This is a genomic window from Saccharopolyspora dendranthemae (assembly GCF_007829955.1).
In the GTDB taxonomy this organism is placed as follows: domain Bacteria; phylum Actinomycetota; class Actinomycetes; order Mycobacteriales; family Pseudonocardiaceae; genus Saccharopolyspora; species Saccharopolyspora dendranthemae.
The window spans coordinates 683,783-730,972 of the sequence record NZ_VIWX01000004.1 but is presented as its reverse complement, the minus strand read 5'-3'; the positions used below and the strand labels follow the sequence as shown (position 1 = coordinate 730,972).

49 protein-coding genes, 1 tRNA gene, 2 pseudogenes and 1 riboswitch (1 of these 53 running past the window's edge) are annotated in these 47,190 nt (G+C 69.0%); of the genes and pseudogenes, 23 read left to right on the top strand and 29 right to left on the bottom strand.

Annotated elements, in window-relative coordinates; all coding sequences use genetic code 11:
- A pseudogene (locus FHU35_RS21645) lies at positions 1-255 on the bottom strand (PucR family transcriptional regulator); the annotation flags it as partial.
- Between the two features lie 244 nt (positions 256-499).
- On the opposite strand from FHU35_RS21645, the gene FHU35_RS21640 reads away from it, so the two are divergent.
- Both FHU35_RS21640 and FHU35_RS21635 read left to right on the top strand, forming a co-directional pair.
- Complete coding sequence (locus FHU35_RS21640) at positions 500-1,252, top strand: mechanosensitive ion channel family protein (RefSeq protein ID WP_145742565.1); 753 nt, start codon at positions 500-502, stop codon at positions 1,250-1,252.
- Positions 1,253-1,376: 124 nt separating this feature from the next.
- Positions 1,377-2,231 (top strand): peptidoglycan recognition protein family protein, encoded by an 855-nt coding sequence (locus FHU35_RS21635; protein WP_145742562.1) that lies wholly within the window; start codon positions 1,377-1,379, stop codon positions 2,229-2,231.
- A gap of 255 nt (positions 2,232-2,486) precedes the next feature.
- Here FHU35_RS21635 and FHU35_RS21630 read toward each other — a convergent pair whose 3' ends face one another.
- Positions 2,487-2,714: a DUF3263 domain-containing protein gene (locus FHU35_RS21630; protein WP_145742560.1), complete on the bottom strand. Its 228-nt coding sequence runs from the start codon at positions 2,712-2,714 to the stop codon at positions 2,487-2,489.
- A gap of 163 nt (positions 2,715-2,877) precedes the next feature.
- A riboswitch (FMN riboswitch) is annotated at positions 2,878-3,005 on the top strand.
- Between the two features lie 98 nt (positions 3,006-3,103).
- Between FHU35_RS21630 and FHU35_RS21625 the strand changes: the two genes are divergently transcribed.
- Positions 3,104-3,754 (top strand): nicotinamide mononucleotide transporter family protein, encoded by a 651-nt coding sequence (locus tag FHU35_RS21625; RefSeq protein ID WP_145742557.1) that lies wholly within the window; start codon positions 3,104-3,106, stop codon positions 3,752-3,754.
- On the opposite strand, the gene FHU35_RS21620 is transcribed toward FHU35_RS21625, so the two are convergent.
- Both FHU35_RS21620 and aceE read right to left on the bottom strand, forming a co-directional pair.
- Positions 3,738-4,784: an isocitrate/isopropylmalate dehydrogenase family protein gene (locus tag FHU35_RS21620; RefSeq protein WP_246110471.1), complete on the bottom strand. Its 1,047-nt coding sequence runs from the start codon at positions 4,782-4,784 to the stop codon at positions 3,738-3,740. The genes FHU35_RS21625 and FHU35_RS21620 overlap by 17 nt on opposite strands.
- Before the next feature lie 158 nt (positions 4,785-4,942).
- Positions 4,943-7,717 carry a pyruvate dehydrogenase (acetyl-transferring), homodimeric type gene (gene aceE, locus FHU35_RS21615; protein WP_145742555.1) on the bottom strand — a complete coding sequence of 925 codons (2,775 nt, stop codon included), beginning with the start codon at positions 7,715-7,717 and terminating at the stop codon, positions 4,943-4,945.
- 300 nt (positions 7,718-8,017) lie between these two features.
- Here aceE and FHU35_RS21610 point away from each other — a divergent pair, with 300 nt between their 5' ends.
- The 3 genes from FHU35_RS21610 to FHU35_RS21600 all read left to right on the top strand — a co-directional run bounded on the left by FHU35_RS21610 (position 8,018) and on the right by FHU35_RS21600 (position 9,194).
- Positions 8,018-8,452 carry a DUF3052 domain-containing protein gene (locus tag FHU35_RS21610; protein WP_145742553.1) on the top strand — a complete coding sequence of 145 codons (435 nt, stop codon included), beginning with the start codon at positions 8,018-8,020 and terminating at the stop codon, positions 8,450-8,452.
- Between the two features lie 109 nt (positions 8,453-8,561).
- Positions 8,562-9,026, top strand: coding sequence for a peroxiredoxin (locus FHU35_RS21605; RefSeq protein ID WP_145742549.1), 465 nt, complete (start codon positions 8,562-8,564; stop codon positions 9,024-9,026).
- Between the two features lie 93 nt (positions 9,027-9,119).
- Positions 9,120-9,194, top strand: a tRNA-Val gene (locus FHU35_RS21600).
- Between the two features lie 70 nt (positions 9,195-9,264).
- Here FHU35_RS21600 and FHU35_RS21595 read toward each other — a convergent pair.
- From FHU35_RS21595 to FHU35_RS21570, 6 genes are all read right to left on the bottom strand, one after another.
- Positions 9,265-9,492 (bottom strand): hypothetical protein, encoded by a 228-nt coding sequence (locus tag FHU35_RS21595; RefSeq protein ID WP_145742547.1) that lies wholly within the window; start codon positions 9,490-9,492, stop codon positions 9,265-9,267.
- 14 nt (positions 9,493-9,506) lie between these two features.
- Complete coding sequence (locus FHU35_RS21590) at positions 9,507-9,920, bottom strand: hypothetical protein (protein ID WP_145742545.1); 414 nt, start codon at positions 9,918-9,920, stop codon at positions 9,507-9,509.
- Positions 9,921-10,124: 204 nt separating this feature from the next.
- Positions 10,125-11,357, bottom strand: a complete 1,233-nt coding sequence (locus FHU35_RS29390; RefSeq protein ID WP_186459536.1) for a hypothetical protein — start codon at positions 11,355-11,357, stop codon at positions 10,125-10,127.
- A 15-nt stretch (positions 11,358-11,372) separates the two neighbouring features.
- Positions 11,373-11,648 carry a hypothetical protein gene (locus tag FHU35_RS21580; RefSeq protein WP_246110470.1) on the bottom strand — a complete coding sequence of 92 codons (276 nt, stop codon included), beginning with the start codon at positions 11,646-11,648 and terminating at the stop codon, positions 11,373-11,375.
- 10 nt (positions 11,649-11,658) lie between these two features.
- Positions 11,659-11,931, bottom strand: a complete 273-nt coding sequence (locus FHU35_RS21575) for an SAV_915 family protein (protein WP_281290255.1) — start codon at positions 11,929-11,931, stop codon at positions 11,659-11,661.
- 159 nt (positions 11,932-12,090) lie between these two features.
- Complete coding sequence (locus FHU35_RS21570) at positions 12,091-13,302, bottom strand: IS256 family transposase (protein WP_246110487.1); 1,212 nt, start codon at positions 13,300-13,302, stop codon at positions 12,091-12,093.
- A 340-nt stretch (positions 13,303-13,642) separates the two neighbouring features.
- On the opposite strand from FHU35_RS21570, the gene FHU35_RS21565 reads away from it, so the two are divergent.
- Positions 13,643-14,029: a hypothetical protein gene (locus FHU35_RS21565; RefSeq protein ID WP_145742541.1), complete on the top strand. Its 387-nt coding sequence runs from the start codon at positions 13,643-13,645 to the stop codon at positions 14,027-14,029.
- 254 nt (positions 14,030-14,283) lie between these two features.
- The gene (locus FHU35_RS21560) at positions 14,284-15,096 is read left to right on the top strand and encodes an SAM-dependent methyltransferase (RefSeq protein ID WP_145742539.1); all 813 of its coding nucleotides are present in this window, start codon (positions 14,284-14,286) and stop codon (positions 15,094-15,096) included.
- Between the two features lie 58 nt (positions 15,097-15,154).
- Here the strand turns inward: FHU35_RS21560 and FHU35_RS21555 are convergent, their stop codons facing one another.
- Complete coding sequence (locus tag FHU35_RS21555) at positions 15,155-15,706, bottom strand: DUF2165 domain-containing protein (RefSeq protein ID WP_145742536.1); 552 nt, start codon at positions 15,704-15,706, stop codon at positions 15,155-15,157.
- A 108-nt stretch (positions 15,707-15,814) separates the two neighbouring features.
- On the opposite strand from FHU35_RS21555, the gene FHU35_RS21550 reads away from it, so the two are divergent.
- Together FHU35_RS21550 and FHU35_RS21545 are read left to right on the top strand one after the other, a co-directional pair.
- Positions 15,815-16,384, top strand: coding sequence for a putative immunity protein (locus FHU35_RS21550; RefSeq protein ID WP_246110468.1), 570 nt, complete (start codon positions 15,815-15,817; stop codon positions 16,382-16,384).
- 55 nt (positions 16,385-16,439) lie between these two features.
- Positions 16,440-17,648: an RNA-guided endonuclease InsQ/TnpB family protein gene (locus FHU35_RS21545; RefSeq protein WP_145742716.1), complete on the top strand. Its 1,209-nt coding sequence runs from the start codon at positions 16,440-16,442 to the stop codon at positions 17,646-17,648.
- A 52-nt stretch (positions 17,649-17,700) separates the two neighbouring features.
- Here FHU35_RS21545 and FHU35_RS21540 read toward each other — a convergent pair whose 3' ends face one another.
- The 3 genes and pseudogenes from FHU35_RS21540 to FHU35_RS21530 all read right to left on the bottom strand — a co-directional run.
- The gene (locus FHU35_RS21540) at positions 17,701-18,285 is read right to left on the bottom strand and encodes a dihydrofolate reductase family protein (RefSeq protein WP_145742533.1); all 585 of its coding nucleotides are present in this window, start codon (positions 18,283-18,285) and stop codon (positions 17,701-17,703) included.
- Positions 18,286-18,370: 85 nt separating this feature from the next.
- Positions 18,371-19,003 (bottom strand): LysE family translocator, encoded by a 633-nt coding sequence (locus FHU35_RS21535; protein WP_145742531.1) that lies wholly within the window; start codon positions 19,001-19,003, stop codon positions 18,371-18,373.
- A gap of 67 nt (positions 19,004-19,070) precedes the next feature.
- A pseudogene (locus FHU35_RS21530) lies at positions 19,071-19,481 on the bottom strand (MerR family transcriptional regulator); the annotation flags it as partial.
- Positions 19,482-19,567: 86 nt separating this feature from the next.
- Here FHU35_RS21530 and FHU35_RS21525 point away from each other — a divergent pair.
- A complete protein-coding gene (locus FHU35_RS21525; protein WP_145742527.1) occupies positions 19,568-20,305 on the top strand; it encodes an SDR family oxidoreductase in 738 nt (245 codons plus the stop codon).
- A 58-nt stretch (positions 20,306-20,363) separates the two neighbouring features.
- Here FHU35_RS21525 and FHU35_RS21520 read toward each other — a convergent pair whose 3' ends face one another.
- The 3 genes from FHU35_RS21520 to FHU35_RS21510 all read right to left on the bottom strand — a co-directional run bounded on the left by FHU35_RS21520 (position 20,364) and on the right by FHU35_RS21510 (position 22,438).
- Positions 20,364-20,861: a DUF1059 domain-containing protein gene (locus FHU35_RS21520; RefSeq protein WP_145742526.1), complete on the bottom strand. Its 498-nt coding sequence runs from the start codon at positions 20,859-20,861 to the stop codon at positions 20,364-20,366.
- A complete protein-coding gene (locus FHU35_RS21515) occupies positions 20,858-21,433 on the bottom strand; it encodes a class I SAM-dependent methyltransferase (RefSeq protein WP_145742524.1) in 576 nt (191 codons plus the stop codon). The genes FHU35_RS21520 and FHU35_RS21515 overlap by 4 nt, the downstream gene beginning before the upstream one ends.
- Positions 21,434-21,523: 90 nt before the next feature.
- Positions 21,524-22,438 carry a DMT family transporter gene (locus FHU35_RS21510; RefSeq protein ID WP_145742522.1) on the bottom strand — a complete coding sequence of 305 codons (915 nt, stop codon included), beginning with the start codon at positions 22,436-22,438 and terminating at the stop codon, positions 21,524-21,526.
- A 58-nt stretch (positions 22,439-22,496) separates the two neighbouring features.
- Here FHU35_RS21510 and FHU35_RS21505 point away from each other — a divergent pair, with 58 nt between their 5' ends.
- The 4 genes from FHU35_RS21505 to FHU35_RS21490 all read left to right on the top strand — a co-directional run bounded on the left by FHU35_RS21505 (position 22,497) and on the right by FHU35_RS21490 (position 25,535).
- Positions 22,497-23,072: a TetR/AcrR family transcriptional regulator gene (locus tag FHU35_RS21505; RefSeq protein ID WP_145742520.1), complete on the top strand. Its 576-nt coding sequence runs from the start codon at positions 22,497-22,499 to the stop codon at positions 23,070-23,072.
- Between the two features lie 268 nt (positions 23,073-23,340).
- On the top strand, positions 23,341-23,643 hold the full coding sequence (locus tag FHU35_RS21500) for a hypothetical protein (protein ID WP_145742517.1): 303 nt from the start codon (positions 23,341-23,343) through the stop codon (positions 23,641-23,643).
- Between the two features lie 148 nt (positions 23,644-23,791).
- Positions 23,792-24,595: a thioesterase family protein gene (locus FHU35_RS21495; protein WP_145742515.1), complete on the top strand. Its 804-nt coding sequence runs from the start codon at positions 23,792-23,794 to the stop codon at positions 24,593-24,595.
- A gap of 193 nt (positions 24,596-24,788) precedes the next feature.
- Positions 24,789-25,535 carry a D-Ala-D-Ala carboxypeptidase family metallohydrolase gene (locus tag FHU35_RS21490; RefSeq protein ID WP_145742513.1) on the top strand — a complete coding sequence of 249 codons (747 nt, stop codon included), beginning with the start codon at positions 24,789-24,791 and terminating at the stop codon, positions 25,533-25,535.
- A gap of 643 nt (positions 25,536-26,178) precedes the next feature.
- Here the strand turns inward: FHU35_RS21490 and FHU35_RS21485 are convergent.
- Positions 26,179-26,394: a hypothetical protein gene (locus FHU35_RS21485; RefSeq protein WP_145742511.1), complete on the bottom strand. Its 216-nt coding sequence runs from the start codon at positions 26,392-26,394 to the stop codon at positions 26,179-26,181.
- Between the two features lie 11 nt (positions 26,395-26,405).
- Entirely contained in the window at positions 26,406-26,582 is a 177-nt protein-coding gene (locus tag FHU35_RS29385) for a hypothetical protein (protein WP_186459534.1), read from the bottom strand.
- A gap of 101 nt (positions 26,583-26,683) precedes the next feature.
- On the opposite strand from FHU35_RS29385, the gene FHU35_RS21480 reads away from it, so the two are divergent.
- From FHU35_RS21480 to mshB, 3 genes are all read left to right on the top strand, one after another.
- Complete coding sequence (locus FHU35_RS21480; protein ID WP_145742509.1) at positions 26,684-27,412, top strand: Clp protease N-terminal domain-containing protein; 729 nt, start codon at positions 26,684-26,686, stop codon at positions 27,410-27,412.
- Between the two features lie 133 nt (positions 27,413-27,545).
- On the top strand, positions 27,546-28,505 hold the full coding sequence (locus FHU35_RS21475; protein ID WP_145742507.1) for a DUF3048 domain-containing protein: 960 nt from the start codon (positions 27,546-27,548) through the stop codon (positions 28,503-28,505).
- 78 nt (positions 28,506-28,583) lie between these two features.
- Positions 28,584-29,426: an N-acetyl-1-D-myo-inositol-2-amino-2-deoxy-alpha-D-glucopyranoside deacetylase gene (gene mshB / locus FHU35_RS21470; protein WP_145742714.1), complete on the top strand. Its 843-nt coding sequence runs from the start codon at positions 28,584-28,586 to the stop codon at positions 29,424-29,426.
- A gap of 77 nt (positions 29,427-29,503) precedes the next feature.
- On the opposite strand, the gene FHU35_RS21465 is transcribed toward mshB, so the two are convergent.
- Positions 29,504-30,217, bottom strand: coding sequence for a maleylpyruvate isomerase family mycothiol-dependent enzyme (locus FHU35_RS21465; protein ID WP_246110467.1), 714 nt, complete (start codon positions 30,215-30,217; stop codon positions 29,504-29,506).
- A 209-nt stretch (positions 30,218-30,426) separates the two neighbouring features.
- Between FHU35_RS21465 and FHU35_RS21460 the strand changes: the two genes are divergently transcribed.
- The 3 genes from FHU35_RS21460 to FHU35_RS21450 all read left to right on the top strand — a co-directional run bounded on the left by FHU35_RS21460 (position 30,427) and on the right by FHU35_RS21450 (position 34,169).
- On the top strand, positions 30,427-31,995 hold the full coding sequence (locus FHU35_RS21460) for an alpha/beta hydrolase (RefSeq protein ID WP_145742712.1): 1,569 nt from the start codon (positions 30,427-30,429) through the stop codon (positions 31,993-31,995).
- Between the two features lie 469 nt (positions 31,996-32,464).
- The gene (locus tag FHU35_RS21455) at positions 32,465-33,046 is read left to right on the top strand and encodes a TMEM165/GDT1 family protein (protein ID WP_145742504.1); all 582 of its coding nucleotides are present in this window, start codon (positions 32,465-32,467) and stop codon (positions 33,044-33,046) included.
- 76 nt (positions 33,047-33,122) lie between these two features.
- A complete protein-coding gene (locus tag FHU35_RS21450; RefSeq protein WP_145742502.1) occupies positions 33,123-34,169 on the top strand; it encodes a saccharopine dehydrogenase family protein in 1,047 nt (348 codons plus the stop codon).
- Positions 34,170-34,316: 147 nt separating this feature from the next.
- On the opposite strand, the gene FHU35_RS21445 is transcribed toward FHU35_RS21450, so the two are convergent.
- Genes FHU35_RS21445 through FHU35_RS21435 form a run of 4 tightly spaced genes read right to left on the bottom strand, consistent with a single transcriptional unit; the run spans position 34,317 to position 36,127 of the window.
- On the bottom strand, positions 34,317-34,763 hold the full coding sequence (locus FHU35_RS21445; RefSeq protein WP_246110466.1) for an HD domain-containing protein: 447 nt from the start codon (positions 34,761-34,763) through the stop codon (positions 34,317-34,319).
- An 11-nt stretch (positions 34,764-34,774) separates the two neighbouring features.
- A complete protein-coding gene (locus tag FHU35_RS29730) occupies positions 34,775-35,368 on the bottom strand; it encodes a hypothetical protein (RefSeq protein WP_222429448.1) in 594 nt (197 codons plus the stop codon).
- Positions 35,369-35,372: 4 nt separating this feature from the next.
- Positions 35,373-35,531: a hypothetical protein gene (locus FHU35_RS29380; protein ID WP_186459533.1), complete on the bottom strand. Its 159-nt coding sequence runs from the start codon at positions 35,529-35,531 to the stop codon at positions 35,373-35,375.
- A 44-nt stretch (positions 35,532-35,575) separates the two neighbouring features.
- The gene (locus FHU35_RS21435; protein ID WP_145742500.1) at positions 35,576-36,127 is read right to left on the bottom strand and encodes a VOC family protein; all 552 of its coding nucleotides are present in this window, start codon (positions 36,125-36,127) and stop codon (positions 35,576-35,578) included.
- Between the two features lie 84 nt (positions 36,128-36,211).
- Here FHU35_RS21435 and FHU35_RS21430 point away from each other — a divergent pair, with 84 nt between their 5' ends.
- Positions 36,212-36,697, top strand: coding sequence for a GNAT family N-acetyltransferase (locus FHU35_RS21430; RefSeq protein ID WP_145742498.1), 486 nt, complete (start codon positions 36,212-36,214; stop codon positions 36,695-36,697).
- 34 nt (positions 36,698-36,731) lie between these two features.
- On the opposite strand, the gene FHU35_RS21425 is transcribed toward FHU35_RS21430, so the two are convergent.
- From FHU35_RS21425 to FHU35_RS21410, 4 genes are read right to left on the bottom strand one after another with little or no spacing between them, the layout of a single operon-like run.
- Entirely contained in the window at positions 36,732-37,955 is a 1,224-nt protein-coding gene (locus FHU35_RS21425) for a DUF2399 domain-containing protein (protein ID WP_145742495.1), read from the bottom strand.
- 27 nt (positions 37,956-37,982) lie between these two features.
- A complete protein-coding gene (locus FHU35_RS21420; protein WP_145742493.1) occupies positions 37,983-42,098 on the bottom strand; it encodes a TIGR02680 family protein in 4,116 nt (1,371 codons plus the stop codon).
- Entirely contained in the window at positions 42,095-43,294 is a 1,200-nt protein-coding gene (locus FHU35_RS21415; protein WP_145742490.1) for a TIGR02678 family protein, read from the bottom strand. Before FHU35_RS21415 ends, FHU35_RS21420 begins: the two co-directional genes overlap by 4 nt.
- Entirely contained in the window at positions 43,291-44,937 is a 1,647-nt protein-coding gene (locus FHU35_RS21410; RefSeq protein WP_145742488.1) for a TIGR02677 family protein, read from the bottom strand. Before FHU35_RS21410 ends, FHU35_RS21415 begins: the two co-directional genes overlap by 4 nt.
- 137 nt (positions 44,938-45,074) lie before the next feature.
- Between FHU35_RS21410 and FHU35_RS21405 the strand changes: the two genes are divergently transcribed.
- Entirely contained in the window at positions 45,075-46,010 is a 936-nt protein-coding gene (locus tag FHU35_RS21405) for a cobalamin biosynthesis protein (protein WP_145742486.1), read from the top strand.
- Between the two features lie 320 nt (positions 46,011-46,330).
- Here FHU35_RS21405 and FHU35_RS21400 read toward each other — a convergent pair whose 3' ends face one another.
- Positions 46,331-47,190, bottom strand: the 3' portion of a protein-coding gene (locus FHU35_RS21400; protein ID WP_145742484.1) for an SURF1 family cytochrome oxidase biogenesis protein. It continues 67 nt past the right edge of the window; the window shows 860 of its 927 coding nt (coding positions 68-927); its start codon lies off the right edge, out of view; its stop codon occupies positions 46,331-46,333.

The window sequence follows — 47,190 nt, the reverse complement described above, 5'->3', positions numbered from 1 at the left end:
TTCGGCCGTCAGCCGGATCGACTGGCTGGGGTCCTGCATCCAGGAGACGAAGTTGGAGACACCGGTCTGGGTCACCAGCTGCACGCTCGCCCGCTGGTCCGCCGGGAGCCGCTGGAACCAGGGGAGTCGTTGCTCCATCGCGGTGATGCTGGCGCCCGCGAGTCCTCCGGACGCGCGCTCCAGCCGCCGCAGCGTCGCCGCGCACACCTGATCTTGTGTACCGGTGTCCCGCTCACCAGCGTCTTCGGTACTCATGCCGACAGAATCGCATGTCTGAGATCGGCGCGGACGCGGGGAGCGCGAGGACGAGGTGACTCTCACCCGCCGGGAATTCGTATTCACAGAGTCATCAACGGTCTCGAATAATTCACTCGCACGAATTACAACAGTCGTCCGAACGTGGAGCCTGTCGGAGTTGCCGCGCAGTTGATGATCGAGAACGATTCGCCGGACGCGAATTTGTCGTACATTTTTCTGGTTTTACTGAGGAGCGAGAAATATGGGAGCCCTCCAACAAGGATTGTCCGCGGCCTGGTCCGCCGTGGCCACCTTCGTGCCGAAGCTCGTCGTGTTCCTGATCATCCTGCTGGTCGGCTGGCTCATCGCCAAGGCCGTTTCCAAGGCTGTTCAGATGGCGTTCAACAAAATGGGTTTCAACAAGCTCCTTGCGAAGTCCGGGCTCAACGACATGACGTCCGGGTCGGGAATCGACGTCGGCGGAATCCTCGTCAAGCTCATCCACTACTTCATCCTGCTGATCTTCTTGCAGCTGGCGCTGAGCGCATTCGGCCCCAACGCGGTGAAGGACCTCATCGACCAGGTCGTGATGTTCCTGCCGCGCATCGTCGTGGCCGTCGTGCTGGTCCTGGTCGCCGGTGCGATCGGGCGCGCGGTCGGTGACCTGATCACCAGCTCGCTGGGCAACCGCTCCGTCGGTCCGGTGCTGGGCAAGATCGCCTTCGGCTTCATCCTGGCGCTGGGCATCATCTCGGCGCTGAACCAGATCGGCATCGCGGTCACCGTCACCACTCCGGTGCTGGTGGCGGTGCTGGCGGCGGCCGCGGGCGTGGTCATCGTCGGTGTCGGCGGCGGGCTCATCCAGCCGATGCAGCAGCGCTGGCACCGCTGGCTCGACAGCGCGGAGTCGCAGTTCGGCGGCAAGGCCGACGGCGGCGCGCAGCAGGCGGGCACCCCGGAGTCCGGTTCGGGACAGGCCGCTCCGGGCGCTCAGGGGCACAGCGGAACCCTGTGAAGCGACGCTGAGGAATCGGGGCTCACCCATCGGTGGGTCCCGATTTTTCACGCTCTTGGCCGTTCCGGGCGGGCGCCCGGAACGGACACCATGGTCATCGGGATCTCATTGGGGGTGATCACCGGTGGCACTACCGCTCGTGTGGCTCGCCGACGTGCTCCGCGCGGCCGGCCTGACCGTCGTGGAGACGCCCGGCTGGCAGGAGCGCAGCGCCTCTGGCGTGCAGCCCGCCGCTCCGGTCGGCGTTCTGCAGCACCACACGGCCACTGCCGCTTCTTACGAGAACCCGGCTCCCAGCGTGCAGCTGTGCATCGACGGGCGGAGCGACCTCAAGGGTCCGCTGTGCCACGCGGTGATCGGCTACGACGGCGCGGTCCACGTGATCGCCGCCGGCCGCGCCAACCACGCGGGCGAGGCGAAGGCGTCCGGCCCGAACCCCGCCGGTGACGGCAACACCCTCTACGTCGGCTTCGAATGGGACTACCAGGGCGTCGAGCAGGGGCCGAGTCCCGAGCAGCACGCCGCCGCGCTCTCCGCGACGGTCGCCGTGCTCCGGCACCTCGGTCGGCCGTTCGAGGCGGCGCGCGGGCACAAGGAGACCAGCGTCACCGGCAAGATCGACCCGGGCCACGTCGACATGGATCGCTTCCGCGCCGACCTCGTGACCAAGGACCAGGAGGACGAGATGACCCCGGAACAGGACGCGATGCTGCGGCGCCTGGAACACGAGCTGCTCGGCCCGCGCGGCCCCCAGGGAGAGATCCAGGGCTGGCAGACCGCGGCTGGTCCGCGCACGATCGTCGCGATGCTCGTCGACCTGGTCAACAAGACGGCCGCCGGTGACCAGCCGGCCGCTCAGCAGCAGGGGCCGGAGCAGATCAAGGCCGCTTTCGAAGCCCTGCCCGCCGATCAGGCCGCACCGCTGCTCGCCGAACTGGTGCGCATCCAGCAGCAGCGCCAACCAGCCCCAGGGGCCTGAGCCTTCGCGGGGCGGGCTGCGGATCTAAGACTTGTTGAGGAGTGCGGCGGAGCCGTTGTTTCAGGTGTGGGACTCAGCCGGCACCGCCGCGGGTTCTGAGCGCCTTCGTGGCGAGTACGCCGGGATGCCGATGTCCACCCCTGGGTAAGCGGAAGACATCAGGAGCGGCGCACGGAGTCCACGAAGGCGCTGCGCTTTCCCCTTCGGGGGTTTCCGCTACCCGCACCGCCACGCAAAGCAATTCACAAACAGCTCCTAGACCGCGCGGCGCCTCTGGGCGCGCTGGTCTCGGCGGTTGAGCAGGCGCTTCACCAGCGCGGGCTGCTGGGCTAAGGCCTCGGGCTCCTCCAGCAGCCGGTTGAGGCGCTGGTAGTAGCGGTTCGGTGAGAACCCGAAGCGCTCCTGGATGACCCGTTCCTTGTTGCCCTGGTACTGCCAGTGCTCGAGTTCGAAGGCGAGGATGGCGCGGTCGGTGTCGTTCATCCGGCGTTACCCCCTCGTTCAGCTGCGGACGATCAAGTCTAGGCGATCGGGGTACGGGTGTTCGATCGGCCATCGGTGGGTGTCGCCACGGTGTGATCCGACCCACGTACGCCTCGCGGAACAGATCGACCAGCGCAGGATGTTGCTCAGTGCAGTACGAACTCGTGCGCTCCGGGGTCGGTGAAACTCCGAACCGGCGGTGAAAGTCCGCGAACCGGCACCACGTTGGTGCCGGCCGATCCGGTGGAATTCCGGAACCGACGGTCAAAGTCCGGATGAGAGGCGCGCACGGGCCATCGCGGTGCGCGACCCTCGGCAGCTCCTGCCGCGCCTCGCCCGCTCCGCGGTCGCCCGCGCACACCCCGGCGCACCCGGTGGGAGGAGCGGGCGTGCAAGTGGTGGCCGAATGGCTGCTCGGCAACGGGATCACCGTGCTGGGCCAGAAGATCTCCTGGGCGGAACTCGTCGGCCAGCTCTGCGCGCTCGCGGTCGTGTTCCTCGCGCAACGGCGCTGGGTGGCGACCTGGCCGGTGCAGGTGTCGGCGACCGTGCTCCTGTTCGCCGTCTACGCCTCCGCCCACCTCGGCGGTCTGGCGGTCCGGCAGGTGGTGATCCTGCTGATCTCCGTCTACGGCTGGTGGGCCTGGACCCGCCGCAGCGACCCGGTCTACGGCGTGGCGATCCGGAAGGCCAGCGGCGTCGAGCGGCTGGTGCTGATCGCGGTCCTGGCCGCGGGCACCTCGGCGTTCGCGCTGCTGCTGACGGCGCTGGACGCCTCCTGGGCGCCCTGGCCGGACGCCTGGATCTTCATCGGCACCGGCGTCGCGTTCTGGGCGCAGGGCAGGGGACTGGTCGAGTTCTGGCTGGTCTGGCTCGCGGTGGACGCCGTCGGCGTGCCGCTGCAGATCGCTTCCGGGCTCTACTTCAGCGCGGCCATCTACCTCGTGTTCGCGGGGTTGGTGGTCCACGGCTGGTGGACCTGGACCCGCACGGCCCGAGCCCAGCGCGACCGGACCGGAGCCGTCACCGCAACCGAGTGAGCACGGCTGCGGTGACGCCCTTGGTCCCGCAGCCCGGCGTGCCGTCGGGGTTGAGCTCGACGGCACGGTCGGCGTAGGCGGATTCGACCGCCCTGGTGATCCGCGCGGCGGTGTCGGCGGCACCCACGTGGTCGAGCAGCATCGCCGCGGTGAGCAGCTGCGACGTCGGGTTCGCCTTGTCCTGCCCGGCGATCGACGGTGCGCTGCCGTGCACGGGTTCGAAGTAGGCGGTGGTCTCGCCGATGTTGCCCGACGGGCACATCCCGAGCCCGCCGACCGTGGCCGCGCCCAGATCGCTGAGCATGTCGCCGACGAAGTTCTCGGTGACCAGGACGTCGAAGTGGCCTGGAACGGCGACCAGGTCGTGCGCCGCCGCGTCGGTGTAGCGGTGATCGGCCTCGACGTCCGGGTAGTCGGCGGCGATCTCGTCGAAGATGTCGCGGAAGAACGCGAAGCTGCGCAGCACGTTGCTCTTGTCCACGCAGGTCACCCGCTGAACTCCGTCGACGGGTGCGCCGTTGCGGGTTCGCGCGGTCTCGAAGGCGAACCGCACGATCCGCTCGACGCCCACCCGCGTCATGAGCAGCTGGTCGCTGGCCGCCCGTTCGTTGCGCACCCCGCTGCCGCGCGAGAGGTACAAGCCCTCGGTGTTCTCCCGCACGACGACGTAGTCGATGGGGTCTGCGGCGTCTCGGACGCCGGGCAGCAGCCGCACCGGGCGCACGTTGGCGTAGGTGTCGAGGCCGTTGCGCAGCACACCGCCGAGGACCCCGGCCTCGGTCCCGTCGGCCTTGCGCACCTCGGGCAGCCCGACCGGGCCCTTGAGCACCGCGTCGTACTCGCCCCGGAAGCGCTCCACAGCCCCGGCCGCCAGCGGTTCACCGGTCTCCAGGTAGGTCCCGGCGCCGCCTGCCTCGGCCCCGAACTCGACGGCCAGCCCGTCGAGTTCGGCCGCAGCCCCGAGAACCTCCCGGGCACTGGCCATCAGCTCCGGTCCGATCCCGTCCCCATCGATGCACGCGATTCGCACCAGCCCACTCCATCACACCCGGCCCGCACGAAACCCACCCTGAAACCGGGTTCACACCCGTGCAGCACGACGAACCGCACCTCGCCGGCGAAGGCCCCGGTGGCTCCGCGATGGGAACGCGGGGCCACCGGGGCCCTCGGATCGGTGTCGGCGGAGGGTCAGGCGTCTCCGGGATCGGAGGTCTGCGGGCCGGCGGCCTGGACGTCGTCGATGCGGTACTTGCGGGCCGCTTCGACGACGGTGGCCTGGTCGACCTGCCCGGCCCGGGCCAGGGCGGCCAGCGTCGCGACCACGGTGGACTCGGCGTCGACGAGGAACACCCGCCGCGCGGCCGGGCGCGTGTCGGAGAAGCCGAAGCCGTCAGCGCCGAGGCTGACCATCTCGCCGGGGACCCACGGCCGGATCAGGTCGGGAACCGCCCGCATCCAGTCGCTGACGGCCACCACCGGTCCCTCGGCCTGCGACAGCGCGCTGGTCAGGTACGGCACCTGCGGTTCGGCGCCCGGGTTGAGCAGGTTGTGCCGGTCGACCTGCTCGGCCTCCCGGCGCAGCAGCGCCCACGACGTCGCGGACCACACGTCGGCCCGCACTCCCCAGTCCTCCGACAGCAGGCGAGCTGCCTTGATGACCTCCGGCAGCAGCACGCCCGAGCCCATCAGCTGGGCCCGCGGCCCGGAACCGGAAGGCGCCTGCTGATACCGGTAGAGCCCGCGCAGCAACCCGTCCACGTCCAGGTCGGACGGTTCCGCCGGCTGCTGGTAGGGCTCGTTGTAGATGGTCAGGTAGTAGTAGACGTTCTCGGCGTCCTCGCCGAACATCCGCCGCAGACCGTCCTTGACGATGTGCGCGACCTCGAACGCCCACGCCGGGTCGTAGGCCACCACCGCGGGGTTCGTCGCGGCGATGAGCTGCGAGTGCCCGTCGGCGTGCTGCAGGCCCTCACCGGTCAGCGTCGTGCGCCCGGCGGTGGCGCCGAGCACGAACCCGCGCGCCATCTGGTCGGCGGCGGCCCAGAACCCGTCGCCGGTCCGCTGGAAGCCGAACATCGAGTAGAAGATGTAGACCGGGATCATCGGCTCGCCGTGCGTGGCGTAGCTCGTCCCCGCGGCCGTGAAGGACGCGGTGGAGCCCGCCTCGTTGATGCCCTCGTGCATGATCTGCCCGGTCTCGCTCTCCCGGTAGGCCAGCATCAGCTGGTAGTCCACCGGCGTGTAGAGCTGGCCGTTCGGGTTGTAGATCTTCTGCGACGGGAACATCGAGTCCATGCCGAAGGTCCGCGCCTCGTCCGGGATGATCGGCACGATCCGGCCGCCGATCTCGCTGTCCTTGGCCAGGTCCTTGAGCAGCCGGACGAACGCCATCGTGGTGGCGACCTCCTGCTTGCCGGAGCCCTTGCGGATCACCTCGTAGACCTTGTCCCCGGGCAGCACCAGCGGCTTGGCCTTGGTCCGGCGCTCCGGCAGGTATCCGCCCAGCTGACGGCGGCGGTCCTGGAGGTACTGGATCTCCGGGGAGTCCTGGCCGGGGTGGTAGTAGGGCGGTTCGTAGGGGTCGAGCTGGTCGTCGCTGATCGGGATGCGGAGGCTGTCGCGGAACGCCTTGAGGTCGTCCAGCGTCAGCTTCTTCATCTGGTGCGTGGCGTTGCGGCCCTCGAAGTGCGGTCCGAGGCTGTAGCCCTTGATCGTCTTGGCCAGGATGACCGTCGGCTGCCCGTGGTGCTCGGTCGCGGCCTTGTACGCCGCGTAGACCTTGCGGTAGTCGTGGCCGCCGCGCCGCAGGCCCCAGATCTCGTCGTCGGTGAGGTGCTTGACCATCTCTTTGGTGCGCGGGTCGCGCCCGAAGAAGTGCTCGCGGACGAAGGCGCCGTCGTTGGCCTTGTAGGTCTGGTAGTCGCCGTCCGGGGTGGTGTTCATCAGGTTGACCAGCGCCCCGTCGCGGTCGGCGTGCAGCAGCGAGTCCCACTCGCGGCCCCACACGGCCTTGATGACGTTCCAGCCTGCGCCGCGGAAGAACGCCTCCAGCTCCTGGATGATCTTGCCGTTGCCGCGCACCGGGCCGTCGAGCTGCTGCAGGTTGCAGTTGACCACGAAGGTCAGGTTGTCCAGGCCTTCGTTGGCGGCGACGTGCAGCAGTCCGCGCGACTCCGGTTCGTTCATCTCGCCGTCGCCGAGGAACGCCCACACCCGCTGCTGCGAGGTGTCGGAGATGCCGCGGTCGTGCAGGTAGCGGTTGAACCGGGCCTGGAAGATCGCGTTCATCGGGCCGAGGCCCATCGACACGGTCGGGAACTCCCAGAAGTCCGGCATCAACCGGGGGTGCGGGTAGGACGGCAGGCCACCGCCCGCGCCGGCGTGCGAGTGCTCCTGGCGGAAGCCGTCGAGCTGGTGTTCGGAGAGGCGGCCTTCCAGGAACGCGCGGGCGTAGATGCCGGGGGAGGCGTGGCCCTGGATGTAGAGGTGGTCGCCGCCGCCGGGGTGATCCTTGCCGCGGAAGAACCAGTTGAACCCGACCTCGTAGAGGCTGGCCGAGGACGCGAACGACGAGATGTGCCCGCCGACGCCGATGCCGGGCCGCTGCGCGCGGTGCACCATCACCGCGGCGTTCCAGCGCATCAGCGCCCGGTAGCGGCGCTCGGTCTCCTCATCGCCGGGGAACCACGGTTCCTGCTCGGTGGGGATGGTGTTGACGTAGTCCGTGCTGGTCAGCGAGGGGACGCCGACGCCGGTCTCCCGGGCGCGCTGCAGCAGCCGCAGCATCAGGTAGCGAGCGCGCTGCTGACCGTTGGCCGACAGCGCCGAATCGAAGGACTGCAGCCACTCGTCGGTCTCCTGGGGATCGATGTCGGGCAGGTGGGAGGCCAGCCCCTCCCGGATGACCCGGACCCGCTGGGTGGGGGCGGTGTCGTTGGTGGCGTCGTTGTTGTGCGCGGACAAGGGAACTCCTCGACTACGTCGGGATTCGTGGCAGGGTTCGAGGCCGGGCGTGATGTCCGACACCTCCCATGTTCCCCCATGTCCGTGCCTGATGGGCGCACCCCGAGACCTACGACGACGCACCGCAGGCTGTTGGTGCGGGCGAAGCCCGTCTAGAGTCGGACCTCAACGCGTTGCTACGGCGTGTCGTACGCCCAGCAGTTGCGCCGGTAGCGGTCAGCAGTGTTCGCTATCGGCCAGGTTTGAAAGTCGTGCGGGGCCAGAGGCCACCGCACCTGTGCATTGGAGGAGTGACAAACCGTGGTCGCCGCGGGAGACGCCGGTAAAGGCGAAGCCGACGTCGCCGAGAGGCTCGACATCGAGCCGGAGATGGTTGTCCAGGAGATCGGCTGGGACGAGGACGTTGATGATGACGTCCGTGCCTCGATCGAGGAGCGTTGCGGGAGCGATCTGCTCGACGAAGATGCCGACGAAGTGGTCGATGTCGTGCTGCTCTGGTGGCGCGAAGAAGATGGCGACCTCACGGACACGCTTCTCGATGTGATGACGCCCCTGTCCGACGATGGGGTCATCTGGGTGATGACCCCCAAGACCGGCCGCGACGGATACGTCGAACCGGCCGATATCGCCGAGGCCGCCTCTACGGCGAACCTGGCGCAGACCGCGAACGCCAGCGTCAGCGATGGCTGGATGGGAACCCGGTTGGCATACCGCCGGGCCAAGGCTCGTCGCTGAGCGGTTCGTGTTTCGAAACGTGGGCATCGATGTCGCCATCGGTGCCCACGTTCGTCGTGCCGTGTAGGTTCGGCCGGGACAAGGTCATGTCGAACAGGAGGGTGCGCTCATGACTGTCGAGGTCGGTGCACAGGCGCCGGACTTCACGTTGCCCGACTACAACAAGGAAAAGGTCTCGCTGGCCGATTTCCGGGGCAAGAAGAACGTCCTGCTGGTGTTCTACCCGTTCGCTTTCAGCGGTGTCTGCCAGGGCGAGCTCTGCCAGGTCCGCGATGATCTGAGCGACTTCGAGAACGACCAGGTCCAGGTCATCGGTGTTTCGGTGGACACGCCGTTCTCGCTGAAGGCGTGGGCCGAGCAGCAGGGCTACACCTTCCCGCTGCTGTCGGACTTCTGGCCGCACGGCGAGATCGCCAAGGCCTACGGCGTCTTCAACGACGCCGCCGGAATGGCCAACCGCGGCACGTTCCTCATCGACACCGAGGGCAAGGTCCGCTTCGCCGAGGTCAACCAGCCCGGCGAGGCCCGCGACCAGAACGTCTGGAAGAAGGCGCTGGCGGAACTGACCGCCTGACCTGCTCACGGACGGCCGACCGGTCACCGAGCCGGCCGCGACACACCGGTACTGTTACCGACGTGTTCGACCGGCTCCACCGTTCGGCCACCAGGGCGCATAGCTCAGCGGAAGAGCACCTGCCTTACAAGCAGGGGGTCGTTGGTTCGAACCCAACTGCGCCCACCATTTTGACCTGGTTTCCCGGGTGTTGATCCGGCCTTCTCATGGCACAAGCCGCTCCTATTCGGCCTGTTCACTACGTTGCGGTGTACAGCTCCGCGAGTCGATCGCACGCAAGGCGCCGCACCTCGGTGACCGAGGGAGGGTTTGTTTGGGCGACTACGATCACCTGCCACGGGAGCTGCGAGAGCAGCCGCAACGTCACCTCGCGCTCGTACCGCAGGTAGTGGCACGCGGTCTCGCAGTCGCGAACCCGCGGCTCGACCGGGTAGCTGCCCAGCTTGGGCAGATCACCGGCATTCACAGTCGTTGCATGCTTCAGCTGTTGTTGTGACGCGGGGTCCTGGGAGCGAGCTCGGGAAACTGGGCGCGCATGGCGCGGTTGACCTCGGCGCCGTTCCCGGCGGAGTAGCGCATCCCGAGATACACCAGGTTCCAGAGCTGCTTGTTCGCTTGGACGATGTGCAGGGGCAGTTCAACGGTGCGTTCGCGGTCTTTGATGACGACAGCGAAGCTTGTGCCGGAGCCGCGTCCGACGTAGTTGATGCTGGTGAGTTCGTAGATTCGTACCCATGCTCGGTTGAGTCGGACCCATTCGGCTCCGGCGGTGAGCACGTCCGAGCGCACTGTGTAGACGAGGTACGCGAGGTAGACGGCGGCGATTGCCCAGACGAACCAGTAGGTGAGTGCTACAAAGCCGCTGTGCAGGACCGCAAGGCCCAGCAAGATCACGATTGGTATCGGGGCGCCCAACCACACGTTGCGCTTGGACAGGCGGTGATACTCCAGCGTCGGTCCTTCGCCCTCTGGGGGGCGGGGCAGTGTTTTGGGGGGAGCTTCCGAAGCGACGCCTTGGTACTGGGTCGGCGCTTCAGGCGGGCGAGGTTCACCAGCGGTCGGATCAGGGCGTGGGGGAAGGTTCGTCATCTCTACGTGCTACCTCCCGAACCTGCCCTTGCGGTACTCGTCTGAGTTGTCGTTCGGATTGTCGATCCCGTCGCCGCCGAGGTCACGGTACAGGTCGCGCAGGTCGTTCTCCTGGAAGTAGCTCCACGCGGTAGCGGCTCCGAAACCCACGCCCAGGGCGGCCACTGTGACGGGCCCGCCGGTTACTCCTGCGGCGACGAGGCCGGCTTCGGCGCCGGTCGCTGCTGCGGTGCTGGCGCCGAGCCCGCCGAAGTTCGTCCAGATCGCCTTGCCGACGGGTTTGCCGGCGGCGATGTCCAACCCGGTGAATACCGTTGCTGCGCCGACGCTGATGACAGGGAAGGCCTTGCCGATGTTGCGTCCGATACCGCCTTCTTTCGTGCCACCGAGAGTTGGTGCCAGATACCTGAAGACGAACTCGCCAGCCTTCGTATTACTTGCATTCGCGAGTACTCGGGCATTGGATTTAGCTTGCTGTTCCGTCATGCCTGCGCTGGTCAGGAGCTTGTCCATGTGAGCTTCCCGTGCTGCGGCGGGCAACGTGCTGTCCGCCGCGAGGCGTGCGAACTGGTCGGCGAACTTGTATTGGGACTCGGCTGCCTGCGTAAGCGTGGTGAATGCTCCATGGGTGGAACCGGCAAAGACCAGGCCGCGACTAACCCACGTGAGCGGGGTCGCAGTGATCGCTGTGATGATGGTGTTCGCCGCTTCCAACGCCTTACTCAAGGACCGGTGTGCCGTCCGCTCGAGCCGCCGGGCGTCATCCGCCGTGGATTCGATCTCCTGCCAGGCCTTGAATTTGCGCTCTGCAGCGGCGTGCTCCGCGGAATTCGGGTCGAGGCCGGGCATATCGCCGCCAGCCCCCTGCGGTGCAATATCGGCGATACCACCCTGTGGCTTGTGAATGACAGTCCCCGTCACCATGAGGCCTGCCTCGTGCGCAACTTGGAGGCACTGGCTCATGCGGTGTTGGACCGTGTCGATGTCGTCGGCGAAACGTGCGACGCCAGAACGTATACGGTCGATGACGTCGATGAACTCATCGACGTCACTGGCCCCTCGAGAGACTTGCTCCCGGAAGTTGTCAGCGGCCTCGCCTTGCCAGAACAACTCCGATGAAGAAGTGGCCTTAGCCCCCGCCGATGCGGCGTCGTGGTTAGCAGTCGAGAGATCGTCCAGCCACGTCGTCAACTCCCGACAAGAAGCCGGGTCGGACTTGACGTTTACGTCGATAGCGTTCATGAGTCCTTCGCAACGTCAGCGGGGCGGCTGCGGCATGTTGTTGGCGCCGTCGTGATCCGTCCTGGTGTACTCGTCCCTCGCAGCGTGGATGTCCTCGACCGTGCGATGCAGACCGCCACTGACTCCGGCGCTGGTCTCGGCTAGTTGTCCAACGGCCTGCGCAAGCATTCCGATAGATTCGCCGGCATTGGCGATTGGGGCTGCCCGCATTCCGTCAAGCTTGGCTGCGCCCGCTTCCAGGCTTCTCGCCAATGCATCCATCTCGCCCGGGGTGTTGGTGATGTCCCCCATCGACTGCTCCCTAGTCTCGTCGCTCAACGTCGGGAAGCGCGATGTCCTCCAGCACGACCTCGGCTTCGACCTGCTCGGCGATGGAGTGCAGTTCGGCCACGGGCACGCTGATCCACGGCTGCTGGTCGCCGCATGCCTTTACTAGCCGCTCCAGGCTCGTGTAGACGAGCAGAGCCAGCTGCCCTCCAGTCGTATGGCGCAGCTCCAAGCGAGCCTGCCGATCGCCAGCTGCTACGGGCTCTGCAGGAAGAAAGACAGCCGTGTCGTCGTCCGCTTCACCCACAACCGCCGGAGCGATTCCCTTCTCGTTCAAACCTCACCTTGACTCGCTGACTCCCTCGTTGCTGAATCAACGGGAGCGTATCGACCACATCAATCCCCATGGGCGTGCTCGGCCGCTATAGCCGGGTCTTTCGCAGGAACGGTGTTTCCAGCGTGTTGATCAGTAGGCTTCGGCGTCCGGCCAGCGGTCACCGAAGGTGATGGCGAAGGCGTCGAGGACTGGCTTCCAACGTATCGTCCATCGGGTGCGGCCGGCTCCGGTGGGATCCAGGCTGCGGGTCACAAGATACAGGCATTTCAGCGCTGCCTGTTCGTTGGGGAAATGTCCTCGTGCGCGGACCGCTCGACGGTAGCGGGCGTTGAGGGATTCGATTGCATTGGTGGAGCACAGCACTTTCCGGATCTCGACGTCGTAGGAGAGGAACGGCGTGAATTCTTCCCAGGCGTTGCGCCACAATCGGATCATGGCCCGGTACTGCTTGCCCCATTTCTCATCGAGATCGTCAAGAGCGGCCAGTGCCGCGTCCGGGTTCGGTGCGGTGTAAATCGGTTTGATGTCCTTTTTGACCTCATCCCATTTCTGCCGGGGAACGAGCCGGAAAGTGTTGCGAATCAGATGGACGATGCAGGTCTGGACGATGGTGTGCGGCCACACCGAGGCGACGGAATCCGGGAGTCCTTTCAAGCCATCACAGACGCAGAAGAAGACATCGGTGATGCCGCGATTTTTCAGATCCATCAGGACCGACAGCCAGAACTTCGCGCCCTCGCCGCCGGTGCCCATCCACAGCCCCAGCACGTCCTTGCGGCCGTCCACAGTGACCCCGATCGCCGCGTAGACGGGCTGGTTGGCCACCTGACCGTCCCGGACCTTGACCACGACAGCGTCAATGAAGATCGCGGCGTAGACCGAATCCAGCGGACGGTTGCGCCAATCCTCCATCTCCCGTACGACCGTGTCGGTGATACGGGAGATCGTGTCCTTGGACACCGACGCCCCGTAGATTTCCGCGAAATGCGCGGAAATTTCCCCGGTGGTCAATCCCTTCGCATACAGTGACAACACCACCTCGTCCACACTGCCGAGACGGCGCTGCCGCTTTCGTACGATCCGCGGCTCGAATGTTCCTTCACGATCCCGCGGAACCGTGATCTCGATCGCGCCGGCCGCATCGGAGATCACGGTCTTCGGACGGGAACCGTTGCGCACATTCGCTGAATCCCGGCCCGAGTCGGCACGGTTTTTCTCATGCCCGAGGTGCTCGGTCAGTTCCTCGTTCAACGCCGTTTCCAACACATTCTTGGTGAACAGCTTCAAAAGCCCATCCGGACCGGTCAAATCCAGGCCCTTGTCCTTGGCCATCGCCACCATCTCGGCCACAGCGGCCTGCTCAGGAGACAACGTCCGATCCGACTTGCCGATCTTCTTCCGGTCTGCGCTCACAGCGTCAGAGCTCATCACTCACAGTGCCCATCCCGCCGGACCCACGCCCGGCGCGTCAGGCTGGAAACACCGTTACCCCGACAGTCCCCTATAGCCCAGAAAGAGCAGTAGCTCACGGGAAGCATCCGATTTGTTCGATTGGTTCGGGTAGTGGTCAGCGGCCAAGGGTGATCAAAGGGTGGCTGAGCTATTGGCTTACCAGAGCTAAGATCAAAAATACCCGTTTGGTCGTTGGCGCTGGGCGCGTCTACGGCTAGCTTCCTGCCGCGTGAAGTTACTGGGAAAATACTGGGGTTATGCCGTTGCATTTGTTGTTGTGTACGGCTGGTTCAGCGGGTCGCTCGGTCCGAACATCCTGATCGTGTTGTCTGTGGTGGCCTTCCTTTACAGCCTGTTTCAGGCGCCCGTGTGGTGCTGTGCTGAGACTCGTAACCAGGAGTTCTGTCGTAACAATGCCAAGGGAGTCCTGATGGGTTGCTGGATCAGGGAGCACCGGTGGCAGAAGCTCAAGTGGTTCGTACGTCGTTCCGCGTGGGGGCAGCTGTCCCGCCGTCTGTTGTCGGGCTTCAACGGAATCGCCGCGAGCTTCTCGGCGGTTGGCACCTTGGTCTCCGCTGCCGCAGCCGTCATCACCTTGATCGTCAAGACGGTCTGAACCATTCGCTCCAGCTGTTTCCGGTGCCTGCTGGAGCCGCAGCTGGCCAGGTCATCCGAGGAACAACCCCCGCGCACGGACCCTCAGTCCGTGTCCAACGGCACCTGGCCGGTGACGCTGACGCGAGAAGCGGCGGGTTGGGCCGTTTCGGGGAAATCGTTCGGGGCCGTCGCCGTGATCCGCGATTGTTGACAGGGTCGTGGGGGTGGGGGCGGTCAGGGCCAACAGCGCGGCGTCGAGTGAGAGGTCGGAACGTGAGCGAGACGGACTTGAGCTGGGTCGACGGCGATGTCGACGTCGAGACTCCGAACGCGGCCCGGATGTACGACTACTACCTCGGCGGTTCGCACAACTTCGCTCACGACCGCGCCGCTGCCGCACGTGCGTTGGAAGTGACTCCCGCGATGATCCCCGGTGCTCGTGCGAACAGGGCTTTCCTGCAGCGGGTGGTCCGGTACTGCCTGGATGCCGGGATCAGGCAGTTCCTCGACCTGGGCTCGGGCATCCCCACCGTCGGGCACGTCTCCGAGATCGCGCACGCGGTGGACCCGTCGGCCCGGGTGGCGTACGTCGACCTCGAGCCCGTCGCGGTCGCGCACACCTACCGCATGCTGGGGGACGTTCCCACGGTCTCCGTGACGCAAGCTGATCTGCAAGATCCGCAGGCGGTTCTCAACGCGCCTGGTGTGGCCGGATTGCTCGACTTCAGCCAACCCGTGGCCGTGCTCGCCGTCGCCGTGCTGCACTTCGTCCCGGACGCCAAGGACCCGGCGGCGATTCTCGACGCCTACTGCGCAGCGGTGCCCACCGGCAGCGTCTTGGCGGTCTCGCACATCACCGATCATTACGACACCCCTGAGCGGGTCGCCGAGATCGGTCGCCTGTACTCGAGCACCACGAACGCCGCCCGGCACCGCAGCTTCGCGGACTTCACGGCCCTGCTCGGGAACCGGGAACTCGTCGACCCCGGCGCGGTGTACGTGACCGATTGGCGGCCCAGCGCCGGATCAGTGCCGGCGGACAGCGCGCGCACCGCATTCTGGGGTGCGCTGGTCAAGGTCGAATGAGGGCGCGCCGCGCCCATTCTCCCACCGTGAACTCGCTTCCGATGTCGTGGCCGCGTGCCTACTGCTGGTGCTCGGCCGGGGCTGCCGAGGACGCGTGACGCTCGGCCGGGTGCCGGGGCAGGTGCGTGAGGATCAGCGGGATCGATGCGATGATCACGTTCTGCAGGGCTGCGTCGAGGCCGTTCCAGTCCGAGGATTGCCACATCTGGAACCATTCGCCGCCGATCGCGATGAAGCCGCCGCCGAACAGGGCGATCCACATCAGCCATCCGGTGCTGGATAACGAACGAGCCGTTTCGGTGCCGCGACCCGTTGCGGCGCTGCGAATCCACGCGGCCGTGGCGGTGATCAGGACGATCGCTGCGATGGTCTCCCACGCGATGATGAGCAGGTACGCGGCGGTGACCAGGTTCGGATCGGTGATCGCTCGCCACATCACGTTCGGCGATTGGAACGTGGTGTCCATCGCGAAGACGTGCGCGACGAACTCGTGGTTCGTCGCGTAGTCGGTGATGTTGCCGAACGCGATCAGGGACATCTGCACCGCGGTGATCGCGGTGATCAAGGCGAGTGCTGCTCCCAGGCCGCTCAGCCGGCGGATCAAGATCATGGTCCGGAGGGTACGCGTCGAAGTTCGTGCCGTGGACCGATTTCGCGATCGTCGGCAGGGGAGCGCGAGAGCTCTTGTCGCGCCTGCCTCAGCTGGCAACATGGGCTCATGAGGATCGGGCCGGGTGATGTCCCGTTGAGCGCGGAGGAGTTGCGCGCGGTCGTCCGCTTCGCCGTGGAGTTCGCTGAGGAAGTGCTGCCGATCTTCGACGAGCGGCACGACGACGCGCGGCCCCGGGCCGCTGTCTCGGCCGCGCGGACCTTCGCCGACGGTGCTGATCGGACGAAGGCGCAGCGGATCACCGCGCTGGACGCGCACCGGGCCGCCAAGGAGGCGACGTCCGAGGCCGCGAGTCACGCCGCTCGCGCTGCCGGTGATGCGGCCGCCGCCGCGTACCTGCACCCGCTGGCCCAGGCGACGCAGGTCAGCCACATCCTGCGGGCGGCCGCGCACGCGGCCCGTGCGGCCGAACTCGTCGCAGGTGACGTTCCGAGCGTCGGGGAGCAGCACATCGAGCTCGCGCGGCTGCGTGCCACACCCGTCCTCGTCGACGTCCTCAGCCGCTATCCGCGCGCTCCCGCGGGCAAGAGCAGGGTCGCGCAGCTCATCAGTGCTCCAATCGGCGGAAACCCCCGGCTTCAGCCGGGGGAGGAGCCGATTCCGAGTGTTCTTCGGTGACCACCCAAGATCGGCTCTTACACGTTGACATGTTAGCTTGTGAGTCGTGAGCAGGATGCAGGTGAAGCGGGCGTACAAGTACCGCTTCTATCCGACCGATGCGCAGCGGGCTGAGTTGCTGCGCACGTTCGGTTGCGTCCGGAAGGTCTACAACCTCGCCCTGGATGCGCGGACCCGCGCGTGGTTCACCGAACAACGGCGGGTGAACTACAACGAGACTTCGGCGATGCTCACCTCGTGGAAGAAGTCCGACGACCTGGCGTTCCTGTCCGAGGTGTCGAGCGTGCCGTTGCAGCAGACGCTCCGGCATCTCCAAGGCGCGTTCACCGCGTTTTTCGACAAGCGCACCCAGTATCCGCGTTTCAAGTCCCGCAAGAAGTCCCGCCAGTCCGCCGAATACACCAAGTCCGGCTTCAAGTACCGGGATGGTCAGCTCACGCTGGCGAAGATGCGGGAACCGCTGAACATCGTGTGGTCCCGTCCCCTCCCGGAGGGCGCGGAACCGTCCACGGTCACCGTGTCCCGCGACGCGGCTGACCGGTGGTTCGTGTCGATCCTCGTGGAAACCTCGGTCGAGCGGCACGCCCCGACCGACACCACCGTAGGTGTCGATGCGGGCATCAGCTCGTTGGCGACCCTGTCGACCGGCGAGAAGATCACCAACCCTCAGCACGAGAAGCGGGATCGCAAGCGTCTGGCGAAAGCCCAACGGGAACTGGCCCGCAAGCAGAAGGGCTCGAACAACCGCGACAAAGCCCGCCGCAAGGTCGCCCGCGTGCACGCGCGCATCACCGACCGTAGGCGGGACCATCTGCACAAGGTCACCACTCGACTCGTCCGTGAGAACCAAACGGTCGTGATCGAAGACCTCAACGTGCGCGGCATGCTGTCCAACGGCAAGCTCGCACGAGCGATCTCCGACGCCTCGTGGTCGGAATTCCGGACCATGTTGGAGTACAAGGCCGCGTGGTACGGCCGCGACGTGATCGCGGTCGATCAGTGGTTCCCCTCCAGCAAGACGTGCTCCGCATGCGGCAGACTCGCGAAATCGATGCCGCTCAACGTCCGCACGTGGACATGCCCCGGTTGCGACACGACCCATGACCGGGACGTCAACGCCGCGAAGAACATCCTGGCCGCCGGGCTGGCGGTGTCGGCCTGTGGAGCCGGTGTAAGACCGCAACGGGAGTCCTCCCGGACGGGGCAGTCGGCTGCGAAGCAGGAACTATCGGGCGCGAGCCCGATAGGAATCCCCCGCCTTTAGGCGGGGGAGGAAGTCAAGACGATCCTCGACGACTCCCTGCGGTCGCCCTGATTCACCGGGCCATGTGCGGGGTGGGCCGGTAGGTGAGTTCTTGGATGTTGCCGTCGAGGGTTCTCCGGTCGAGGAGTTCGAGGTCGAAGTCCTCCGCTCCCCGGAAGATCGGGTCCAGCCCGGTGCGGCCGGTGATCACCGGGAACACCGTGACCTGCACGCGGTCGACCAGGCCGACGGCCATCAGGGCGCGGTTCATCGAGAGACTTCCGTGCGACCGAAGCGGAATCTCGGAATTCTGCTTCAAGTGGGCGACGACGTCTGCGGCGTCGCCTCTCTCGACCCGCGCGTCGGGCCAGTCCAGGGGCTCCTCCAGCGCGTGGGACACGACCGTCGCGGGCGCGTTGCGCATCTTCTCGACCCACGGATCGCGGACGTCGGAGTTCTCGTCGCTGGCGGCCAGCATCTCCGCGAACAACCGGTAGGTGTTGGCACCGAACACCATCCGCTGCTGCTCGTCGTACAGGGAGAGGCGGCGGGCGAGGAGTTCGGGGCCCTGCTTGCCCCAGTACCCGGTCCAGTCGCCACCGGCGGCGCCGAAGCCGTCGAGGCTGGAGAAGACGTCGAACGTGTAGGTGGTGGTCATGGCAGCCCTCCCAGCGCGGTCATCACGCGTTCTGGTCGTGCAGACTCCCGCACCGCCCGGAACTCATCGGGCCTCGACCGCGACCTCAGCTCTGGACCGCGAGTCCTGCGCCGAGGCTGAGCAGGGCGGCGCCGGAGATACCGGTGATCGTTCGCTGCACCCTGCGGCGCTGCAGCCAGGCCTGGACCCGGCCCAGCACCGCGATCAGCACGACGTACCAGGTGAGCGAGAGCAGGCAGAACAGCCCGGCGAGCAGCGAGTGCTGCGCCAGGGTCGGCATCCCCGGCAGTGCGAACTGCGGGAAGAGCGCCAGGTAGAAGGCGGCGACCTTCGGGTTGAGCAGGTTGCTCAGCAGGCCCTGCCGGAACGCCTGCGCCGCCGGCAAGTGCGGAAGTGCGGGCGCCTCCTCCGGGTTTCGAGGCTGACCCCTCCGGCGGGCGAGGCTGATCAGCGCGCGCACGCCCAGGTAGATCAGGTACCCCGCACCGATGAGGCGGAGGGCGTCGTAGAGCGGTCCGGCTGCGCGCAGCAGCGCGGTGAGCCCAGCCACGGCCGCGGTGGCGAGGATCGTATTGCCGGTCATGATCCCGCCGGCCGTGGCGGCTGCCGCCGGTCGGCCACCCACGGCCGCGTTGCGCAGCAGCAGCGCCAGGTCAGGACCCGGCACGATGATCACGGCCAGGCTCGCTCCGATGAACGCCAGCAGTTGCCCTGACACCCGATCCCTCCTCGTCCCACCCGCGGTCTGCGGACCCGACGTCCCAGGGGCCCCGGTGCTCGGGCGAGGCCGGGTCCCAGATGCCCCGCGCTGTTCCGCGGCTCACATGCTGCTCGTAGATGCCGGCCTTCCACGAGATCAGGTCGAGGCAGTCCTGCAGTTCAGCCATCTGAGCCCGGACGCGTTCCTCGTGCTCGCGCAGGAGGGCCAGCCGCTCGCCCTCGTTGCCCGGTCCTCGGCGCACCAGCGCGGTGAAGGCGCGGAGTTTCGCCAGTGGCATCCCGGAGGCGCGCAGCCGCGTGCAGATGCGCAGCCATTCCACGTCCGCCTCCTGGTAGACGCGTCGACCGCTGGAGGTGCGGCGCACCGGCGAGAGCAGCAGCTCCTCCCGTTCGTAGAAGCGCAGCGCGTGCACGCTCAACCCGGTGCGGGACGCGACGTCGCCGATGCCGAGCTCTCCGGGATCCTCCACCGTCATCGTCGCAGGATAAGCCTTGCGCTAGAGCACGCTCTAGCTCCTAGCGTCGTGCCCGCAACCACCACGACGAGCACGCAGGAGCGGCGATGACGAGGTTCAACGGCAAGCGCGTTCTGATCACCGGAGGTACCAGCGGTATCGGTCTGGCCGGGGCGGAGCGCATCGCGGCCGAGGGCGGCGAGCTGATCTTGACCGGGACCCGTCCGCAGCGGCTCGGACGCGCGCGCGAGGCGATCCCCGACGCTCGGGTTCTGGCCAACGACGCGGCCGACCCCGGTGCGGTGGACGCCCTCGCGTCCGCGGTCGCCGATGGTCGCGGGCTCGACGGGCTGTGGCTCAACGCCGGGTACGCGGCGGTCGCCGACGTCGGCGAGGTCACCGCCGAGTTCTTCGACCGGATGATGAACGCCAACGTGCGCGGCCCGGTCCTGCAACTGGCCCGGTTGGCCGAGCACCTCAACGACGGGGCGTCGGTGGTGGTGACGTCGTCGACCTCGACCTACGAGGGGTCGTCGATGGCCACCGTCTACGCGGCGACCAAGGGCGCTCTGGTGGCCGTGTCCCGAGGGTGGGCGACCGCGTTGGCCGGCCGGGGAATTCGCGTCAACGTCCTGGTACCGGGCGCGATCGACACCTCCTTCCGCGGCTTCATGAGCGACGAGGTCCGCACGAGCTTCGAGCACGACGTCGTCAGCCGGGTCCCGCTCGGCCGGATCGGCACGGCGGAGGAGGCCGCGGCCGTCGCGCTCTTCCTGCTCTCCGACGACGCCGGCTACGTCACCGCGGGCCAGTACGCGGTCGACGGCGGCCTGACGAAGCGGTAGTCGACGCGAGGGAACCGCCTCCGTCCGGGCTTCGTGGGCGGAGGCGGTCCGTTCGGTGTCACAACGCTTCTGCGCGGACGACGTCGAGGTTGTGGAACGTCGGCTCGCCGTCGCAGAGGCCGCGCATCCGCTGCGAGAGCTCGTCGGTCTCGGGCAGGTGCGAATTGCGGACGGCCTCGTCGTACGACGGGAACTCGACGAACTCGTAGTAGGTGTCGGGTTGTTCGTGGTCCTCGGTGAGAACCGCGCGGGTCGCGGTCCGCTTGCCCCCGGTGCGGTCCTCCCACTCGTCCATCAGCTGGTTCAGCTCTGCGCGCTTGCGGGTCGTGAACTCGATCAGCTGGACGAACTGCATGCCCTTCGGCACCGGTCCGGCCGCCTCGTCCCGGAGCATCCCGCGAACCTGCTCGCGCAGCTCCGGGGTGTCCTCGTGGCCGTGCGCGGACACCGCGTGCTCGGCGGCGGCCCTGACCACCTCTTCTTCCTCACCGGTGATGGTGAGGGAGCAGTTGATCTCGCTCGGCGTCTCTCGGCAGTCCGCTGCTTTCCTCGTCATCGTCGTTCCCTCCCCGTGCTGCTCAGCCATGCGGTCTCGCGCTCGTACTGCGGATTCGGGTGCGTCGCCACGCCCTGCACCAGCGGCCTCAGCGTCGGCGAACCGGGCCAGGTCCACTCCACGTCGTGGGTGATGAGTCCGCTGCGGTGGAGGTGCGTCAGGACGAGAGGCCGGTGATCCCACTTGGTGTCGCCCGCGATCTCCAGGAACAGCAGGTGCCCGGTCCGACGCAGCACCCTGGCGATCTCCGAGGCCGTGCCTTCCGCGCGTCCCAGCGCGAACCGGCAGACCACGACGTCGAACGCCCGGTCCGGGAACGGGAGCTGCTCCGGCTCCGCATCGACCTTCTCCGCCTGCAGCGGCAACTCCGCTTCGCCCACGTCCGGACCCGCTCCGACCAGCGCCAGGTGGCTGACGTGCTGGTAGGAGGGCAGGTCGCTGAGGTGGCGAGCCCCGATGTCGAGCACCCGACCGGATGCCCGCCGCTCGGCCCGCGTGCGGAACCGCTTCACCGGCCCGGAGGGATGCTGTTCGCGCTGGTCCAGGCTCGTGGTCGATCGGAGTTCCACCATGGCCGCAGCATGGGCCGGATGCGGGCCGGGGACCAGGGGCTTTGGTCCGGTCGCAGGCGGACATCGCGCAGAAGTCATCGCTCGCGGACATCAGCCCGATGTCATCGCTCGCGGACCAACCTCGTTGCGTGCGGGTGCGAGGTCTCGCCGGGCGGAGGGGTGGCGGAGGGCGAGGACTCCGATCAGCGCCAGGGCGAAGCCGGGGATCGTGGTGGGCTGGAAGGGCTGGTCGAGCGCGAGGGCGCTCCAGGCCGCGGCGACCGCCGGGGTGAGGAAGAGCAGAGCGCTGACCGCCAGCGGTCCCGAGCGGTCCAGGACGAGCAGGTAGCAGCCGTAACCCCCGACGAACGGGAGCAGGACGAGGAAGACCACGGCGGTCCAGAACCCGGCTGTGGCCGGTGGGGCGACACCACCGCCCGCCGCCGCGACGACGCCGAAGCCCGCCAGGGCGGCGGCGGACTGCACCGTCAGCGAGTCGAGCAGGTCGTGGCCCCTCGGCCGGGGCTTGCGGTCGCCGAGCAGCGTCGCGGCGGTGAGACCGATCGTGCCCCCGATGACCGCGAGCGCGCCCAGCGCCCCGCCGCCGGTGCCGAGGTCGGCGACGACGACCAGGCCGACTCCGGTGATCCCGGCCGCGAGTCCGAGAACCCCTCGGGCGCCCAGGGGTTGGCGCGCGATCCTGCTGATGATCACCGCGACGAGGACCGGTTGCAGCGACGCGATCAGCGCGCTGGTGCCCGCGGGCACGCCCAGCGATGCGCCGTGGAAGACACCGGAGAGGTAGACCGCCTGGCCGAGGACGCCCAGCACGATCTCGTGGACGAGGAACGCGCGGCTGTACCTCCGTCGCCTCGCGATCGCGATGACCAGGAGGGCCGCGGTCGTCACGGCGTAGCGCCAGAACAGGGAGGTGTTGGCGCTGGCGCCGGTGTCGGCGGCCATGCCCGCGCCCACGAAGCCGGAACTCCAGAACACGACGAAACCGAGGGGAAGCAGTGCTCTCATGTGGCCAAGTAACCATACCGGTCGGTATACTCGCAGTATCCAGTTTCGGGAGGGAGCGATGACGGTGCGGACGGCGAACCCGGACACCCCGGCGGGCAGGAAGATCCTCGAAGTCGCCGGGGTGTTGTTCTACGAGCGGGGCATCGGAGCGGTCGGGGTCGACCTGATCGCCGCCGAGGCGGGCACCACGAAGAAGACCCTCTACGACCGGTTCGGTTCCAAGGACGCGCTGGTCGCTGCCTACCTCACCCGCCGCGAGCAGCGCTGGGAGGAATTCCTCGACGAGTGGATGCGCACCCGCGCGCCGGAGTCGGGGGTCGGCCGTGTCCTGGCCGTTCTCGACGCGGAGGAAGCGTGGTGGGGCGGGAGCAGGCGTGGCTGCGCGTTCGTGAACGCCCACGCGGAGCTGGGGGAGGGAGATCACCCCGGTCGCGAGGTGCTGCGCGAGGCCAAGCTCCGGGCCCGCTCGAAGTTCACCGACCTGCTCGCCGAGGCCGGGATTCCGGACGCCGAGGTCCTCGGGCCGCGCGTCCACATGGTCTACGAAGGCGCGATGGTCAACCTCACCGTCGGAGGAATCCCCGAAGCCTTCGACGAGGCGCGCGAAGCGATCCGAGCCCTGGTGCAAGCCTGAACGCAGTCCCAGGAGTTGCTCGGGCGCCGGCTTCCGCGGTGGCAGCAGTGGCGTCCGCCGCGGCAAGTCCCAGTTTTAGTCCAAACTGAGCGGACATTTCGGGCGTGGAGGGTCCTCGGTTTGGACTAAAACTGGGATTCGCAGGAGGTTTTCGGCCGTTCAGGTGACGAACTCGCAATGGGCCCGTGCGTCGGGGGAAGGCGGCGGATGATCTTCTCGGCCGAGCTGAAGCCGGTTCCGGCACGCGCTCACCGGGGAGCGGAACAGCATGGCGACGATCAAACTGACCAGGCTGAAGGCCATCAACAACGAGGACAACGTCGGGTGCGACCACCCGTACCTCAAGCTCGATGACGCCGTCGTGTGGGGGCCGCAGCGGGTCTGCGAGGAGTTCGACATCGATCTCGCCGTCGGGCGGTCCTTCTCCGGGGCGGTCACGGTCGAGCTGTGGGAGGAGGACGACGTCGACAGCGATGACCTGCTGGGCAGGCACAGCCTCAGCAGCGGTAGCGGTTCGGTCGAGTTCACCCGCGACGGAGCCCACTACACGCTGAGCTACAGCATCAGCTGACACCTCGCCGCGGGGAACCTCCGCGTTCCCCGCGCCCAGGTCCACCTCCGGGTTCCGGGTCGTGATCCTGCTCCTGTTCTGGTTCTGCTGATGCGAGTGGCTCATATGCTGGTGTCGCACATTCCGCTGAACGGAGGAGCGCAGTTCGTTGGTCGAGACAGTCGAGCCCAGGCCCGGTTATTTCGAAAGGATCGGGGAGGGCCGGTACAAGCCGACCGCGCACGTGGGCGGGGCTTGGCGCACCGACGAGCAGCACTTCAGCCCGCTGGGCGGGCTCATCGTGCACGCCATCGAGCAGGCCCGGGCCGCCGCTGGGCGTCCTGATCTGCTGCTGAGCCGGATCAGCTTCGACATCCTCGGGCAGATCGGGCTGGAGGACTTCGACATCCGCGTCGAGACCGTCCGCCCCGGCAAGACCATCGAGCTCACCGAGGCCACGGTCGTCATCGGCGGACGAGCGGTGGTGCGGGCCCGCGCCTGGCTGCTGGCGGCTGTGGACACCGACGTCGTCGCCGGTGGTGGGCCCGCCTCGTTGACCCCGCCGGAGAAGGTGCAGCCCTGGGCGATGGACTCGGTGTGGTCCGGGGGCTTCATCGAATCGCTGCACACCCGCGTCATCGGCGAACCCCTGCCGGGCCGCACGACCGCGTGGGTCCGCACCGGGCACGACCTCGTGGCGGGCGAGCAGGTCAGCTCGCTGGCCACGTTCGTCGCGCTGATCGACACGGCCAACGGCATCGCCGTGCGGCAGGAACCCACCGAGTGGATGTTCCCCAACGTCGACCTCACCATCCACCTCCACCGCCAGCCCGAAGGTGAGTGGACCGGTCTCGACACCTCCGTCACCTTCGGTGCCACCGGGCAGGGCTTGACCACGACCGATCTGCACGACGTCGCTGGGCCGGTGGGCCGCGCGGAGCAGATCCTCACGGTGCGCCCGCTCACGAGCTGAGCCCGGGTCGCCTAGGGGTTGTTGCGGGGCGGCGCGCGGACGGCGGGTGCCGGTCGGATCCGCCGTCTGGTCGGCGGGATTCGACCAGTGCGCGGCTTTTTTGGTGAATTCCTGACAGGCGGGCGAGTTCGCGGGTCCCTTGCGGGAACATCCGCAGCTGCAGATGATCCTTTGCAGCGAGAGGTGTTCTCGGATGAAGACCCGATTAGCCGGCGTGACCGCCGCACTCCTGGCCGGTGCCGCCACGTCCTTCGTCGCACCCGCGGCGGTGTCCGCTCCTGCCGCCCCCGCTCCGACGGCCGATGGTTGCTACTCCTGGAGCAAGACGCTCAGCGAGGGCGCGTCCGGCGACGACGTGCGCAACCTGCAGATCAGGGTGGCCGGTTATCCCGGCAGCGGTGGGAGCCTCGCCATCGACGGCGCTTTCGGCCCCGGCACCAGGGACGCGGTCGCGCGGTTTCAGGAGGCCTACGGGCTTCCCGCTGATGGCGTGGCCGGGGAGTCGACCTTCGCCAAGATCTACGAGCTTCAGGACGACGACTGCACGCCCGTCAACTTCGACTACTCCGAGCTCAACACCTGCAACTCCGACTGGTCCGGCGGCAAGCTCTCGGCGGACGAGGCCAAGTCCAACGCGCTGGTCACCATGTGGAAGCTGCAGGCCATGCGGCACGCGATGGGTGACGCGGCGATGCAGGTCAACGGCGGTTTCCGCAGCGTCTCCTGCAACGACTCCGTCGGTGGCGCTCCGAACAGCCGGCACCTCTACGGCGATGCCGCCGACCTCGGCGCCGGATCGCAGGGCTTCTGCGCGCTGGCTCAGCAGGCGCGCAACCACGGCTTCGGCGAGATTCTCGGACCGGGTTACCCGGGACACGACGACCACGTGCACGTCGCCGGCGGTGCTGACACCTGGTCCGCGCCGGACTGCGGTATCTGACAAGCGCTTTCGCGTCGCGGGCACCTGGTTCTCACCGGGTGCCCGCAGTGCACGGGTAGGCGAACGACAGGTGTTCGTCGCATGATCGCGAGGTGTTACCCGGGTGTGGCGGGCGTGACGTGTGACGCGACTATCCGTTGTCACCGCTAACAACCGGGCTTCGCGTGCGACATAATGGTTGAAGCTTCCACGGGTTGTGGGAAGCGTTTCGCGGGAAGCCGGCCACCCGGACAGGTGCGCAACGCCGATCCCGCTGTTTCTGCGAGAACCGCCGACCGCGGTTCGCCGCGCCCCGAGAGCGGCGGACCGGTGCACCACCCTGCCTCCAGCACGACCTCCGCCGGCCGCCGTGAGCGGGCGCGGGGGTGGCAGACGCGGGCCGCACCCGCTCCACATCGCGGCCCGCCCCTGGCCGGGCGCGGACCGAACCCCCAGTCGGACCCCTGGTCAGCGAGGAAGCGGGCCGGGACCCCGTTCCCCCGGGGTCCCGACTCGTGAATCCCCCAGTGGGGATTGAGCGGGCCGGACGGAGTGAAATCCCCCCAGCCTCCGTTCCGGCCCGTTCACCTGGTCCCGCTCATCGCGGGGGCGGAAGTTCCGAAATGGGGAATGGGCTGATTCCGCATTTCCGGCTCGGGAATTCCTAAGCCGGCGGTTCGATTCCCCGGAGATATCCCTTGCCGGCGCATTGGGGGCAGGTGCGCCATTCGGCCATGGTCATGCCGGCTTGCATGTCTTCGGTGGCCTGAATCATGTAGAGGCGCGGCTCGCTGATCTTCTTGAGGCCGCCGCAGGTGAAGCACAGGGCGTTGGGCCCGTTGGCCTCGATACCGGCGTTGTCGCCACCCTCGTCCGACATGCCGTTGATCCTCACACGGGCGGCCCGCCGCCTCGCTGTCGGCCCGGGTTTTCCCTGCAGTACGGACAGCGCGCGAGGGACATGACCGTCGAGACCTCGCCGGTGTCGAGCGAGATGAACCGCCGGGCCACCCTGATGTTGCCGGTGCCGTCGCACCCTCGGCATTCCGAGTCCTCTTCCTCGGACATCGCCACCTCCGTCGTCCTGACGCTACGCCGGGCGTCCGGCCTCGTCGATTTCGCGTCAACCCGGAGTTGACTCAGCATGCACGTCAACCTATGGTTGACGTATGACTGACAAGCAGGTCCCTCAGAACATCCGACTCGACGACCTCATCGCCGGCATCAAGAAGTCCAACGGCGACGAACTCACCCAGCTGGAAGGCGCCGTGATCGTCGCCGATCACCTCGGCGAGCTCGCCGACCACCTCATCGGCCACTTCGTCGACCAGGCCCGCCGATCGGGCGCGTCCTGGACCGAGATCGGCCGCAGCATGGGAGTGTCGAAGCAGGCGGTGCAGAAGCGCTTCGTGTCCAAGGGATCCGAGGAAGCCGGGTTCGAATCCGGCGCCGGGTTCGGCAAGTTCACACCGCGCGCCCGCAACGTCGTCGTGCTCTCGCAGGAGGCCGCGCGCGATGCCGGGAACGACCAGATCCAGCTGGAGCACCTCGTGCTCGGCCTGCTGGGAGAGCCGGATGCGTTGGCCGCCAAGGCTATTCGATCCCAGGAAGTCAGCCTCGACGCGATCCGGGACGCCGCGACCGCGGCCCTGCCCGAGCGCGTCGAGGAACTGCCCGCGCTGGTGCCGTTCGACGCGTCCGCGAAGAAGGTCCTGGAGCTGACCCTGCGCGAAGCCCTGCGCATGGGGCACAACTACGTCGGCACCGAGCACATCCTGCTCGCGCTGCTGGAGAACGAGAACGGCGAGGGGGTCCTGTCCGGCCTCGGCCTCGACAAGCGGACCTCCGAAGCCCACATCACTGCCGCCATCGAGGAAATCGTGCGCCAGCAGCCCTGAGGGCTCACCCCTTGTGCGCACCGCCGCCGGTCGCGCGCCGGTGCTCGAACCACCGGGAGCTCGCGCCGAAGCTGGGCCATTCGGCCGCTTGTTCTCCTCCTCCTTGCGGGCGAAGCTACGCGGTGGAGGGGTGATGTGGCTTTTGCGCGCGGTCGGCACCTTGGTGTCGATGGTTCTGCTGGTCGTCGCGGGTGTGGCGTTGCAGCCGAGCGAGACGGTGTCGTTGCCGATCGTCGATCCGGCTCCGCAGCCGGCACCTGAACCGCCACCGCCACCTCCGCCGCCCGGTCCTCCGGTGCTCGCGGTCAAGATCGACAACGCTCCTCAGGCCCGCCCGCACACCGGCACCGGTGCCGCGGACGTGATCTACGTCGAGCCGGTCGAAGCCGGGATCAGCCGCTTGATCGGCATTTTCGCCTCGCACACGCCGCCCGTCGTGGGCCCGGTGCGCAGCGCCCGCCAAACCGACCTGCGGCTGCTGCCCCAGTACGGCAGGCCCACGCTCGCCTTCTCCGGGGCCGCGCCGGAGTTGCTTCCCGAGATCGGGCGCTCCTCGGTCAACAACGCCTCGCAGCAAACGATCCCCGGGGCCTTCTACCGGGGTGCGGGCGTGGCGCCGCACAACCTGTTCGCGCGGACCGACCGGTTGCCGCCCGGCGCCGGCTGGTCGCCCGCCTCCCCGCTGGCGTTCGGGCCCGCCCCGGCGGCCGGCGGAGTCCCCACCGGGCACGAGGAGATCGCCTACCGCTTCGCCCGCGTCGGCTTCGACTGGGACGGCGGGCGCTGGGTGGTGTCCATGGACGGCGAGCCCTACGTGACCACCGACGGCAGTCGCGGTGCTGCGAGCACCGTTGTGCTGCAGGAGGTTCCGGTGTTCAGCTCGGCGTTCCAGGACATCTCCGGGAACGTCTCGCCGTTCGCCGAGACCGTCGGCGGCGGACGGGCGGTGGTGCTGCGCGACGGACTGAAGTTCAACGCCTTCTGGAACCGCCCCGCCCCGGAGTCCGGCACCGCGTTCACCACCGAAGCCGGCGAGCCGATGCAGTTCGCCCCCGGCCAGGTGTGGGTGGTCCTGGTGCCCAAGGCGCCGTGAGGGGGCGAGAAGCACCACACCGCCAGCCTTCGTCGGTGCCAGTCGCTACGCTCGACGGACATGAGCGATCGCCGTTTGCTGCTGGTTCACGCCCACCCCGATGACGAGGCCACCGGGACCGGTGCCACCATGGCCCGCTACAGCGCCGAAGGCGCCACCGTCAGCCTCGTGACCTGCACCAGCGGGGAGCTCGGCGAGGTCGTCGACGACGAGCTCGCGCACCTGCGCGGCGCCCCGCAGGCGCTCGGGGAGTACCGGCGCGGCGAGATCGAGCGCGCCCTGGTCGAGCTCGGCGACATCCGCCAGCACTGGCTGGGCGGACCGGGCCGCTTCCACGACAGCGGCATGGCCGGGGAAGAGACCAACAACGCCGCGGAAGCCTTCGCCACCGCCGATCCGGCCGAGGTGACCCGCGCCATGGTCGCGGTCCTGCGCGCCGAACGGCCCCAGGTCGTCGTCACCTACGACCAGAACGGCGGGTACGGCCACCCCGACCACATCGCAGCCCACAAGGCGCTCATGGGCGCTCTCGAACCCGCTGCCGACCCCGCCTACGAGCCGGAGCTCGGCGAGGCGTGGGACGTGCCCAAGGTGTACTGGACGGCGATGCCGCGCTCGCTGCTCAAGCGCGCGGTCGAGGAGGGCTTCCTGGACGCCGACTCGGTCGCCGCGTTCGAGCCGAGCACGGTTCCGGACGAGGATCTGACCACGCAGGTCGACGGCCGGGCGTTCCACGTCAACAAGCTCGCCGCGCTGCGCACCTACCGCAGCCAGGTCAACATCGATGACGACGGCTTCTTCGCGAAGATGGTCAGCAGCGAGGAATTCGGCCTAGAGCACTACCTGCTGGTCCGGGGTGAACGCGGTCCTGGCGAAGGACCGTTCGGCTGGGAGACCGATCTGTTCGCTGGCCTGAGCTGATCAGTGCCCCGGAGGAGAGCTCAGACGTCTTCTGGCGGCGGTGAGTTCGCCAGAAGACGCCTGCTCGGAACAGATCCTCAGCCCGCGGCGAGCCGGGAGCGGTCGGCGGCTGCGGGCGGTCGCGGCCACGGGCCGAGCTCCGGCAGCTCGCCCGCGGGCAGGCGCTGGGCGGGACGCCCGGTCAGCCACGCGGCCAAATCCCGTGCCCGTCCGGTGATCTCGACGTCGGCCACCGGGCTGATCTCGCCGTCGGCGGACCAACGGCGCGGGCCGTCGGTCTGGCGCAGCGCGACACCGACGGGCAGGCGTGGCAGCAGGAATTCGATGGTGTGGTGGCAGAACTCCTCGGTCCACTCCTGCGGTCCGACGCCCAGGTCGAGGTCGACCAGGTGGATCCACACCTCGCGCCAGCGCATCAGCACGATCCCGGCGAGGTCGCCGTTGCGGAAGCGCACCGGCCGTTCCCAGTCGGCGGGGGAGGCGTGCGACCACACGGCTTCCAGCACGCCGATGTGGCGGTTCAGACCGTCGTGGTGGGAGAAGGCGTTCCCGCCGGAGAGCCCTTCGATGATGGCGTCGCGCTCGGCCTGGCCGCCCTCGTAGGCGTCGACGACTTCACCGTTCAGCGCCAGCGAGCAGACCCGTGCGAAGGCCCGGGCGTTGTCGGTCAGATGTGCCAGCACGTGCCCGCGGGACCAGTCCGGCAGCAGTGAGGGGGCGGCCACCTGCTCATCGGTGAGCGTGGCGGTGAGGCCGAGCAGCCGCCGGTGGCCCTCTGCAACAGCTTTCAACGGAGGCATCACGCGGCGTGATCCTAGGGGCGGATCGGCGATTTGAAACCACTCAGGCTCGATCGGTACCCGAAAGAGGACTTCCGGACGGTTATACAACCGTGTTGTGCGGAAACAGGATTCGTGCGTTCTGCGGTGTCCGGGCTCCCCGCCGGATTGTTTGATCAGCGAAAGATCAAGCAACCGAGCAGAGGAGGGTGCGCGTGGCGATGCGACGCGTGCGATTACGGAGAGCGCTCGCCGTCGCGGCGAGTGTGCTGGTCACGGGCACGGTGGTGGTCGTCGGAACCTCGACCGCGCAGGCGTCCCCGGTGGCCTGGGGGCCCTGTAATGACGCCGCGCTGGAGGAAGTCCCCCTCACCGAGCGGTACCTGTTCAGCTGTGCCGAGTACCCGGTGCCGGTCGATCACGCCGATCGCGGCAGGGGAACCGTCGACATCGCGATGATGCGGCGTGCCGCGACCGAGAAATCCGGGCGGATCGGCTCGCTGTTCCTCAATCCCGGTGGTCCGGGTGGTGCCGGGTTCGACATGCCGGTCGGCGCGGTCGATCGCTTCGAGCCGGCCGTGCTGAAGCGCTTCGACATCATCGGCTTCGACCCGCGCGGCATCGACCGCAGCACCCGGATGCGGTGCTTCACCAACGCCGAGCAGGCCGAGAAGGTCCTCGGGCGCATGTCCTCGATGCCGGTCACCGAGAAGCAGATCAGCACCACCATGGACGCCTACGCCGACTACGGCGAGGCCTGCGCGAAGAACGCCGGCGAGCTCCAGCGGCACATGAGCACCGCCGACGTCGCCCGGGACCTGGACCTGATGCGTTCCGGCGTAGGTGACGAGCAGCTGAACTTCGTCGGGTTCTCCTACGGGACGCTGCTCGGCGCGACCTACGTGAACATGTTCCCGGAGCGGAGCCGCGCGATCGTGCTCGACGGCAACGTCGATCCGGCGCTGCGCACCGCCGACGGCGTGCAGTACGACCGCGAGCGGGCGGGTGGTTTCGAGCACGCGCTGGAGGGCTTCCTCCAGCGCTGCGCCGCCGAGGGGGCCAGGTGCGCCTTCGGTGAGGGGGATGTGCGCGCGAAGTTCGACGAGATCCGAAACACCCTGCGGCGCGGGCCGATCACCATGCCGGACGGCTCGCAGATCACCCTGGGCCAGTTCACCGACGGCGTCAGCAGCGCGCTCTACGACCCGGAGGAGTTCCGGCAGCTGGCGAGCGATCTGCAGGCGCTGCACCTGCAACTGCACCCGAAGGCCGGGCTGGTCCCGGAGCTGCTGCGGGTGCTGAAGCTGCCGTCCGGCAAGCACCGCTTCGACGGTGCCGGTGATGCCGATGAGTCCTACGTCGACGACTCGTACTTCGCGGTGAACTGCACCGACAAGCCGATTCCGAAGAAGCCGGAACGGGTTCCGGCGATCGCCGCGCAGTGGGAGGAGGAGTCGCCCACCTTCGGGCGCAACCAGGCGTTCAGCGACCTCGCGGCGTGCTCGCAGTGGCCCCGGACCAGTCCCGGGGTGCACCGCGGCCCGTGGGCGCACCAGGCCGCCAACCCGGTGCTGTTGTTCGGCAACTACTACGACCCGGCGACCCAGTACGAGTTCTCCCAGCGGATGGAGAAGGAATTGGGCAACGCGCGGTTGGTCAGCGTCGACGCGTTCGGGCACTGCATCCTCGGCGACAGCTCGTGCGCCGACAGCCGTGCCGCCGATTACCTGATCAACCTGCGGGTTCCGCGGCCGGGCGAGGTCTGCCGGCCGGATTCGCAGCCGTTCTAGCGAAAACCGCGCGAGGCCGTCGCTCCGAGGAGAAGGAGCGACGGCCTCGCATCGGTGTGGGTCGATGCGCCGGTCGCCTCTCGGCGATGTGCGCGACGCGGCTCCAGCCGGACGGTGTTCCGCGAAGGCAGTGGTTGAGGCCCGGGGACGCAGTGCGCATCGACCAGTGGTGTCAACGGCGAACGGCCTTCGGCTGTTCCGGGCACATCGGTGAGCTCGCTCTCATCGCTGCGGCTCATTCGATTTTGCGGGTCACCGAAAAGAGCATTTGGCGAAATGGAAAGGCTAATTCCTCCGCGCCCCGCCCTTTTGTGCATTCGACGTCGTCGGTAGTGTCGTTTCCAGTTGAAGGGGAGTAGTCCGCGAATTCGCGGTCGACATGCTGGTGCGCCGTTTTCGCACCCGGTCGCGAGCCTTGGGGTTCGAGGTGGGCGAGACCTTCGGAATTGCCGGAAGGTGTGTTCCCATCATGCTGGGCAGTGTTGCGCTGAGTTCTGCCGCCATTTTCGTCGCCGAACTCGGTGACAAATCGCAATTGCTGGCGATGACGTTCGCCACCCGATACCGCTGGTGGCAGGTGCTGCTGGGCATCACCGTCGCCACCGCCGTCGTGCACGCCCTCTCGGTGGCCCTCGGGTTCGGGCTCGGCGAGCTCATGCCGACCGAGTGGATCGCGCTGCTGGCCGGCGTCGCGTTCCTGTTCTTCGCGGCCTGGACGCTGCGCGGCGACCACCTCACCGAGGACGACAAGCGCAAGGCGTCGCGGAAGTTCGGTTCCGCGGTGCTGGTGGTGACGCTGGCCTTCTTCCTCGCCGAGCTCGGGGACAAGACGATGCTCGCGACCGTCACGCTCGCGACCCACCACGACTGGCTCGGCATCTGGATCGGCTCGACGGTCGGGATGGTGCTTGCCGATGCGCTGGCCATCGGGGTCGGCCTGCTCCTCGGACGTCACCTGCCGGAGAAGGCCATCCGCTACGGCGCCAGCGCCCTGTTCGTCCTCTTCGGCGGCTGGCTGATCATCGACTCCCTCCTCGTGCTGAACGGGTGATCGCGGATACCCGGGGCAACCCGTGACTCCCGCGGACGGTGTTCGTTAGCGGGGTGAGCACGGCGAAGGGACCGCGATGACCTGGATGATCTACGGCGCGAACGGCTTCACCGGTCGGCTCGTGGCCGATCTGGCGGTCGAACGCGGTGAACGCCCGGTGGTCGCCGGTCGCGATCCCGGCAAGGTGGCCGCTTTCGCGGCGCCGCGCGGACTGGAATCGCGGATCTTCGACCTCTCCGAACCCGCCAGGGTCGCCGAGATGCTGCACGACATCGACGTCGTCGCGCACTGCGCGGGACCGTTCTCGGCGACGTCGGCGCCGATGGTGCAGGCGTGCCTGCTGTCCGGCACCCACTACCTGGACATCACGGGTGAGATCGACGTCTTCGAATCGATCTTCGCCCGGCACGACGAGGCCCGCGACGCCGGTGTGGTGCTGCTGCCCGGTGCGGGCTTCGACGTGGTGCCCACCGACTGCCTGGCCGCCATGGTCGCCGCGGAGCTGCCCGGGGCGACCAGCCTCGACATCGCGTTCCAAGCGGGTGGCCGGATCAGCCCCGGGACGCTCAAGAGCGCCTGGGAAGGCGCGGCGCTGGGTGGACGCGCCCGCGTCGACGGCGAGCTGCGCGCGGTCCCGCTGGCGTGGCGGCGACGCGAGGTGACGTTCCCGTCCGGCTCGCGGCAGGTGACCTCGCTGCCCTGGGGTGACGTGGCGTCGGCGTACCGCAGCACGGGGATCGGCACGATCACGACCTTCACGCGCCTTCCCGTGCCGGACCTCGGGGACCGGCCCGGCAGGCTGACCCAGGCGCTGCTGGGCTCCGGTCCGGTGCAGCGCGCGGGCAAGGCGGCGATCAGCGCCTTCGTCAAGGGCCCAGGACGTGCGACCCGCTCCCGCAGCTGGGTCGAGGTCTTCGCCGAAGCCGCCGACGAGACGGGCAAGTCCGTGTCGGCCGCCCTGATCGGCCCGGACACCTACGAGATGACCGCCGACTCCGTGCTGCGCGCGGTCAGCGCGCTCGCGGCCGAGTCCCCGGCCCCCGGCGTCCACACGCCCTCCACGGCCTTCGGCCGCGACTTCATCCGCCGCCTGCACGGGGTCAAGATCATCGAACCGGCCTGAGCGCCCGAACCTGACGTTCGTCGGCCCGCAGCGCCGCGCCGACCTCGTGCTGCCCGCCGACGCACCGCTGGGCGAACGGGTGGCTGATGTCTTCGCCGAACTGCTCTTCCAGGAACGCGAGGGGCCTCTGCCGGGAAGAGGAGTTGATCATCGGAGCCCGAGCAGTGAGCGCATGTGCGCGTACTTCCGGTTCAACCGTTCCCGCGTCGGTTCGTCGAGCACCGACAGGCGCTCGGGGTCCGCGTTGTGCGCGAGGTCGGATTCCTTGACCAGGCGGGCGCCCTGGGTCGCCAGGATTCGGGCGGCGTAGTCCTCGGGGGATTCCCCGGCCCGCTTGGTCAGGGCGAGGACGATGTCCTTGGTCCGCTGCGGCAGTGACGCCTCGTGCAGCCACGCTTCCGAAAGTGCTTCGTCCTCAACGGAATCGTGCAGCCACGCTGCGGCGACCTGCTCGTCGGAGCCGCCGCGAGCGCGAACACCGTCGGCGACGGCCGCCAAGTGCTCGGCGTACGGGCGACCTGCCTTGTCCACCTGCGCCGCGTGCGCACGCCGGGCGATCGCCTCGACCTCGGCCAGTGACATCGGTTCGTTCACAGCCGCCACCCTCACTGGTCGCCGGAGAGCTTCTTGCTCATCCGTTCGATGAACGCGTCGGCCTCGTCCTTGGTGATCTTGACGTGGTCGATGTCGTCGTGTCCCAGCCGGTACCGCTGCAGGTACTCGGTCGGCTCCCACTGGAGGTTCCGGGTGAAGGCTTCGTCGTAGGAGGTGCTGCCTACGACGCGCCGTCGCACGATGCCACGCGGGTCGTTCCGCGGATGCCCTTCGTCAATTTTCGCGTAGTAGGTGGTGATTCCTTCGGCTTCGAAGTATTCGATGCCGATCGTGCCGTCGCCCGAGTATCGGACCTCGACAGACGAGTCGAGTGACTGTCGGAGACGTTGTGCCAGCAGTCTTCCGCGCGCGACGAAGTTCTGCCGATCCGCTTCCCCCGCGAAACCGGAAGAAGCGGGATCGTCGGGTCGATAGAGCGCTTGGAAATCGGAATCCCACTGATCGACGTCTCGCAAGAGGGACTCCTCGATCAGGACGATCTCGGAAATCTCGTCAACGTCGTAGGGATCGGATACGCCTCCACCTCGAGAAACCCAGAACGGGCCGACCTCCCACTCCGCCCTCAAGGTCACGACGGTGCTCACTGCATCACTCCGTCCCGATTCCGGGTAGCGGCTTCAACTTCTTGCCGACGCTGACCGCGATGAGCTTGGACTCGTCACGGTAGTCGATCTCGTACACCACACGATCCGCACGGCCGTCGGCGACGCCATCCCCCCGGTCGAACGCGGGCGCGAGGTTCGCCACCGCGGTCGTCGCAACCGCACCACGGGAACCGCGGGCAACACGCGTCACGCGGGCAGGACGCGGAGCATTCCCGGGTTCGGGTTCTCGTGGTGCAGGAACTCCAGGTGCGGGCCTTCGCCGCTCGGCGGGCGCAGGGAGGCGAACTCGGACTGCTCGGCGACGATGTCGTAGTCGAGCTCTTCGGCCCACGCCCTTGCCTGCTCCCGCGGGTCGGTGGCGTCCACGACCACCGCGGCGAGCGGGCCCGTGTAGGCGTAGGCCTTGCGCGGTTCGAGGACGCACAGCTCGTTGTCCTCGATGTCGCTCATCACCACCCACGGCACCTCGGTGCTCTGCCCGATGTCGGCGAACCGGGCGCCGTGGTTGAACAGCCGTTCCACGGTGTGGGTCTGGTCGCCGTGCGACTCGCTGCGCAGGTCCAGGTGCACGTCGTTCTGCCCGTTCTTGGGCCCGGTCGCGGGCACGAATCGCAGGTGGGCGCCCGGCCCGTCGGGACGGACGTCCGCCTCGCCCTCCACGGTCCAGCCGAGCACCTCGGCCCACCAGCGCGCCAACCGCCCCGGCTCCTGAGCGGCGAACTCCACCACCAACGGCATACCGGGAAACTACCTGAAACGGACGTGAGCGCCGTCTCGGAAATGAGGTTGGCATCCGGTCGAACGATCGCCGAGGCTGGACGCATGGAGATCAGGGAGGCCGGGACGGCCGATTGGGACGCGATCTGGCCGTTCATGCGGCAGATCGTGGCCGCGGGGGAGACCTTCTCGTGGGAGCGGGACCTGGACGAACAGCGGGCCCGCGAGCGCTGGTTCCCGTCGTCACCGGGGCGGACCGTGGTGGCCGTCGAGAACGGGGAAGTGCTGGGCACCGCGATCTCCGCGCCGAACCGGGAGGGGCCGGGATCGCACGTGGCGACCGCGAGCTTCATGGTCAACCCGGCCGCGGGCGGTCGCGGCGTCGGCCGCGCGCTGGGGCGGCACGTGCTCGACCGGGCGCAGGCCGACGGCTTCCGGGCGATGCAGTTCAACGCCGTCGTCGAGACCAACACCAGGGCCGTCGAGCTGTGGCGCTCGCTGGGCATGGAGATCGTCGCGACGCTGCCCGAGGCCTTCGAGCACCCGGTGCACGGGCGCGTCGGCCTGCACGTCATGTACCGCCTGTTCTGAGGGCGGACCTGCGCGGCGCACCCCGAGTGGCCGGTCAGAGGCCGTTGCGGAGGTCGGTCAGGAGCGGTTCGAGGGCTTGCTCCTCCTCGATGGCCCTGGACGTGTTCGCCATGAGGTCGGCGAGCTGCGGGTCCCAGGGCGTGGGGACCGGGGAGCCGATGAGGTTGGGCAGGTCGATGCGGTGCTCGGCCGCGTGGTCGAGCGCGGCGCGGTAGTCGTCCGCTGACATCCGCCACGGCTTCGCACCGTGGCGTTGCGCGGTGAGCGCCGCGCCGATGCCGGGCCAGTCGAAGTCGGTGTGCACGTGCAGCGCCGCGCCGTCGCGGGTCAGCCGCTCCAGCAGCTCCCGCGCCGCCGTCGTGGGCGCGCCGGACAGGCAGATCACCGGGTGGTGCAGGCCCTCCCGGACGGCTGCTTCCAGGAGGCGCGGGTGCTCGCAGACCGCGATCGCGGTTCCGCCCGCGACCAACCTCGCCGGGGCTGCCTCCAGGTCCAGGTGCGACAGGTGCGCCGGGAGGCCCATCTCGGTGCGGGCGCGGACCCCGGCCGAGAAGGCGTCGTCGCCCTCCAGCGGCAACGCCCAGGTCAGGGCGGTGGCCGACACGGCGTCGGGGGCCACGCCGCAGCGCTCCCACAAGGTCCGCCGATCGCGGTCGTTGCCGGGTGATTCGACGCCCTGGGCCAGCGCGGCGGCCTTGAGCACGACCCTGCTCAGCGCGGTCCCGTCGTCCAGCGAGTGCGGGAAGCCGATCCGCCCCGCCAGCGCCGCCCGCGATGTCCAGGAGTGCGGCGGTTCGGTCAGCGACATCGCCGTCAGCACCCGGGCGGCGGCGTGCGTGATGCCGGTCAGCTCGGGTTCGGCGACCCGCCCGTACTGCCGCATCCACCGCAGCCACGGCACTGCCCAGGAAGCGCGCGCGAGCCCGTGCTCGTCGAGCACCCCCAGCAGCTCGTCGGACTGCTCCGCTGCGGGCTCGGCCGCCACCACGGCTGAACCGTGCAGGGCTTCCAGCGCCGGGGAAAGCCCGATGCCGAAGCGGTTTCGCAGCGCTTCGTCCAGTTTGGACACGCTGATCCGGGTGCCCTCACCCCACATCGGACGCCCGTAGAGCTCACCGACCGCCGCGCGGGTCGCGTCGTCCGGCAGCTCCAGCCGGAACGTCGGCTTCGAAGCCGACAGCGCTTCGCGCGCGGCCTCCCACAAGCCCTGCAACTCCGGAACGCCCAGCGCGTCCCGGATCTCGTCCGTGCCTGCCACGGTGCGACCTCCGATCGAGATGTCCGGTCAGGAGTTAGGGCGCTGCAGGTCAGTGCCCGTCCAGGTGGTGTGCGTGGTCGCGATCCCGTGACCGCTGCGCGGCCGCAGCACGTCGTAGATGTGCATCTTCGGGATCTTCGGCGACACGCCCCAACCGGACGGCCACGTGATCAGCCAGTCCATGTCCAGGTCCACCAGCAGCCCCAGCATCCGCGCGATCGTCGGATCGTCGAGCCGCTCGAACGCCTCGTCCAGCAGTACCAGCCGCAGCGGACCTCGGCCGTCGGAGGCGACGCTCACCGCGTCGTAGAAGGCCGCCGCGGCCGCGAACAGCGTCACGTACGAGATCAGCCGGGTCTCACCGGAGGACAGCTGGCGCAGGCGGCGAACCCGGGGCTTGCTGTCCGGACCCGTGTCGCGGACCCGGACCGTGAAGGCGAACCACGACCGGTAGTCCAGCGCGCGGGACAGGATCTCGGCGTAGCCGCCGGAAGCGCTGTCGCGCTCGGACTCGATGAGGTCGGTGAACACCCTGCGCAGCAACGCGTCCTGGTCCTCGCTGCGGTTCGCGAACGGAGTGCGCACCAGGTCGATGGCCTGCTTGATGTCGTCGCCCAGCGCCGCCGACGGCTGCCAGTCCAGCTGGACGTGCACGCCCTGGCTGGAGCGGGCGCCGTCGAGGACCTCGTTCATCCGCTTGCACAGGTCCTCGGCGATGGTCATCTGCCCGCGCAGCCGCTCCGCCAGGTCCCGGATCAGGTAGTCGGCGAAGATCGACTGGTACCGCTCGTTGAGGTATCCGCGCTGCTCGCCGAGCCGCTCGGACACCCGGCGTGCGGCCTCCGCGACCGGCTGCGGGCCCTCCTCACCGGTGACCGTCACGGTCAGCAGGCCGTGCTGGTCGGCGGCGGTGATGTCGTAGTTGCCGCTGAGCGAGTGCTGCAGCGTCTGCAGCCGGTTGAGCACAGTGGACTCGGTCGAGCCCTTCCGGTCGGATCCGGCCAGCAACTCAGCGGCCTCCTCCAGCTCCCCGGGATCTTCGGCGACGTCCGCAGCCGCCCACAGGCCCGGGATGTCGAGGGCCCGGCGGAAGGCCGTGGTGGCCGACTCGGCGTCCTGCTCCCGGCCCGCCAGCTGGGACTGCTTGTTCTCCAGCTGCGTCTCCAGCCGCGCCGCTGCCTCGCGCAGCGAGCTGATCCGCTCGCGCTCCTGCGGCAGCTTCTCCCTGAGCTCGGTGCGTTCGCGCTCCAAACCGCTGACCTTGTCGGCGACCTCCTGCGCCGCACCACCGACGGCCGAGGTCAGCTCGGTGAGACCGCTGGCCTGCTCGGCGTATTCGGCGCTGCGGCGCTCGGCCTGCGACTCCGCCTCCATCCGGTCGGCCACGGCGACGTCGTGGTGCAGCGAGATCTCGCGCAGCTCGGCCAGCGTGGGCAGGCAGCGCGACTCGATCGCCTCGCGCAGCGCGTCGATGCCCGAGCGGGCCTCGCCGGCCGCCCGGTGCGCGGCGTCGAGGGCTTGGGTCTCGGCGGGCAGCCCGACCTCGCCCGCGGCGCGGACCAGTTCGCCCTGCGCCGCCTGCCAGCGCTGCTCGACCTCCAGGTGCTGCTCGCGGAGCTGCACGACCTGGCGCTCGGCGTCCTCGGCGGTCTCGATGGCGGTGGTCAGCTTCGCCTGGGCGGTCAGCAGATCACCATCGTCGGGAAAGCCCTCCAGGTGCTGCTCCAGCGCACTGGCGTGCTCACCGGCTTCGCGCTGCCGACGCTCGGCCTCGCCGATCGCCTCGCGCAGCCGCGCCAGCTCGTCCTCCAGCTCCGCGATCCGGCGGGACCTCGCGTCCTCGCGCGCTCCCGCGCCCACGTACTCGGCGGCGTCCTTGCGCCAGGCACCGGTCAGGACGCCGGCCTTCCACGACCCGTCGGTGGACACCGAAAGTCCTGTGCCACCGCCGGTCGACACGGTCGCGAGCAGTCCCGCGACCCGCTCGCGCGGCACCGGGGACTCGGCCACCGCGGCGGGGGAGAGCAGGGCGGCGAGCGTGCCGCCGGAGTTCGGATCGACCGGAGCGGCGGGTGAGGCGAGCAGGTCGGCCAGGCCGGGCACCTGCCCGTCGGCGGTGACCCAGGCGTTGAGCAGTCCGCTGGACTGCAACGCGGCTTCCAGGCCCGCGCGGTCGGCGTCGCTGAGCGACGAGGCGAAGTCGACCAGCTCGTAGAAGGCGCGCCCCTGCGACGGATCCCGCTCGGCCTCCGCCCAGGAGGGCAGTTCGGGCCGGCGCTCGTGCCCGGCCCTGAGCTCCGCGAGTTCGGTCTCGCGGTCGCGGCACTCGGTCTGCAGCTCGGAGATCTCCTGCTCCACGGCCGACACCGCGCGCCTCGCCTCGTGCAGCTGGGGACGGGCCCACTGCCGTGCCTGCTCGCGGGCCTTGCGGCTCGCGCCGCGGTCGTTGCTCAGGTCCTCGGCGTTCGGTGGTTCCGGGGCGGGCTGCTCGGCCGCGGCCGGCCACTCGGTGGCCCACTTGCGGGCCAGTTCCACCCACACCGCGGCGGCGTCGGCGAGCTCCTGCTGCGCCTGGTTGCGGCGACCGGAGGCTTCGGTGAAGGTCAGCTGCGCCTGCCTGGCGTTGCGCTGCAGCTCGGTGACCTGCGCCTGCTCGTCGTCGAGCTCGCGGGCCTGCTGGTGCAGCGCGAGGGTGAGCGCGGCGCGCTCGCGCGCCTCGGTCGCCGCCTGGGCGGAACTGCCCACCACGCCGCGGAACTGCGCGGCCAGCGCATCGGGGTCCAGCTGCGGCGGCTGGTAGCGGTCCACAGTGGTCGGTTCGGCGTCGGCTTCCGGTGATGTGCGCACCGAATCGGTTTCCGAGGCCAGCTCGGCGGCCGGAACCGGTGGGGGCTGCGGCACTCCCGAACCACCCAGCCCCGCGGTGCCCAGCTGCTGACCGGCTCGCGTCGCGGCCTGCCCGGCCGCCTCGGCGTCACCGGCGAGCCTGCGCAGCACGCCCAGCACGGACTCCGCGGAGCGGTTCTCCTGCGCCCGGTGCCGAGTCGCGGTGTCCAGCGCGGAAACCGCTGCGACGCGGGAGCTCTCGACCAGTTTCTCGCGGTCGCGCAGGTTCTGCAGCTCCGAGTACGCCGGGTGGGAGCGCAGCGCGTCGATGCTCGACTCCAGCTCGCCCTCGCGCTGCTCCAGCTCGGAGATGGTGCGCTGCGCGGTCTCCCGGTCCTCGCGCTTGCCGGTGAACTGCTTGTCCAGGTTCCCGAGCTCCTTGCGCAGCGAGGCCAGCTTCTGCTGCGCGGTCCGCATCGACTCCGCGCGGTCCCGCAGCGCGCCGAACGCGTAGCCGGAGTAGGTGGTCAGGAACGCGGTGAGCGCCTTGTCCGCACCGGTGAGCCGGACGATGTTCTCCCGGATCGATTCCAGATCGTCGAACGAGGTGGCCAGTCGCTCGATCAGGCCCGCGTCCAGCGGCGGGAGGGCGTCGGACAGGATCTGCTCCAGCTGCCCCTCCAGCACCTTCAGGCCCACGTCGGGGTTGCGCAGGGTGCGCTGCAGGTGCAGCAGGTCCCCGTAGCGGGCGGCGGGCACGCCGTAGACGGTGGCGGCGACCTTCGCCCGGAACGACTGGTCGTCGAGCACGCAGTCCGCGCCCAGCAGCTCGCGCAGCTGCGCCGTGCCCAGCGGAACCCGGTCCGCGCCGACGAGGTGCAGGTTGATGCCGACCCGGCGGCCGGTGATGAACCGCCACGAGTCGCTGATCGACTGGGACGTCTTGGACGCCTTCACCCCGAGCCCGCAGGTGAGGAATTCCTCGCCGCCCTCAGGGGTGTCGCGGCGCAGCTCGATCCAGGCGTAGCCGATGCGGTTCGGTCCGCCCGGGTACTCGTCGAGCATCAGACGCCGGATGCTCACCGTGTCGAAGCCCTTCGAGCCCAGCTGGCGCAGGTCGCCGTCCAGGCACAGTGGCAGCAGCAGCTCCAGGGTCCGGGACTTGCCGGAACCGTTGGTGCCCTGGAAGATCGCCCGTCCGCCGTCGAGGTCGAAGGTCGTCTCCGCGTACTGCCAGATGTTGACGATCCCGCCGCGGTGCAGTCGCCACCGGTGGGCGGATTCCGCAACGGCGGCTTCGGTGTCGTGTGCGCTCACCGGGCTGCCTCTTCCATCTCGTCGAACAATGACCAGCCCGGTGCTTCGGGCGCGGGTGGTTCCGATTCGCGTTGCTGCTGCGATGGTGTCGCGTCCGGCTGCGGGAGCCAGCGGTGCGCGGCCGGGCTCAACAACCACGATCCCTCGTGCTCGCGCAGCAGTCCGAGCCTGCCCAGCAGCTCGATGACCGAGCGCACCAGGTCCTGGTGGTCTTCGGTGGCCTGCCGCGACCAGGCCGACGGGTAGGAGTCGACCAGTTCCTGGCAGACGTCGGCGAAGTCCTGCCAGGTCACCGGATGCCTGCCCGCGGAATCGGGTTCGCCCCGGTCGAGCAGCTCCGGCAGCGCCAGCAAAGCGATGCGGGCGACCGTGCCGGGGCCGGGGAAGGCCAGGTCCGTGAGGTAGTCCTCCGGGTCGCACACCACCACGCCCTCGGCCCGCGCCTCGCCGACGAGGCCGAAGAAGCGCTCCAGCAAACGGGATTCGTTGATGACGTGCTCGCGCAGCCAGCTCGCCTGCTCCGGCGGCAGGTCCGCGTAGAGCACCACCGGGTCCTCGATCAGCTTGCGCCGGACCGCCTGCTCGACCTGGCGCGGGCCCGCCGCCGACGCCAGCTCCACCAGCTGCTGCGGGTCGCTCGCCTCGGCCAGCGGACCGGCCACCAGCTGGCCCAGCATGTCGGTGTCGATGGTGATCAGCGCTTCGGCGGCGGACTCCGCCGTCACCGAGCCCTCGGTCTCGGTGATCACGCCCAGCGAGACCAGGTGCCGCAGGGCGGCGGTCAGCGCGCGCCGGTCGGCCGGGTCGTCGGCGATCTCGACGCCGGCCTCGGAGGCCGCCGCGCGCACATCGCTGACCAGCCGGGACAGCAGCACCTGACGGCCGATGCCGGTGAGCGCCGCCAGGGTCAGCGCGAAGTAGGCGTAACCGCGCGGGCTCAACGCCTCCACGCCACGTCCGGCGTCCTCGCCGGGACCCGCCTTGTACAGCCGCGCGAAGCGGCGCTCCACGACCAGCCGGTAGCCCAGCAGGCCGGAGAAGACGTCCTGCAAGGCGGCGCGCTGCCGGTAGATCATCGGCAGCAGGTCGCCGTCCGGGCCGTCGGCCCGCAGCAGCGGCCTGCGCAGCAGGACCCGGGCGCAGCGCACCACGTTGGCGGCGTCGATGTCGGGCAGCTCTTCGAACGTCGAGATCATCGGGCGGCTCCTCGGGCGGGTTCCTCCGACTCGGGCACGCCGCCGTCGCCGAGGAGTTCCAGGACCGTGTCGCGCAGCGTCAGCTCACCGGACGCGCTGCTGATCCGGGTGTCCTGACCGGGTTCCGGGCGGATCGTCACGCGCAGCCGGTGCACCGGGTCCAGCGCCGAGCCCTGGTCGTCGGAGCCGTCGCGCTGCGCCATCGCCAAGGTCAGCAGCTCGCAGAGCACGTCCAGCGCGTCCTGCGACAGCGTGCGGGCACCGACGTCGGCACCCGCCTCGGCGAGCTCGGCGACCGCCGCGCTGCGCTGCTGATCGGCCTGGCGGGCCTGCTGCAGCAGCGTTTCCTCGGTCATCGGGTCGTCGAGCACCCGCGACGTCCGCCCGCGCGCTCCCCGGTCACCCCGGGTGCGGACGCTGACGGTCACGTCCTGCACCGGACCGTCGCGCCACGGCACCTTGTCGTTGTCCGAGTCGTAGTCCGGTGCGGGCTGCAGGTGCCTGGCCGAGTGCAGGCCGAAGGCCGCCGCGTAGAGGCGATGCGAAGTGCGCTCGTCCGCGCCGTCGAACCACTTCGCCAGCTTCAGCAGCTCACCCCGCCTGCCCGGCACCAGACCACCGCCGGAGGTGGCGCGCTTGACGCTGGCCAGCAGCGAGCCGATGGCGCGCGCGGTGGCCTCCCGCAGCGCGGCGACCTGGCTGGGACGGCCGGGTGCGTCGACGAACCAGTCCGTCAGCTCCTGCCAGTCGGCGGGCGTGCGACCGCGGGCCCGCTCGACGTCGGTGCCCAGCTGGTCTGCGGGACCGAGCAGCCGCAGCAGTTCGCTGCGCGCCCCGGTCAACCCGGCCAGCGAACCGGCGATGGTCTCGGTGTGCCGCAGCACGTCCTCCACGACCATCTGGATGTACTCGACGAGCAGGTTCCGGAAGCCGGAGATCTCGTCAGGTGCCAGCTGGTGGCGGGTCACGACCTGGCCCAGGTAGGCGTAGAAGTCGCGGACGGTGGCGGCGAGCTCGGCGTGCTGCAGGAACACCGTGGTGACCTGCTCCGCCAGGCGCTCGCGGGCCTGCCGCGCGGGCTTGGCGCTCGGATCGCGGCGCTCGGCTGCCAGCGCGTCGGAGAGCGCGGAGCCGATGCCGGCCAGACCCCGGTCGATGGCGGGCAGCAGTTCGCGGGAGACCTCGCGAGCGCCCTCGGGCACGCGCAGCAGCGCGTCGACGTCCCGTTGCACGCGCACGGCGAGCTTGCTGACCTGGTAGCGGACGCTGCCGTGCTGGAACTCGGCGATGCTGGAGGCGATCGTCTCGCGCCGGCCGACGACCAGGTTCCCCCACTTGACGAGCTGCTTGAGCCGGTCGATCACCGTGTCCACATCGGACTCGCCGAGGGCCACCCGGCCCTCGCGCTCGGCAGCCGCCAGCGCCGCGGCGACCTCGCCGGCGGACAGGTCGGCGAGCAGGGTCGAGGTGAACAACCGCATGATCGCCAGGTAGGTGCGGTGCTCCGGGGCCTGCAGGTAGGCGAACAGCTGCAGGCGCTGGGCGTCGTCCAGCGTCGTCTCGGCAGCAGCCGGCAACGCGTCGGTCGCGTTTCCCGCGACACCGGCGCGCAGCACATCGGCTTCGTGATCAGGGGCCGTCACGGTCCGCCACGATATCCCGTCGCCCGGGCACAGCCGGTCACCTGGCAGGCGGTGATCGGTCGGAGGGGCTCGCGGGGTAGCGTGCGGTGCTGATTTCGAGGCTTTCGAGATCCTTTGTCCGGGTGGTGGAGGTGCCGGTGAGCGCGGGAAGAGCGGTCGGGCTCCTGCTCGGCGTGGCGGCGGACGCGGCGTTGGGCGATCCGCGGCGCGGGCATCCGGTCGCCCGGTTCGGACGCGCCGCCCAGACCGTGGAGAAAACGCTCTACCGGGACGACCGCTCCGCCGGAGTCCTGCACGTCGGCGTGCTCGTCGGCGGTACCGCCGTGCTCGGCGCCCTCGTGCAGCGCACCGTCCGCTGCAGCCCGGTGCTGGAGGCGGCCGCGACCGGCGTGGTCACCTGGGCCGTGCTGGGAGGAACGTCGCTGGCCGACGAGGGCACCGCGATGGCGCGGCTGCTGGAGGCCGGCGAGATCGACGCCGCCCGCGAGCGGCTCGGCAACCTCTGCGGTCGGGACGCCGCGGTCCTCGACGGGCAGGGGCTGGCCCGCGCCACCGTCGAGTCGATCGCCGAGAACACCTCCGACGCCGTCGTCGCCCCGCTGGTGTGGGGCGCGGTCGCCGGGATCCCCGGGCTGGTGGCCTACCGCGCCGCCAACACGCTCGACGCGATGGTCGGGCACCGCTCGCCCCGCTACCGCGAGTTCGGGTGGGCGTCGGCCCGCCTGGACGACCTGATGAACCTGGTGCCGTCCCGCTTCGCCGCCGCGTTGACCGCGGTGTGCGCTCCCGTCGTCGGCGGCTCCGGCGGCGGCGCCTGGCGCACCTGGCGGCGCGACGCCACCGCGCACCCGAGCCCCAACGCCGGTCAGATCGAGGCGGCCTTCGCCGGAGCGTTGGAGATCCGCCTCGGCGGGCGGACCATCTACGGCCACGTCACCGAGCAGCGGCCGATCATGGGCGAAGGCCGCACGGCCGACGCCGGAGACGTCACCCGCAGCGTCGAGCTCTCCCGCCTCATCGGCACGGTGACGGGCGTCCTCGCAGCGACGGCAGCCGTCCTCCGCCGCCGCTGACCTCGGCAGTTCCCAGTTTTAGGGGTCATTGCAGAATCACTTTGCTTGGCGGTGCGGGTAGCGGAACCTCACACGCCGCCTGGATTCCGTGCGCCACTCCTTTTGTATGCCAATACACGGCGTCGCGGCGTACTCGCCAGACGACGTGTGAGAACCCGCGGCGGTGCGGGCTGAGTCCCACACCTGAAGACAACGACACCCGCCGCACCGGATCCCAGTTTTAGTCCAAACCGAACCATGATCATGTCCGAAATGTCGGCTCAGTTATGACTAAAACTGGGACCTGGTGAGCCGGGGTCCCGACTCGGGCTCTGGGCGGTTCAGGTGTCGGAGGGGTTCTTGTCGAGGGTTTCGGCTTCGCGGCGTTCTTCCTCGGCGATGGCTTCGGCCACCGAGAGCTTGCGGCGGCGCTTGCGGGGTGTCGTCCCGGAGCGCGCGTAGCGCGAATCGCTGCCGTTCGAGCCCGGGGCCGCGGCCTCGTCGGGCTCCTCGGATTCGGGGCGGCGCCACGCCGGTGCGGCGTCCGGCCGGAGCTCGGTGTAGATGAGGTAGCCGATCGTGATGATCGCCATGATGCCGAAGGCGATCCACTGCAGCGCGTAGGAGAAGTACGGTCCCGACTCCAGCCGCGGCAGCGGTAGCGCGCCCAGCACGCCCGGCTGCTCTTCGGCCAGCGCGAAGTAGCCGGGGCGCAGCGCGACGCCGGTGCCGCTGGAGACGGTCCCGGCGTTGACCGCGTAGGTCCAGCGGTGCCCGTCGTGGTCGAACAGCGGACGCTGCTTGCTGTCGGTCTCATCGGCCCGGATCCGCGCGGTGATCGTCACCGGGCCCGAGGGCGCGGCGGCGTAGTCGGGGGCCTGCGTGCCGTTGACCGGGCGCACGAATCCGCGGTCGACCAGCACCGTCGTCCCGTCGTCGAGGCGGAACGGCGTGAGGACTTCGAACGCGGGCTCGCCGAGCACGGTGCGCTGCCAGGCCAGCGTCTCCGCCGAGGGAAGGTAGTGGCCGGTCAGCAGCACCTGCGACCACTCGGTGTTCACGTCCGGTGCGTGCCCGGCGGGCATCACCTCGTTCAGCGGCTCCGGCGAGGCGTGGAAGGACTTCGCGATCGCGTCGTTGCGGATCTCGGTCTCCTCGCTGCGCCCGAACTGCCACGGCGCGAGCGTGGTGAAGCACAACG

What these genes read in the sequence shown, in the direction of transcription:
- FHU35_RS21640 (WP_145742565.1), top strand. Translation starts at nt 500, where the DNA reads ATGGGAGCCCTCCAACAAGGATTGTCCGCGGCCTGGTCCGCCGTGGCC.
- FHU35_RS21630 (WP_145742560.1), bottom strand. Translation starts at nt 2,714, where the DNA reads ATGAACGACACCGACCGCGCCATCCTCGCCTTCGAACTCGAGCACTGG.
- FHU35_RS21605 (WP_145742549.1), top strand. Translation starts at nt 8,562, where the DNA reads ATGACTGTCGAGGTCGGTGCACAGGCGCCGGACTTCACGTTGCCCGAC.
- FHU35_RS29390 (WP_186459536.1), bottom strand. Translation starts at nt 11,357, where the DNA reads ATGAACGCTATCGACGTAAACGTCAAGTCCGACCCGGCTTCTTGTCGG.
- FHU35_RS21580 (WP_246110470.1), bottom strand. Translation starts at nt 11,648, where the DNA reads ATGGGGGACATCACCAACACCCCGGGCGAGATGGATGCATTGGCGAGA.
- FHU35_RS21570 (WP_246110487.1), bottom strand. Translation starts at nt 13,302, where the DNA reads ATGGTGGCGATGGCCAAGGACAAGGGCCTGGATTTGACCGGTCCGGAT.
- FHU35_RS21555 (WP_145742536.1), bottom strand. Translation starts at nt 15,706, where the DNA reads ATGATCTTGATCCGCCGGCTGAGCGGCCTGGGAGCAGCACTCGCCTTG.
- FHU35_RS21550 (WP_246110468.1), top strand. Translation starts at nt 15,815, where the DNA reads ATGAGGATCGGGCCGGGTGATGTCCCGTTGAGCGCGGAGGAGTTGCGC.
- FHU35_RS21545 (WP_145742716.1), top strand. Translation starts at nt 16,440, where the DNA reads ATGCAGGTGAAGCGGGCGTACAAGTACCGCTTCTATCCGACCGATGCG.
- FHU35_RS21540 (WP_145742533.1), bottom strand. Translation starts at nt 18,285, where the DNA reads ATGACCACCACCTACACGTTCGACGTCTTCTCCAGCCTCGACGGCTTC.
- FHU35_RS21525 (WP_145742527.1), top strand. Translation starts at nt 19,568, where the DNA reads ATGACGAGGTTCAACGGCAAGCGCGTTCTGATCACCGGAGGTACCAGC.
- FHU35_RS21520 (WP_145742526.1), bottom strand. Translation starts at nt 20,861, where the DNA reads ATGACGAGGAAAGCAGCGGACTGCCGAGAGACGCCGAGCGAGATCAAC.
- FHU35_RS21515 (WP_145742524.1), bottom strand. Translation starts at nt 21,433, where the DNA reads ATGGTGGAACTCCGATCGACCACGAGCCTGGACCAGCGCGAACAGCAT.
- FHU35_RS21510 (WP_145742522.1), bottom strand. Translation starts at nt 22,438, where the DNA reads ATGAGAGCACTGCTTCCCCTCGGTTTCGTCGTGTTCTGGAGTTCCGGC.
- FHU35_RS21505 (WP_145742520.1), top strand. Translation starts at nt 22,497, where the DNA reads ATGACGGTGCGGACGGCGAACCCGGACACCCCGGCGGGCAGGAAGATC.
- FHU35_RS21500 (WP_145742517.1), top strand. Translation starts at nt 23,341, where the DNA reads ATGGCGACGATCAAACTGACCAGGCTGAAGGCCATCAACAACGAGGAC.
- FHU35_RS21490 (WP_145742513.1), top strand. Translation starts at nt 24,789, where the DNA reads ATGAAGACCCGATTAGCCGGCGTGACCGCCGCACTCCTGGCCGGTGCC.
- FHU35_RS21485 (WP_145742511.1), bottom strand. Translation starts at nt 26,394, where the DNA reads ATGTCGGACGAGGGTGGCGACAACGCCGGTATCGAGGCCAACGGGCCC.
- FHU35_RS29385 (WP_186459534.1), bottom strand. Translation starts at nt 26,582, where the DNA reads ATGTCCGAGGAAGAGGACTCGGAATGCCGAGGGTGCGACGGCACCGGC.
- FHU35_RS21480 (WP_145742509.1), top strand. Translation starts at nt 26,684, where the DNA reads ATGACTGACAAGCAGGTCCCTCAGAACATCCGACTCGACGACCTCATC.
- FHU35_RS21475 (WP_145742507.1), top strand. Translation starts at nt 27,546, where the DNA reads ATGTGGCTTTTGCGCGCGGTCGGCACCTTGGTGTCGATGGTTCTGCTG.
- FHU35_RS21460 (WP_145742712.1), top strand. Translation starts at nt 30,427, where the DNA reads ATGCGACGCGTGCGATTACGGAGAGCGCTCGCCGTCGCGGCGAGTGTG.
- FHU35_RS21455 (WP_145742504.1), top strand. Translation starts at nt 32,465, where the DNA reads ATGCTGGGCAGTGTTGCGCTGAGTTCTGCCGCCATTTTCGTCGCCGAA.
- FHU35_RS21450 (WP_145742502.1), top strand. Translation starts at nt 33,123, where the DNA reads ATGACCTGGATGATCTACGGCGCGAACGGCTTCACCGGTCGGCTCGTG.
- FHU35_RS21435 (WP_145742500.1), bottom strand. Translation starts at nt 36,127, where the DNA reads ATGCCGTTGGTGGTGGAGTTCGCCGCTCAGGAGCCGGGGCGGTTGGCG.
- FHU35_RS21430 (WP_145742498.1), top strand. Translation starts at nt 36,212, where the DNA reads ATGGAGATCAGGGAGGCCGGGACGGCCGATTGGGACGCGATCTGGCCG.
- FHU35_RS21415 (WP_145742490.1), bottom strand. Translation starts at nt 43,294, where the DNA reads ATGATCTCGACGTTCGAAGAGCTGCCCGACATCGACGCCGCCAACGTG.